At 39.7% G+C, this 57,276-nt stretch carries 67 protein-coding genes (1 of these 67 only partly in view); 60 read left to right on the plus strand and 7 right to left on the minus strand.

Annotation, left to right across the window (positions count from 1 at the left end):
* Positions 1-165: 165 nt before the first annotated feature.
* The 3 genes from gpmA to rpiA all read right to left on the minus strand — a co-directional run bounded on the left by gpmA (position 166) and on the right by rpiA (position 2,420).
* Positions 166-852 carry a 2,3-diphosphoglycerate-dependent phosphoglycerate mutase gene (gpmA, locus tag HMPREF2731_RS06420; RefSeq protein ID WP_002290434.1) on the minus strand — a complete coding sequence of 229 codons (687 nt, stop codon included), beginning with the start codon at positions 850-852 and terminating at the stop codon, positions 166-168.
* 170 nt (positions 853-1,022) lie between these two features.
* Positions 1,023-1,604, minus strand: a complete 582-nt coding sequence (locus HMPREF2731_RS06425) for a recombinase family protein (protein WP_002290435.1) — start codon at positions 1,602-1,604, stop codon at positions 1,023-1,025.
* A gap of 132 nt (positions 1,605-1,736) precedes the next feature.
* A complete protein-coding gene (gene rpiA, locus HMPREF2731_RS06430; protein WP_002290438.1) occupies positions 1,737-2,420 on the minus strand; it encodes a ribose-5-phosphate isomerase RpiA in 684 nt (227 codons plus the stop codon).
* Positions 2,421-2,738: 318 nt separating this feature from the next.
* Here rpiA and rpsL point away from each other — a divergent pair, with 318 nt between their 5' ends.
* The 37 genes from rpsL to truA all read left to right on the plus strand — a co-directional run bounded on the left by rpsL (position 2,739) and on the right by truA (position 25,439).
* Positions 2,739-3,152 carry a 30S ribosomal protein S12 gene (gene rpsL, locus HMPREF2731_RS06435; RefSeq protein WP_002294318.1) on the plus strand — a complete coding sequence of 138 codons (414 nt, stop codon included), beginning with the start codon at positions 2,739-2,741 and terminating at the stop codon, positions 3,150-3,152.
* 83 nt (positions 3,153-3,235) lie between these two features.
* On the plus strand, positions 3,236-3,706 hold the full coding sequence (rpsG, locus tag HMPREF2731_RS06440; protein ID WP_002290440.1) for a 30S ribosomal protein S7: 471 nt from the start codon (positions 3,236-3,238) through the stop codon (positions 3,704-3,706).
* Positions 3,707-3,799: 93 nt separating this feature from the next.
* Positions 3,800-5,887 (plus strand): elongation factor G, encoded by a 2,088-nt coding sequence (gene fusA, locus HMPREF2731_RS06445; protein ID WP_002290441.1) that lies wholly within the window; start codon positions 3,800-3,802, stop codon positions 5,885-5,887.
* A gap of 171 nt (positions 5,888-6,058) precedes the next feature.
* The gene (gene tuf / locus HMPREF2731_RS06450; RefSeq protein ID WP_002290442.1) at positions 6,059-7,246 is read left to right on the plus strand and encodes an elongation factor Tu; all 1,188 of its coding nucleotides are present in this window, start codon (positions 6,059-6,061) and stop codon (positions 7,244-7,246) included.
* Between the two features lie 404 nt (positions 7,247-7,650).
* Entirely contained in the window at positions 7,651-7,959 is a 309-nt protein-coding gene (rpsJ, locus tag HMPREF2731_RS06455) for a 30S ribosomal protein S10 (protein ID WP_002290443.1), read from the plus strand.
* Between the two features lie 30 nt (positions 7,960-7,989).
* Positions 7,990-8,619, plus strand: coding sequence for a 50S ribosomal protein L3 (gene rplC / locus HMPREF2731_RS06460; RefSeq protein ID WP_002290445.1), 630 nt, complete (start codon positions 7,990-7,992; stop codon positions 8,617-8,619).
* A 27-nt stretch (positions 8,620-8,646) separates the two neighbouring features.
* Positions 8,647-9,270: a 50S ribosomal protein L4 gene (rplD, locus tag HMPREF2731_RS06465; protein ID WP_002290446.1), complete on the plus strand. Its 624-nt coding sequence runs from the start codon at positions 8,647-8,649 to the stop codon at positions 9,268-9,270.
* Positions 9,270-9,560, plus strand: coding sequence for a 50S ribosomal protein L23 (gene rplW, locus HMPREF2731_RS06470; protein ID WP_002290449.1), 291 nt, complete (start codon positions 9,270-9,272; stop codon positions 9,558-9,560). The genes rplD and rplW overlap by 1 nt, the downstream gene beginning before the upstream one ends.
* A 38-nt stretch (positions 9,561-9,598) precedes the next feature.
* Positions 9,599-10,432 carry a 50S ribosomal protein L2 gene (gene rplB / locus HMPREF2731_RS06475; protein ID WP_002290451.1) on the plus strand — a complete coding sequence of 278 codons (834 nt, stop codon included), beginning with the start codon at positions 9,599-9,601 and terminating at the stop codon, positions 10,430-10,432.
* Positions 10,433-10,474: 42 nt separating this feature from the next.
* Positions 10,475-10,753 (plus strand): 30S ribosomal protein S19, encoded by a 279-nt coding sequence (gene rpsS / locus HMPREF2731_RS06480; protein ID WP_002288655.1) that lies wholly within the window; start codon positions 10,475-10,477, stop codon positions 10,751-10,753.
* Between the two features lie 22 nt (positions 10,754-10,775).
* Positions 10,776-11,123 (plus strand): 50S ribosomal protein L22, encoded by a 348-nt coding sequence (gene rplV, locus HMPREF2731_RS06485; RefSeq protein WP_002290452.1) that lies wholly within the window; start codon positions 10,776-10,778, stop codon positions 11,121-11,123.
* 13 nt (positions 11,124-11,136) lie between these two features.
* Positions 11,137-11,793 carry a 30S ribosomal protein S3 gene (gene rpsC / locus HMPREF2731_RS06490; protein WP_002288659.1) on the plus strand — a complete coding sequence of 219 codons (657 nt, stop codon included), beginning with the start codon at positions 11,137-11,139 and terminating at the stop codon, positions 11,791-11,793.
* A gap of 2 nt (positions 11,794-11,795) precedes the next feature.
* Positions 11,796-12,230, plus strand: a complete 435-nt coding sequence (gene rplP / locus HMPREF2731_RS06495) for a 50S ribosomal protein L16 (RefSeq protein ID WP_002288661.1) — start codon at positions 11,796-11,798, stop codon at positions 12,228-12,230.
* Entirely contained in the window at positions 12,220-12,408 is a 189-nt protein-coding gene (gene rpmC / locus HMPREF2731_RS06500; RefSeq protein WP_002288664.1) for a 50S ribosomal protein L29, read from the plus strand. Before rplP ends, rpmC begins: the two co-directional genes overlap by 11 nt.
* 24 nt (positions 12,409-12,432) lie before the next feature.
* Positions 12,433-12,699, plus strand: coding sequence for a 30S ribosomal protein S17 (gene rpsQ, locus HMPREF2731_RS06505; protein WP_002288668.1), 267 nt, complete (start codon positions 12,433-12,435; stop codon positions 12,697-12,699).
* Between the two features lie 57 nt (positions 12,700-12,756).
* A complete protein-coding gene (gene rplN / locus HMPREF2731_RS06510) occupies positions 12,757-13,125 on the plus strand; it encodes a 50S ribosomal protein L14 (protein ID WP_002288669.1) in 369 nt (122 codons plus the stop codon).
* A 36-nt stretch (positions 13,126-13,161) separates the two neighbouring features.
* Positions 13,162-13,470: a 50S ribosomal protein L24 gene (gene rplX, locus HMPREF2731_RS06515; protein ID WP_002376689.1), complete on the plus strand. Its 309-nt coding sequence runs from the start codon at positions 13,162-13,164 to the stop codon at positions 13,468-13,470.
* A gap of 27 nt (positions 13,471-13,497) precedes the next feature.
* A complete protein-coding gene (gene rplE, locus HMPREF2731_RS06520; protein WP_002288671.1) occupies positions 13,498-14,037 on the plus strand; it encodes a 50S ribosomal protein L5 in 540 nt (179 codons plus the stop codon).
* A gap of 18 nt (positions 14,038-14,055) precedes the next feature.
* Entirely contained in the window at positions 14,056-14,241 is a 186-nt protein-coding gene (locus HMPREF2731_RS06525; protein WP_002288673.1) for a type Z 30S ribosomal protein S14, read from the plus strand.
* A 35-nt stretch (positions 14,242-14,276) separates the two neighbouring features.
* Complete coding sequence (gene rpsH, locus HMPREF2731_RS06530) at positions 14,277-14,675, plus strand: 30S ribosomal protein S8 (protein WP_002288675.1); 399 nt, start codon at positions 14,277-14,279, stop codon at positions 14,673-14,675.
* A gap of 31 nt (positions 14,676-14,706) precedes the next feature.
* Positions 14,707-15,243: a 50S ribosomal protein L6 gene (rplF, locus tag HMPREF2731_RS06535; RefSeq protein WP_002290453.1), complete on the plus strand. Its 537-nt coding sequence runs from the start codon at positions 14,707-14,709 to the stop codon at positions 15,241-15,243.
* Positions 15,244-15,403: 160 nt separating this feature from the next.
* Positions 15,404-15,760 (plus strand): 50S ribosomal protein L18, encoded by a 357-nt coding sequence (gene rplR / locus HMPREF2731_RS06540; protein WP_002288679.1) that lies wholly within the window; start codon positions 15,404-15,406, stop codon positions 15,758-15,760.
* 20 nt (positions 15,761-15,780) lie between these two features.
* Positions 15,781-16,281: a 30S ribosomal protein S5 gene (rpsE, locus tag HMPREF2731_RS06545; protein WP_002288681.1), complete on the plus strand. Its 501-nt coding sequence runs from the start codon at positions 15,781-15,783 to the stop codon at positions 16,279-16,281.
* A 14-nt stretch (positions 16,282-16,295) separates the two neighbouring features.
* Positions 16,296-16,475, plus strand: a complete 180-nt coding sequence (gene rpmD / locus HMPREF2731_RS06550) for a 50S ribosomal protein L30 (RefSeq protein ID WP_002290455.1) — start codon at positions 16,296-16,298, stop codon at positions 16,473-16,475.
* A 42-nt stretch (positions 16,476-16,517) separates the two neighbouring features.
* On the plus strand, positions 16,518-16,958 hold the full coding sequence (gene rplO / locus HMPREF2731_RS06555) for a 50S ribosomal protein L15 (RefSeq protein WP_002288687.1): 441 nt from the start codon (positions 16,518-16,520) through the stop codon (positions 16,956-16,958).
* Positions 16,958-18,253: a preprotein translocase subunit SecY gene (gene secY / locus HMPREF2731_RS06560; protein ID WP_002288688.1), complete on the plus strand. Its 1,296-nt coding sequence runs from the start codon at positions 16,958-16,960 to the stop codon at positions 18,251-18,253. Before rplO ends, secY begins: the two co-directional genes overlap by 1 nt.
* Before the next feature lie 61 nt (positions 18,254-18,314).
* On the plus strand, positions 18,315-18,962 hold the full coding sequence (locus HMPREF2731_RS06565; protein WP_002288690.1) for an adenylate kinase: 648 nt from the start codon (positions 18,315-18,317) through the stop codon (positions 18,960-18,962).
* Between the two features lie 190 nt (positions 18,963-19,152).
* Positions 19,153-19,371: a translation initiation factor IF-1 gene (gene infA, locus HMPREF2731_RS06570; protein ID WP_002288695.1), complete on the plus strand. Its 219-nt coding sequence runs from the start codon at positions 19,153-19,155 to the stop codon at positions 19,369-19,371.
* Between the two features lie 32 nt (positions 19,372-19,403).
* On the plus strand, positions 19,404-19,520 hold the full coding sequence (rpmJ, locus tag HMPREF2731_RS06575) for a 50S ribosomal protein L36 (protein ID WP_002288710.1): 117 nt from the start codon (positions 19,404-19,406) through the stop codon (positions 19,518-19,520).
* A gap of 17 nt (positions 19,521-19,537) precedes the next feature.
* Positions 19,538-19,903 carry a 30S ribosomal protein S13 gene (rpsM, locus tag HMPREF2731_RS06580; protein ID WP_002288713.1) on the plus strand — a complete coding sequence of 122 codons (366 nt, stop codon included), beginning with the start codon at positions 19,538-19,540 and terminating at the stop codon, positions 19,901-19,903.
* 27 nt (positions 19,904-19,930) lie between these two features.
* A complete protein-coding gene (gene rpsK / locus HMPREF2731_RS06585) occupies positions 19,931-20,320 on the plus strand; it encodes a 30S ribosomal protein S11 (protein ID WP_002288714.1) in 390 nt (129 codons plus the stop codon).
* Between the two features lie 79 nt (positions 20,321-20,399).
* Positions 20,400-21,338 (plus strand): DNA-directed RNA polymerase subunit alpha, encoded by a 939-nt coding sequence (locus tag HMPREF2731_RS06590; RefSeq protein WP_002288715.1) that lies wholly within the window; start codon positions 20,400-20,402, stop codon positions 21,336-21,338.
* A 27-nt stretch (positions 21,339-21,365) separates the two neighbouring features.
* On the plus strand, positions 21,366-21,746 hold the full coding sequence (gene rplQ / locus HMPREF2731_RS06595) for a 50S ribosomal protein L17 (protein WP_002288716.1): 381 nt from the start codon (positions 21,366-21,368) through the stop codon (positions 21,744-21,746).
* Positions 21,747-22,017: 271 nt separating this feature from the next.
* Positions 22,018-22,857 carry an energy-coupling factor ABC transporter ATP-binding protein gene (locus HMPREF2731_RS06600; RefSeq protein WP_002290456.1) on the plus strand — a complete coding sequence of 280 codons (840 nt, stop codon included), beginning with the start codon at positions 22,018-22,020 and terminating at the stop codon, positions 22,855-22,857.
* The gene (locus HMPREF2731_RS06605; RefSeq protein WP_070872609.1) at positions 22,833-23,702 is read left to right on the plus strand and encodes an energy-coupling factor ABC transporter ATP-binding protein; all 870 of its coding nucleotides are present in this window, start codon (positions 22,833-22,835) and stop codon (positions 23,700-23,702) included. Before HMPREF2731_RS06600 ends, HMPREF2731_RS06605 begins: the two co-directional genes overlap by 25 nt.
* A complete protein-coding gene (locus HMPREF2731_RS06610; RefSeq protein ID WP_002309837.1) occupies positions 23,692-24,489 on the plus strand; it encodes an energy-coupling factor transporter transmembrane component T family protein in 798 nt (265 codons plus the stop codon). Before HMPREF2731_RS06605 ends, HMPREF2731_RS06610 begins: the two co-directional genes overlap by 11 nt.
* A 203-nt stretch (positions 24,490-24,692) precedes the next feature.
* The gene (gene truA, locus HMPREF2731_RS06615; RefSeq protein ID WP_070872611.1) at positions 24,693-25,439 is read left to right on the plus strand and encodes a tRNA pseudouridine(38-40) synthase TruA; all 747 of its coding nucleotides are present in this window, start codon (positions 24,693-24,695) and stop codon (positions 25,437-25,439) included.
* 326 nt (positions 25,440-25,765) lie between these two features.
* Here the strand turns inward: truA and HMPREF2731_RS06620 are convergent, their stop codons facing one another.
* Positions 25,766-28,435, minus strand: a complete 2,670-nt coding sequence (locus HMPREF2731_RS06620) for a YfhO family protein (protein WP_047929620.1) — start codon at positions 28,433-28,435, stop codon at positions 25,766-25,768.
* A gap of 238 nt (positions 28,436-28,673) precedes the next feature.
* Positions 28,674-28,862: a 50S ribosomal protein L28 gene (gene rpmB, locus HMPREF2731_RS06625; RefSeq protein WP_002290463.1), complete on the minus strand. Its 189-nt coding sequence runs from the start codon at positions 28,860-28,862 to the stop codon at positions 28,674-28,676.
* A 269-nt stretch (positions 28,863-29,131) separates the two neighbouring features.
* Here rpmB and HMPREF2731_RS06630 point away from each other — a divergent pair, with 269 nt between their 5' ends.
* From HMPREF2731_RS06630 to gshAB, 16 genes are all read left to right on the plus strand, one after another.
* Positions 29,132-29,494, plus strand: a complete 363-nt coding sequence (locus HMPREF2731_RS06630) for an Asp23/Gls24 family envelope stress response protein (RefSeq protein WP_002290464.1) — start codon at positions 29,132-29,134, stop codon at positions 29,492-29,494.
* Positions 29,495-29,545: 51 nt separating this feature from the next.
* Positions 29,546-31,228: a DAK2 domain-containing protein gene (locus HMPREF2731_RS06635; protein ID WP_002290465.1), complete on the plus strand. Its 1,683-nt coding sequence runs from the start codon at positions 29,546-29,548 to the stop codon at positions 31,226-31,228.
* 117 nt (positions 31,229-31,345) lie between these two features.
* Positions 31,346-33,382, plus strand: a complete 2,037-nt coding sequence (recG, locus tag HMPREF2731_RS06640) for an ATP-dependent DNA helicase RecG (RefSeq protein WP_002342312.1) — start codon at positions 31,346-31,348, stop codon at positions 33,380-33,382.
* A 48-nt stretch (positions 33,383-33,430) separates the two neighbouring features.
* Positions 33,431-34,432 carry a phosphate acyltransferase PlsX gene (gene plsX, locus HMPREF2731_RS06645; RefSeq protein ID WP_002290467.1) on the plus strand — a complete coding sequence of 334 codons (1,002 nt, stop codon included), beginning with the start codon at positions 33,431-33,433 and terminating at the stop codon, positions 34,430-34,432.
* A 120-nt stretch (positions 34,433-34,552) separates the two neighbouring features.
* A complete protein-coding gene (gene acpP, locus HMPREF2731_RS06650) occupies positions 34,553-34,795 on the plus strand; it encodes an acyl carrier protein (protein ID WP_002290470.1) in 243 nt (80 codons plus the stop codon).
* Positions 34,796-35,062: 267 nt separating this feature from the next.
* A complete protein-coding gene (locus HMPREF2731_RS06655; protein ID WP_002290472.1) occupies positions 35,063-36,067 on the plus strand; it encodes an ABC transporter ATP-binding protein in 1,005 nt (334 codons plus the stop codon).
* Positions 36,068-37,012, plus strand: a complete 945-nt coding sequence (locus HMPREF2731_RS06660; RefSeq protein WP_002309831.1) for an ABC transporter ATP-binding protein — start codon at positions 36,068-36,070, stop codon at positions 37,010-37,012.
* Complete coding sequence (gene opp4B, locus HMPREF2731_RS06665) at positions 37,012-37,974, plus strand: oligopeptide ABC transporter permease (RefSeq protein WP_002290474.1); 963 nt, start codon at positions 37,012-37,014, stop codon at positions 37,972-37,974. Before HMPREF2731_RS06660 ends, opp4B begins: the two co-directional genes overlap by 1 nt.
* A gap of 26 nt (positions 37,975-38,000) precedes the next feature.
* Positions 38,001-38,915 (plus strand): ABC transporter permease, encoded by a 915-nt coding sequence (locus tag HMPREF2731_RS06670; protein ID WP_002290475.1) that lies wholly within the window; start codon positions 38,001-38,003, stop codon positions 38,913-38,915.
* Positions 38,916-38,941: 26 nt separating this feature from the next.
* Positions 38,942-40,723 (plus strand): oligopeptide ABC transporter substrate-binding protein, encoded by a 1,782-nt coding sequence (locus HMPREF2731_RS06675; protein WP_070872613.1) that lies wholly within the window; start codon positions 38,942-38,944, stop codon positions 40,721-40,723.
* Between the two features lie 646 nt (positions 40,724-41,369).
* Positions 41,370-41,738: an ATP-binding cassette domain-containing protein gene (locus HMPREF2731_RS06680; protein WP_002290478.1), complete on the plus strand. Its 369-nt coding sequence runs from the start codon at positions 41,370-41,372 to the stop codon at positions 41,736-41,738.
* Between the two features lie 534 nt (positions 41,739-42,272).
* On the plus strand, positions 42,273-42,959 hold the full coding sequence (gene rnc, locus HMPREF2731_RS06685) for a ribonuclease III (protein ID WP_002287896.1): 687 nt from the start codon (positions 42,273-42,275) through the stop codon (positions 42,957-42,959).
* A 19-nt stretch (positions 42,960-42,978) separates the two neighbouring features.
* Positions 42,979-46,560, plus strand: a complete 3,582-nt coding sequence (smc, locus tag HMPREF2731_RS06690; protein WP_002290480.1) for a chromosome segregation protein SMC — start codon at positions 42,979-42,981, stop codon at positions 46,558-46,560.
* Between the two features lie 8 nt (positions 46,561-46,568).
* Complete coding sequence (locus HMPREF2731_RS06695; RefSeq protein ID WP_002287898.1) at positions 46,569-47,378, plus strand: Cof-type HAD-IIB family hydrolase; 810 nt, start codon at positions 46,569-46,571, stop codon at positions 47,376-47,378.
* Between the two features lie 11 nt (positions 47,379-47,389).
* Positions 47,390-48,388, plus strand: coding sequence for a signal recognition particle-docking protein FtsY (ftsY, locus tag HMPREF2731_RS06700; RefSeq protein ID WP_002287900.1), 999 nt, complete (start codon positions 47,390-47,392; stop codon positions 48,386-48,388).
* 186 nt (positions 48,389-48,574) lie between these two features.
* Positions 48,575-50,842: a bifunctional glutamate--cysteine ligase GshA/glutathione synthetase GshB gene (gshAB, locus tag HMPREF2731_RS06705; protein ID WP_002290482.1), complete on the plus strand. Its 2,268-nt coding sequence runs from the start codon at positions 48,575-48,577 to the stop codon at positions 50,840-50,842.
* 87 nt (positions 50,843-50,929) lie between these two features.
* Here gshAB and HMPREF2731_RS06710 read toward each other — a convergent pair whose 3' ends face one another.
* Positions 50,930-51,382: a YueI family protein gene (locus HMPREF2731_RS06710; protein ID WP_002290483.1), complete on the minus strand. Its 453-nt coding sequence runs from the start codon at positions 51,380-51,382 to the stop codon at positions 50,930-50,932.
* 149 nt (positions 51,383-51,531) lie between these two features.
* On the opposite strand from HMPREF2731_RS06710, the gene HMPREF2731_RS06715 reads away from it, so the two are divergent.
* The 4 genes from HMPREF2731_RS06715 to HMPREF2731_RS06730 are packed head-to-tail and all read left to right on the plus strand — an operon-like array spanning position 51,532 to position 55,159.
* The gene (locus HMPREF2731_RS06715; RefSeq protein WP_002290484.1) at positions 51,532-52,482 is read left to right on the plus strand and encodes an ABC transporter permease; all 951 of its coding nucleotides are present in this window, start codon (positions 51,532-51,534) and stop codon (positions 52,480-52,482) included.
* The gene (locus HMPREF2731_RS06720) at positions 52,475-53,431 is read left to right on the plus strand and encodes an iron chelate uptake ABC transporter family permease subunit (protein ID WP_002290485.1); all 957 of its coding nucleotides are present in this window, start codon (positions 52,475-52,477) and stop codon (positions 53,429-53,431) included. The genes HMPREF2731_RS06715 and HMPREF2731_RS06720 overlap by 8 nt, the downstream gene beginning before the upstream one ends.
* Positions 53,428-54,183, plus strand: coding sequence for an iron ABC transporter ATP-binding protein (locus tag HMPREF2731_RS06725; RefSeq protein ID WP_002290486.1), 756 nt, complete (start codon positions 53,428-53,430; stop codon positions 54,181-54,183). The genes HMPREF2731_RS06720 and HMPREF2731_RS06725 overlap by 4 nt, the downstream gene beginning before the upstream one ends.
* A 22-nt stretch (positions 54,184-54,205) precedes the next feature.
* On the plus strand, positions 54,206-55,159 hold the full coding sequence (locus tag HMPREF2731_RS06730) for a siderophore ABC transporter substrate-binding protein (protein ID WP_002290487.1): 954 nt from the start codon (positions 54,206-54,208) through the stop codon (positions 55,157-55,159).
* Between the two features lie 139 nt (positions 55,160-55,298).
* Here the strand turns inward: HMPREF2731_RS06730 and HMPREF2731_RS06735 are convergent, their stop codons facing one another.
* Positions 55,299-55,595, minus strand: coding sequence for a hypothetical protein (locus tag HMPREF2731_RS06735; RefSeq protein ID WP_002290488.1), 297 nt, complete (start codon positions 55,593-55,595; stop codon positions 55,299-55,301).
* Between the two features lie 229 nt (positions 55,596-55,824).
* On the opposite strand from HMPREF2731_RS06735, the gene HMPREF2731_RS06740 reads away from it, so the two are divergent.
* From HMPREF2731_RS06740 to HMPREF2731_RS06750, 3 genes are all read left to right on the plus strand, one after another.
* Complete coding sequence (locus HMPREF2731_RS06740) at positions 55,825-56,406, plus strand: GNAT family N-acetyltransferase (protein WP_070872614.1); 582 nt, start codon at positions 55,825-55,827, stop codon at positions 56,404-56,406.
* A 63-nt stretch (positions 56,407-56,469) separates the two neighbouring features.
* On the plus strand, positions 56,470-56,826 hold the full coding sequence (locus HMPREF2731_RS06745) for an iron-sulfur cluster biosynthesis family protein (RefSeq protein WP_002290491.1): 357 nt from the start codon (positions 56,470-56,472) through the stop codon (positions 56,824-56,826).
* Positions 56,827-56,835: 9 nt separating this feature from the next.
* On the plus strand, positions 56,836-57,276 hold the beginning of the coding sequence (locus HMPREF2731_RS06750; protein WP_070872616.1) for a metallophosphoesterase. Its footprint extends 459 nt past the window's final position; the window shows 441 of its 900 coding nt (coding positions 1-441); the start codon lies at positions 56,836-56,838; its stop codon lies off the right edge, out of view.

The raw sequence follows: 57,276 nt of genomic DNA on the forward strand, positions 1-57,276 counted from the left end.
TAGGATATTAAAATTAACTAGCACCACGGGTAGTTATTATGTAAATTGATGTCATTCGCATTAGATAGCCAAGACTACCGTCTTCCAATATCTAAAAAAACAGCCCCTTCATCTCTTACAATAATAGGAGGTGAGAGGGCTGTCTTATTTACAATAGAGTATCTATTATAGGTAGTATTTTTTAGCCACTGTTAAGTCATCATTTAATTCATAAACAAGTGGTTGACCTGTTGGGATTTCAAGATCCATGATGTCTTCGTCAGAGATACCTTCGATATGTTTAGCTAGAGCGCGTAATGAGTTACCGTGTGCAGCTACTAAAACAGTTTTGTTGTCTAGTAATGCTGGAGCAATTTTATCTTGCCAGAATGGCAAAGCACGTTCTAATGTCACTTTCAAGTTTTCGCCACCAGGAATATCGCGTTTGTCTAACATTGCGTAACGACGGTCGTTTGCTGCAGAACCTTCGTCAGTTTCTTCCATTAATGGAGGAAGAGTATCGTAAGAACGACGCCAGATGTGTACTTGTTCGTCGCCGTATTTTTCAGCTGTTTCTTTTTTGTTCAAACCTTGTAATTTACCATAGTGACGTTCGTTCAAGCGCCATGATTTGATTTGTGGTACCCAAAGTTGATCTGAATATTCTAAGATCAAGTTACATGTTTTGATTGCACGAGTTAAAACAGAAGTATAGGCAACATCAAATTCGATTCCAGCTTCTTTGATTTTGCGTCCGCCTTCTTTTGCTTCTTCGATTCCTTCTGGTGCTAGGTTTACATCAGCCCAACCAGTAAATTGGTTCAATGCATTCCATTCACTAAGACCGTGACGAGAAAAAACTAATTTTGGCATGTTTAGCTCTCCTTTAAGATAGGTTTATATTTCTGAAAATTTCAGTTCTGTTTTATTGTACAATTTTTTGGAAGAGATTTCCATCGAAAAATTGGATAAGATTCTATGAGAAAACGAGTAGAGAAGATAAAAAAACGAACAGCTGCGAAAGCACTGTTCGTTTTTAGGCATTAGATGCATAATTGCTCGATTTCTTTTTCAGGCAAATTGATATATTTATAACATGTTCCAACTGAAACACCGCATTTTGAAGAAATAAATTGGATTGTTTCTTTTTTTTCGTAATAGAGACGTCGGATTTTTTTGATCGTTTTTGCATCGATTTTTGGTCTTCCGCCGATTTTTCCTTTTTTACGAGCTTCATCTAATCCAACTAATGTACGTTCTTTGATCAATGCGCACTCCATGTTTGCCAGGTTTTCCATCAATTGGAAATAGATTTTCCCCATTTCGCGCGTATCGATTCCTTCATCAATGCTAATCAAGTGCAGCCCGCGGTCTTTGAATAATTGTGTAAGTTCTGTTAATTGCCGTGTAGATTTGCCCAATCGATGAAGTTGGCAGACGACTAGTGCATCGCCTTGCTGCATGTCAGCAATCACTGACTCCAAATGAACAGCAGTAGCATCGTTTTGTTCCACTTCATATGTCTCATGGAAAATTTCTTGACAACCAAAGTCAGATAATTGTTCAACCTGAGTTGTTAAATCAACATCATTTATGGTTGTGCGTGCATAACCAATGATTTTCATGGTGATTCCTTTCTAGCAGTGATTTTCTAACTGGATATAACAGTAAAAATGTAGCATAAAGTACGTCAAAAAGATAGTTTTTTCGCAAATTTTCCGCTGTCTTTTTTTATTGGATGATTAAGCAGTTTTTCTTTATTTATGGCGGATGGCATCAAGAATCTCAACACCTTTTTCTGAGCCAACAACAACTTTTGAAACCATATTTAGGAAAAGTCCATGTTCGACTACCCCAACAAGTTCATCTAAATAGGTAGCTAAGCTTTCTGGTTGTTCAATAACTTCTAGATGCAGATCAATGATATAATGACCACCATCTGTGGTTAGGACTTCGCCGTTTTCGTCTGTACGCAAAACAGGTTGGAATCCTTTTTCGTCAAAAATACGAAGTAGCTGTTGGGAGCCATAAGGGATGACTTCAACTGGGAGTGGGAACTTCCCAAGTTTATGGACTAATTTAGAAGAATCAACGATCCAAATCGTTTCTTTTGAGTACGTAGCGACTATTTTCTCGAAAAGCAAAGCAGCACCGCCGCCTTTTATCCCTTGAAAATCAGCACTGATTTCATCAGCACCATCTATCGTCAGATCGACTACTGGGACTTCATCGATACTCTTTAGCGGTATTCCTAATTTTTCCGCTTGTTCTTTTGTCGCATTTGAAGTAGTGACTCCTGTGATACGTAATCCTTCTTCACGCATACGGCGACCAATCTCTTCTACCATATAATAGGCGGTTGAACCGGTCCCGAGACCAACGATCATCCCGTCCTTTACGAATTTCGCGGCTTCAATGCCAGCTAATTGTTTTAAATTCATCTTTGCATCCACCTTTTTTTAGTTTGAGCTTCGTGCTTTCCTCACTATTTTAGCGTGATTTACGGCAAAAAGATACCATTCTTTTTTATTGCAATAAAGCTTTTTCAAAAAAAATTGCATCTCTTGTTGACATGTTTTTTCATTCGTGATATTCTAACAAAGGTGCTTTATCTACAGGTTTCTGTGAAGAAACGTGCTGACTGTTTATCAAAGCATATTTGATAAGGATGCAGACATTGCATTTATTTTTTATCGCAAAAAAAGAACCACCTGGATGTGTGGAACTAGACGCAAATCGTGGGAAGGAGGAAACAAGGAATGCCTACAATTAACCAATTAGTACGTAAACCTCGTAAATCAAAGGTGGAAAAATCTAATTCACCTGCTTTGAACAAAGGATATAACAGCTTTAAGAAAACTCAAACTAACGTAAACTCACCTCAAAAACGTGGGGTAGCAACTCGTGTGGGTACAATGACACCTAAAAAACCGAACTCAGCTTTACGTAAATATGCACGTGTTCGTTTGTCAAACTTAATTGAAGTTACTGCTTATATCCCAGGGATTGGTCATAACTTACAAGAACACAGTGTTGTATTATTACGCGGTGGTCGTGTAAAAGACTTACCAGGGGTACGTTACCATATCGTTCGCGGTGCTTTAGATACTGCTGGTGTTAACGACCGTAAACAAAGCCGTTCTAAATACGGAACTAAAAAACCTAAAGCTTAATTTTAATTATTAAACAAATGAAACTTGCTTCTATTATATAGAAGTAATTACTATGAACAATATTTCGGAAGGAGGAGTTACGGATGCCACGTAAAGGTCCTGTTGCAAAACGTGATGTTTTACCAGATCCTATTTATAACTCAAAATTAGTAACTCGCTTGATCAACCGTGTAATGGTTGACGGAAAACGCGGGATTGCAGCTAACATTATCTATAATGCCTTTGATTTGATCAAAGAATCTACAGGTAACGATCCATTAGAAGTGTTTGAACAAGCAATGAAAAACGTTCAACCTGTTCTTGAAGTTAAAGCACGTCGTGTTGGGGGTTCAAACTACCAAGTACCAGTTGAAGTTCGCCCTGAACGCCGCGTTACTCTAGGTCTTCGTTGGGTAGTAAACTACGCTCGCTTGCGCGGTGAACACACAATGGAAGAACGCTTAGCAAAAGAAATCATGGATGCTGCAAACAACACAGGTGCTTCTGTTAAAAAACGTGAAGACACTCATAAAATGGCTGATGCCAACCGTGCGTTTGCTCACTATCGCTGGTAAGATTCTCTCTGTTTGGTCGACTTTTATAAGTCGACCTCAGATAGTGTCCTTATTTTTAGCAACTAGATAGTAAAGAGAGGAGAAACAAGGAGAATGACCAGAGAATTTTCTTTACAAAACACTCGTAATATCGGTATCATGGCCCACATCGATGCTGGTAAAACGACTGCTACTGAACGTATCTTGTACTATACTGGTAAAATCCACAAAATTGGTGAAACTCATGAAGGAGCTTCACAAATGGACTGGATGGAACAAGAACAAGAACGTGGTATTACGATCACTTCTGCTGCTACTACAGCACAATGGAAGGGTCATCGAATCAACATCATCGACACACCAGGACACGTAGACTTCACAGTTGAAGTTGAACGTTCATTGCGTGTACTTGATGGTGCTGTAACTGTTCTTGATGCACAATCAGGTGTTGAACCTCAAACTGAAACAGTTTGGCGTCAAGCAACAACTTACGGTGTACCTCGTATCGTATTTGCAAACAAAATGGACAAGATCGGTGCTGACTTCTTATATTCAGTATCAACTTTACATGACCGTTTGCAAGCAAACGCTCACCCAATCCAATTACCAATTGGTGCGGAAGACGACTTCACAGGAATTATCGACCTTGTAACAATGAAGGCTGAAATGTATACAAACGATCTTGGAACAGAGATCGAAGAAACAGAAATTCCTGAAGAATACCGCGAATTAGCTGAAGAATGGCGCGAAAAATTGGTTGAAGCTGTAGCTGAAACTGATGAAGAACTTACTTTGAAATACTTAGAAGGTGAAGAAATCACTGAAGCTGAGTTAAAAGAAGGTATCCGCCGCGCAACAGTTAACGTAGAATTCTACCCAGTACTATGTGGTTCAGCATTTAAGAACAAAGGGGTTCAATTACTATTGGACGCTGTTCTTGATTACTTGCCATCACCGTTAGATATCCCAGCTATCAAAGGGATTGACCCTAAAACTGATGAAGAAGTAGAACGTCCTGCAGACGATAGCGCTCCTTTCTCAGCTTTAGCATTTAAAGTTATGACTGACCCATTCGTAGGCCGTTTAACTTTCTTCCGTGTGTACTCTGGTGTTTTAAAATCAGGTTCATACGTACAAAACGCAACAAAAGGCAAACGCGAACGTGTTGGTCGTATCTTACAGATGCATGCCAACTCTCGTTCAGAAATCTCTGAAGTTTACGCTGGAGATATCGCTGCTGCTGTTGGTTTGAAAGACACAACTACTGGGGACACACTATGTGATGAAAAGAATCTAGTTATTCTTGAATCAATGGAATTCCCAGAACCAGTTATCCAAGTCGCTATTGAACCTAAATCAAAAGCTGACCAAGATAAAATGGGTGTGGCTTTACAAAAACTATCTGAAGAAGATCCTACTTTCCGTGCTGAAACAAACGTGGAAACAGGCGAAACAATCATCGCTGGTATGGGTGAACTTCACTTAGATATCATCGTTGACCGTATGCGTCGTGAATTCAAAGTTGAAGCTAACGTAGGTGCGCCTCAAGTATCTTACCGTGAAACTTTCCGTGCTGGCACTCAAGCCGAAGGTAAGTTTGTACGTCAGTCTGGTGGTAAAGGTCAATACGGTCACGTATGGATCGAATTTACACCAAACGAAGAAGGTGCTGGTTTCGAATTTGAAAATGCGATCGTCGGTGGGGTTGTTCCTCGTGAATACATTCCAGCTGTTGAAGCTGGTTTGAAAGATGCTATGGAAAATGGTGTCTTAGCTGGCTATCCATTAGTAGATATCAAAGCTAAACTTTACGATGGTTCATACCATGATGTCGATTCAAATGAAACTGCCTTCCGTGTTGCTGCTTCTATGGCATTACGTGCAGCAGCTAAGAAAGCTAATCCAGTAATCCTTGAACCAATCATGGCTGTAGAAGTTGTTATCCCTGAAGATTACTTAGGTGATGTTATGGGCCACGTAACTGCTCGTCGTGGACGTGTTGAAGGTATGGAAGCTCGCGCTGGCGGCCAACAAGTTGTTCGTGCGATGGTTCCACTTGCTGAAATGTTTGGTTATGCTACAACTCTTCGTTCTGCTACTCAAGGTCGTGGTACATTTACAATGACATTTGACCACTACGAAGATGTACCAAAATCAGTACAAGAAGAAATCATTAAGAAAAACGGCGGAAAAGCTGAATAATTTCTTAAAACCGGATAGTCCTGCAAAGAGATTATCCAAAGAGACTATATTTTTAATATAGTTTCGTGTAAAATAATTATCGATGATATGGGCATGTGGTGTACCTTGTGTACATCATATACCTATCAGACAAATAAAAAATATATTGTATTTTTAGGAGGACATTTTAAAATGGCAAAAGAAAAATTTGACCGTTCTAAACCACACGTTAACATTGGTACTATCGGACACGTTGACCATGGTAAAACTACATTAACAGCTGCAATCACAACTGTACTATCTAAGAAAAACGGCGGCCAAGCTATGGCTTACGATCAAATCGATGGTGCTCCAGAAGAACGCGAACGCGGAATCACAATCTCAACAGCTCACGTTGAGTATGAAACAGATACACGCCACTACGCTCACGTTGACTGCCCAGGACACGCGGACTACGTTAAAAACATGATCACTGGTGCTGCTCAAATGGACGGAGCTATCTTGGTAGTTTCTGCTGCTGATGGCCCAATGCCTCAAACTCGTGAACACATCCTATTGTCTCGTCAAGTTGGTGTTCCTTACATCGTTGTATTCTTGAACAAAGTAGACATGGTTGATGACGAAGAATTACTAGAATTAGTTGAAATGGAAGTTCGTGACCTATTAACAGAATACGAATTCCCTGGTGACGATGTTCCTGTAGTTGCTGGATCAGCTTTGAAAGCTTTAGAAGGCGACGCTTCATACGAAGAAAAAATTCTTGAATTGATGGCTGCAGTTGACGAATACATCCCAACTCCAGAACGTGACAACGACAAACCATTCATGATGCCAGTTGAAGACGTGTTCTCAATCACTGGACGTGGGACTGTTGCTACAGGTCGTGTTGAACGTGGACAAGTTCGCGTTGGTGACGAAGTTGAAGTTGTTGGTATTGCTGAAGAAACTTCAAAAACAACAGTTACTGGTGTTGAAATGTTCCGTAAATTGTTAGACTACGCTGAAGCTGGAGACAACATTGGTGCTTTACTACGTGGTGTTGCACGTGAAGACATCCAACGTGGACAAGTTTTAGCTAAACCAGGTACAATCACACCTCATACAAAATTCTCTGCAGAAGTATATGTGTTGACAAAAGAAGAAGGTGGACGTCATACTCCATTCTTCACTAACTACCGTCCACAATTCTACTTCCGTACAACTGACGTAACAGGTGTTGTTGAATTACCAGAAGGAACTGAAATGGTTATGCCTGGCGACAACGTAACAATGGAAGTTGAATTAATCCACCCAATCGCTATCGAAAACGGTACTAAATTCTCAATCCGTGAAGGCGGACGTACAGTTGGTGCCGGTGTCGTTACAGAAATCAAAGCTTAATTGAATTAAGCAAAACTAAGCAACATTTATTCGGACGTAATCGCTCGGAATGAAGATCTCAGGATCTTTGTTTCCGAGCTTTTTTATTTATTGCAGGATCAGGAAAGAAAAGACAGGGTATTATAATAGAAGGAACGCGAAATAAAAGAATCAGTATTTTCTAAATGAAACTTTATGAAAACAAAATGTTTTTTACAAGAAAAAGCCTTGCGTTGTGAGTTTATATATATTATAATGACAAAGGTGCGTTTACTTTAGTGAATTGCACAGACGTAATCAGAATGATTTCGTCGGCTAAGAAACGAGAGGTTGCGACACGCCCGGACGCTTTGCCACGAACGAGCGTGACGGAAATTTTCGTGGAGCTATGTCTACTTTTCAAAATAGGCGAAGGAGGGAACAAGATGGCAAAACAAAAAATTCGTATCCGTTTAAAAGCGTATGAACACCGTATTTTAGATCAATCAGCGGATAAAATCGTGGAAACTGCAAAAAGAACTGGAGCTAGCGTGTCTGGTCCAATTCCATTACCAACTGAACGCAGTCTTTACACAATCATTCGTGCGACTCATAAATACAAAGATTCACGCGAACAATTCGAAATGCGTACACACAAACGTCTTATCGACATTGTGAACCCAACACCAAAAACTGTTGATGCTTTGATGAAGCTAGACTTACCATCTGGTGTAAACATCGAAATCAAATTATAAAACTAAAACAAAAATAATGGAGGTGTACTCATGACCAAAGGAATCTTAGGGAAAAAAGTGGGAATGACACAAATCTTCACTGAATCTGGTGAATTAATTCCAGTTACTGTTGTAGAAGCTACGCCAAACGTAGTACTACAAGTGAAAACAATGGAAACGGATGGCTACGAAGCTATTCAAGTTGGTTACCAAGATATGCGTGAAGTTTTATCAAACAAACCTGCGAAAGGTCATGTTGCAAAAGCAAACACGGCTCCTAAGCGCTTCATTCGTGAATTCAAAAATGTTGAGCTAGGAGAATATGAAGTAGGAAAAGAAATTACAGTAGATGTTTTCCAAGCAGGAGACATTATTGATGTAACAGGTACTACGAAAGGTAAAGGATTCCAAGGGGTTATCAAACGCCACGGACAAAGCCGCGGACCAATGGCTCACGGTTCTCGTTACCATCGTCGTCCTGGGTCAATGGGTCCAGTTGCACCTAACCGTGTATTCAAAAACAAACGTCTTGCTGGCCGTATGGGTGGCAACCGCGTAACTATCCAAAACTTGGAAGTTGTACGTGTAGATGCAGAAAGAAATGTTATCTTGATCAAAGGTAATGTTCCTGGAGCGAAAAAATCTTTAATCACTATCAAATCAGCTGTGAAAGCTAAATAATTGTAGGAAGAAAGGAGGAACTAAGGAATGCCGAATGTAGCATTATTCAAACAAGATGGAAGCCAAAACGGTGAAATCACACTTAACGAAGAAATCTTCGGAATTGAACCTAATGAAAGTGTTGTTTACGATGCAATCGTAATGCAACGTGCGTCATTAAGACAAGGAACACACGCGGTTAAAAACCGTAGCGCTGTTCGTGGCGGTGGACGTAAACCATGGCGTCAAAAAGGAACAGGTCGTGCACGTCAAGGATCTATCCGCTCACCACAATGGCGTGGAGGTGGCGTAGTCTTTGGACCAACACCACGTTCTTACAGCTACAAACTTCCTAAAAAAGTTCGTCGTTTAGCAATGAAATCTGTATTGTCAGAAAAAGTTGCTGAAAACAACTTGGTAGCAATCGAAGGCTTGAACTTCGACGCACCAAAAACAAAAGAATTCAAACAAGTTCTTGCTAACTTATCTATCGACTCTAAAGTATTGGTTGTTCTAGAAAAAGGTAACGACTTTGCTGCTTTATCAGCACGTAACTTACCAAACGTTTCTGTAGTAACTTCTGATAATGTGAGTGTGCTAGACGTTGTATCAAATACAAAAGTGTTAGCAACACAAACTGCTCTTACTCAAATTGAGGAGGTGCTTGCATAATGAACTTACTAGACGTAATCAAACGCCCAGTGATCACTGAAAAATCAATGCTTGCCATGGATGACAAGAAATACACTTTTGAAGTGGACACTCGCGCAAACAAAACTTTAGTAAAACAAGCGGTAGAAGCTGCTTTTGACGTTAAAGTCAAAAACGTGAACATCGTGAACGTACGTGCGAAATTCAAACGTATGGGCAAATATGCAGGATATACAAAAAAACGTCGCAAAGCGATCGTTACATTGACTGAAGATTCAAAAGAAATCCAATTATTCGAAGCTGCTGAATAAGCACTAATAGATAACTCATTAAATTAGGAGGGAAAAACGTGGCGATTAAAAAGTACAAACCTACCTCAAATGGTCGTCGTAACATGACAGGTTCTGATTTTGCTGAAATCACAACATCAACACCTGAAAAATCATTGTTACAACCATTGAAAAACCATGCTGGACGTAACAACAACGGCCGCATCACTGTACGTCATCAAGGTGGCGGACACAAACGCCAATATCGCGTGATCGACTTCAAACGTAACAAAGACAACGTTGTTGCAACTGTTCAAACGATCGAATATGATCCAAACCGTTCAGCTAACATCGCGTTAGTACACTATGAAGATGGAGTGAAAGCTTACATCTTAGCACCTAAAGGACTAGAAGTGGGTATGAAACTTGTTTCAGGTCCAGAAGCAGACATCAAAGTCGGAAATGCTCTTCCATTAGAAAACATTCCAGTTGGTACTGTTATCCACAACATTGAAATGAAACCTGGTAAAGGTGGACAATTGATCCGTTCTGCTGGTACAAGTGCTCAAGTACTTGGTAAAGAAGGCAAATACGTATTGATCCGCTTGAACTCTGGTGAAGTTCGTATGATCTTAGCTGCATGCCGCGCAACAATCGGTTCTGTAGGTAACGAACAACACGAATTAATCAACATCGGTAAAGCTGGACGCTCTCGTTGGATGCGTAAACGCCCAACTGTACGTGGTAGCGTAATGAACCCTAATGATCACCCACACGGTGGTGGTGAAGGTAAAGCTCCTATTGGACGTAAAGCACCAGTTTCTCCTTGGGGTCAACCAGCTCTTGGTTACAAAACTCGTAACAAAAAAGCTAAATCAGACAAACTTATTGTTCGTCGTCGCAAAAATAAATAATTACTTTGACCATGTGTCGCACATTTTGAGAGGAGGTTCACCATGGGTCGTAGTTTAAAGAAAGGACCTTTTGTCGATGAGCATTTAATGAAAAAAGTTGAAGCTCAAGCAGGGGTTGAAAAGAAAAAAGTTATCAAAACTTGGTCACGCCGTTCAACAGTTTTCCCAAGTTTTGTTGGATATACCATCGCAGTTTATGATGGACGTAAACATGTACCAGTTTACATCCAAGAAGACATGGTAGGACACAAATTAGGTGAATTTGCACCTACAAGAACTTATCGTGGACATGCTGCTGACGATAAGAAAACGAAACGCTAATTTGAGGGGAGGATAAATCCAAATGGCAGAACAAATCACATCAGCTAAAGCAACTGCAAAAACAGTTCGCACTTCACCTCGAAAAGCCCGTTTAGTAATTGACCTTATCAGAGGTAAAAGTGTCGCAGATGCAATTTCAATCTTGAAATTCACACCAAACAAATCTGCTGGAATCATTGAAAAAGTATTGATGTCAGCAGTTGCGAATGCAGAAAATAACTTTGACTTAGATGTTGAAAACTTGGTAGTAACCGAAGCTTTTGTTAACGAAGGACCTACAATGAAACGTTTCCGTCCTCGTGCAAAAGGATCAGCTTCTCCAATCAACAAACGTACAAGTCATATCACGGTAGTCGTATCAGAAAAATAAGGAGGGATAATCAGTGGGTCAAAAAGTACATCCAATTGGAATGCGTGTAGGCATCATCCGCGACTGGGATGCTAAGTGGTATGCTGAAAAAGAGTATGCTGAGTTCTTACACGAAGATTTAAGAATCCGTAAATTTATTTCAACTAAACTTGCTGATGCTGCTGTATCAACAGTTGAAATCGAACGTGCAACAGGTCGCGTAAACATTTCAATTCACACAGCTAAACCAGGTATGGTTATTGGTAAAGGCGGTTCTGAAGTCGAAAGCCTAAGAAAAGAATTAAACAAATTAACTGGTAAAAGAATCCACATCAACATCGTGGAAATCAAAAAACCAGATCTAGATGCAAAATTAGTAGGTGAAGGAATCGCACGTCAATTAGAAAACCGTGTTGCTTTCCGTCGCGCTCAAAAACAAGCGATCCAACGCTCAATGCGTGCTGGCGCTCAAGGTATCAAAACTCAAGTATCTGGTCGTCTAAACGGAGCAGATATCGCTCGTTCAGAAGGATACTCAGAGGGAACTGTTCCTCTTCATACTTTACGTGCGGACATTGATTACGCATGGGAAGAAGCAGATACAACATACGGAAAACTAGGAGTTAAAGTGTGGATCTATCGTGGAGAAATTCTTCCAACTAAAAAAAACACTGAGAAAGGAGGGAAATAATCATGTTAGTACCTAAACGTGTAAAACACCGTCGTGAATTCCGCGGAAAAATGCGCGGGGAAGCTAAAGGCGGAAAAGAAGTAGCATTCGGTGAATACGGTTTGCAAGCTGTTGATTCACATTGGATCACAAACCGCCAAATCGAAGCTGCTCGTATCGCAATGACTCGTTACATGAAACGTGGTGGGAAAGTATGGATTAAAATTTTCCCTCACAAATCTTATACTGCCAAAGCAATTGGGGTACGTATGGGTTCTGGTAAAGGGGCACCTGAAGGATGGGTTGCACCAGTAAAACGTGGTAAAATCATGTTTGAAATCGCAGGCGTTCCTGAAGAAGTAGCTCGTGAAGCGTTACGTCTAGCTTCTCACAAATTACCAATGAAAACTAAGATCGTAAAACGTGAGGAAATGGGTGGTGAATCGAATGAAGGTTAAAGAAATCAGAGAATTAACCACTGCCGAAATGCTTGATCAAGAAAAACAATTAAAAGAAGAATTGTTTAATCTTAGATTCCAATTAGCAACAGGTCAATTAGAAAACACTGCACGTATTAAAGAAGTACGTAAATCGATTGCACGCATCAAAACTGTGTTGCGTGAACAAGCTAAGTAATTATGGAAGGAGGCCATTAAGCGTATGACTGAAGGAAGAAATCAACGCAAAGTTTATCAAGGTCGCGTGGTTTCAGACAAAATGGATAAAACAATTACCGTTGCTGTCGAAACAAAGAAAAACCACCCTATCTATGGCAAACGCATGAACTATTCTAAGAAATACAAAGTGCATGATGAAAACAACACAGCAAAAGTTGGCGACATCGTGAGAATTATGGAAACTCGTCCATTATCAGCTACAAAACGTTTCCGTTTGTTGGAAGTAGTCGAAGAAGCAGTTATTATCTAATAACACGAGATTTTCCTATATAGATTGAATGCAAAATCTGAAAGGAGGATACACAACGTGATCCAAGCAGAAAGTCGTTTAAAAGTCGCTGATAACTCAGGCGCACGTGAAATTTTGACGATCAAAGTCCTTGGTGGATCTGGTCGTAAAACTGCTAACATCGGTGATGTGATCGTTGCTACGGTTAAACAAGCAACGCCAGGTGGGGTTGTCAAAAAAGGTGACGTCGTTAAAGCCGTTATCGTTCGAACAAAATCAGGAGCTCGTCGTACAGACGGTTCATATATTAAATTTGATGAAAATGCTGCAGTGATTATTCGTGATGATAAAAGCCCTCGTGGAACACGTATCTTTGGGCCAGTTGCACGTGAACTACGTGAAAACAACTTCATGAAGATCGTTTCACTAGCACCAGAAGTTTTATAATCTTGAGACACTTATCAAAGGAGGTGCGAAACAGTTATGTTTGTTAAAAAAGGCGATAAAGTTAAAGTTATCACTGGAAAAGACAAAAACAAAGAAGGCGTTGTACTAGCAGCGTTCCCGAAAAAAGATAAAGTTATTGTCGAAGGTGTAAATGTCGTTAAAAAACACCAAAAACCTTCTCAAGCTGCTCCTCAAGGTGGAATTATTGAGATGGAAGCGCCAATTCATGTTTCTAACGTGATGGTGGTTGACTCTACTGGTGTAGCTGGCCGAGTTGGCTACAAAGAAGTAGACGGCAAAAAAGTCCGTGTTTCTAAAAAAACCGGTGAAGTTTTAGATAAATAAAAGTTTAAGGAAGGAGGGTCTTACTGAATGAACCGCCTAAAAGAAAAATATCTTAAAGAAGTAACTCCATCATTGATGGAAAAATTTAACTATAGCTCTGTTATGCAAACACCTAAAGTTGAAAAAATCGTCATCAACATGGGTGTTGGTGATGCGGTATCAAACGCTAAAAACTTAGATAAAGCAGTTGAAGAATTAACTTTGATCACTGGTCAAAAACCAATGATTACAAAAGCTAAAAAATCAATCGCTGGATTCCGTTTACGTGAAGGAATGCCAATTGGTGCAAAAGTTACATTGCGCGGAGAAAGAATGTACGAATTCTTAGACAAATTGGTTTCAGTTTCACTACCACGTGTACGTGACTTCCATGGTGTAAGTAAAAAAGCCTTTGACGGTCGTGGAAACTATACTTTAGGTATTAAAGAACAATTGATCTTCCCAGAAGTAGATTATGATTTAGTAGATAAAGTACGTGGTATGGACATCGTTATTGTAACAACAGCAAACTCTGATGAAGAATCTCGTGAGTTGTTGACACAATTAGGCATGCCATTCCAAAAATAATTAAAGGAGGCGAACTACGTGGCTAAAAAATCAATGATTGCTAAAAACAAACGTCCTGCAAAATTTTCAACACAAGCTTATACTCGTTGCGAACGTTGCGGACGTCCACATTCAGTTTATCGTAAGTTCCATCTTTGCCGTATTTGCTTCCGCGAACTTGCCTATAAAGGTCAAATTCCCGGCGTGAAGAAAGCTAGCTGGTAAAAAGTAAATTCGCATAAGAAGGAGGTAAAAGATCAATGGTCATGACAGATCCAATTGCAGATTTTCTAACTCGTATCCGTAACGCAAACATGGTTAAACATGAGTCTTTAGAAGTACCTGCATCAAAAATTAAACGTGACATCGCTGAAATCTTGAAACGTGAAGGTTTCGTTCGTGATGTTGAATACATCGAAGATGACAAACAAGGCGTGATCCGTGTTTTCCTAAAATTTGGTAAAAACGGCGAACGTGTTATCACAAACTTAAAACGTATCTCTAAACCAGGTTTGCGTGCTTATGTCAAAGCTGACGAAGTACCAAAAGTATTGAACGGTTTAGGTATCGCAATCATTTCGACTTCTGAAGGTGTTGTCACTGATAAAGAAGCTCGTGAAAAAAATATCGGCGGCGAAGTTATCGCTTACGTATGGTAATCAAGTAGAATCTACAAGGAGGTGTCTTTAAGTGAGCCGTATCGGAAATAAAGTCGTTGTTATCCCTGAAGGAGTAACAGTTACTCAAGAAGGAAACAACGTTACAGTTAAAGGACCAAAAGGTGAATTGACTCGTACTTTCTCAGCAGATATCAAAATGAATATCGAAGGAAACGAAGTGACTTTCACTCGTCCAAACGACAGTAAAGAAATGAAAACAATTCATGGAACAACTCGTGCGAACTTCAACAACATGGTTGTAGGTGTCAGCGAAGGTTTCCAAAAAGCGTTAGAACTAATCGGGGTTGGGTACCGTGCACAATTACAAGGATCAAAACTTGTATTGAACGTTGGTTACTCACATCCAGTAGAAATCATACCACCAGCTGGAGTAACTGTTGAAGTACCAGCTAACACACAAGTAATTGTTAAAGGTGCGAACAAAGAAGAAGTTGGCGAATTAGCTGCAAATATTCGTGGAACTCGTCCTCCAGAACCTTATAAAGGTAAAGGTATTCGTTATGTTGGCGAATATGTACGCCGTAAAGAAGGTAAAACTGGTAAATAATCGTTTAGAAAAATTGCATAGAAGCCAGCAGCAGGAAAAAGGCATTTGGCTGAAGTTTACCTTCAAAAAAATAAATTTTTACTTGTGCCGCAGCTTCTATTTTTCGAAACGTATTTACTGCTTGAAATAGTAGTACAATAAAAATAAAGAGGTGACAATTGTGATTACAAAACCAGATAAGAACAAAACACGTCAAAAGAGACATCGTCGTGTACGTAACAATATCTCTGGTACTGCTGAGCGCCCACGCTTGAACGTTTTTCGTTCTAACAAAAACATCTACGCTCAAATTATTGATGACGTAGCGGGTGTAACGCTAGCAAGTGCCTCTACCTTGGATAAAGAAATTTCAGGTGGAACAAAAACAGAAGCAGCACAAGCTGTCGGTAAACTAGTTGCTGAACGTGCAGCTGAAAAAGGCATTAAAGTAGTAGTCTTTGACCGTGGTGGATACCTTTACCATGGCCGTGTGCAAGCTTTAGCTGAAGCTGCTCGCGAAAATGGACTAGAATTTTAGAAGAAGGAGGAATACCATTCATGGTTTATATCGATCCAAAACATTTGGAATTAGAAGACCGCGTTGTTGCAATTAACCGTGTAACAAAAGTTGTTAAAGGTGGACGTCGTCTACGTTTTGCTGCTTTAGTTGTTGTCGGTGACAAAAACGGACACGTAGGATTTGGTACAGGTAAAGCTCAAGAAGTTCCTGAAGCAATCCGTAAAGCAATTGAAGATGCGAAGAAAAACTTAGTTGAAGTACCTATGGTTGGTTCAACAATCCCACACGAAGTAATCGGTGCTTTTAGTGGTGGTAGAATCCTAATGAAACCTGCTGTAGAAGGTTCTGGGGTTGCTGCTGGCGGACCAGTTCGTGCCGTATTAGAATTAGCTGGGGTAGCAGATATCACTTCTAAATCTTTAGGCTCAAATACACCAATCAACGTTGTTCGCGCAACAGTTGAAGGTTTGAAACAATTGAAACGTGCAGAAGAAGTTGCAGAACTTCGCGGCAAATCAGTTGAAGAATTAATCGGATAAGGAGGACAACAATAATGGCTGAATTAAAAGTTACTTTAAAACGCAGTATTATCGGACGTCCTCAAAACCAACGCGATACAGTTAAAGCGTTAGGTCTTACAAAGATTAACAGTTCAGTGGTTAAGCCTTCTAATGAAGCAATTAAAGGCATGATCAATACTGTTTCTCATCTAGTGGACGTTGAAGAAGTTTAATTAAAAAAATCAGAACTAGAATATTAAGGAGGTGCCAAACCTATGAAACTTCATGAATTAAAACCTGCTGAAGGTTCACGCCAAGTACGTAACCGTGTTGGTCGTGGTACTTCATCTGGTAACGGAAAAACTGCCGGACGCGGACAAAAAGGACAAAAAGCCCGTTCAGGCGGTGGTGTGCGTTTAGGATTTGAAGGGGGACAAACACCATTGTTCCGTCGTTTACCAAAACGAGGATTCACAAACGTGAACCGTAAAGACTATGCAGTCATCAATCTTGATGTATTGAACCGCTTTGAAGACGGAGCTGAAGTAACTCCTGTTGCTTTAGTTGAAGCTGGAATCGTGAAAAACGAAAAAGCTGGAATCAAAGTATTAGCTAACGGGGAACTAAACAAGAAATTAACTGTGAAAGCAGCAAAATTCTCTAAAGCAGCTCAAGAAGCAATTGAAGCGGCTGGTGGATCAATCGAGGTGATCTAATGTTTAGACTATTAAAAGATGCTTTTAAAGTAAAAGACATTAGATCGAAAATCCTATTTACTGTATTTGTGTTGTTTGTATTTCGCCTAGGTGCACATATCACTGTACCAGGCGTAAATGCTGCTTCATTGCAAAACCTTTCTTCTTTGCCATTTTTCAACATGTTGAACTTGGTAAGTGGTAGTGCGATGCAAAACTTCTCCATTTTCTCAATGGGGGTTTCACCATACATTACTGCTTCTATCGTCATTCAGCTTCTTCAAATGGACATCGTGCCTCGATTTGTTGAATGGTCGAAACAAGGGGAAGTTGGTCGTAAAAAATTGAATCAAGCCACTCGATATCTGACATTAGTATTGGCATTTATCCAATCTGTCGGTATCACTGCTGGATTCAATCAATACGCTCAATTAGGTTTCGTGAATAATCCTAACGTAGCAACTTACGTAACGATCGGTTTGATTCTAACAGCCGGTACGATGTTTGTTACTTGGCTAGGAGAACAGATCACAGAAAAAGGTATCGGAAATGGCGTATCAATGATCATTTTTGCAGGGATCATTTCTAGATTGCCTGAAAGTATCAGAGAAATTTATGAAGATTACTTTATAAATATCGATCCTTCAGACATATGGAAATCTGCTATTTTTGTGGCCATTTTATTAGTAGCGGTCTTATTGATCGTGACATTCGTAACATTTTTCCAACAAGCTGAACGCAAGATCCCGATTCAATATACGAAACGCGTCGCTGGCGCGCCTACAAGCAGCTATCTGCCGTTGAAAGTAAATGCAGCTGGAGTTATTCCAGTTATCTTTGCTAGTTCGTTTATTGCTACGCCAAATGCTGTTTTACAAGCATTGAGTGGTAGATTCGGTTCTGAAAACTGGTATAAAGTGATGATGGAGATCTTTAACTATAATACAGCACCTGGTGCTACGATTTATACGATTCTGATCGTTGCCTTCACTTTCTTCTACGCCTTTGTACAAGTAAACCCTGAGAAATTAGCGGAAAACTTGCAAAAGCAAGGAAGTTATATACCAAGCGTACGCCCTGGTAAGGGGACTGAAGAGTATGTCTCAAGATTACTGATGCGCTTAAGTACAGTTGGTGCAGTCTTCCTTGGTTTAGTGGCATTGCTTCCAATCATTGCTCAAATGGTTTGGGATCTTCCACAATCAATCGGATTAGGCGGTACAAGCTTACTGATCGTTATCGGTGTAGCTTTAGAAACTGCGAAACAGTTAGAAGGCTTAATGCTGAAACGTAAATATGTTGGATTCATTGAGTAAGAAAGCGTGTTGAGGTTCTTCCTCAACACACGTTCTCACACATTTATTAGGAGGGAAAACAATGAACCTCATTTTAATGGGGCTGCCAGGTGCAGGTAAAGGAACACAAGCTGAAAAAATCATTGACGCTTATGGTATTCCGCACATCTCAACAGGAGATATGTTCCGCGCAGCGATGCAAAACGAAACAGCTCTTGGCCTGGAAGCAAAGTCTTATATGGATAAAGGTGCATTAGTTCCTGATGAAGTAACAAATGGAATCGTGAAAGAGCGACTAGCTGAACCAGATACAGAGAAAGGCTTCTTATTAGACGGCTTTCCACGTACACTAGATCAAGCAAAAGCTCTGGACGCAATGCTAAAAGATTTGAATAAAAAAATTGATGCTGTCATCGATATCCATGTTGGTGAAGAAATCTTGGTCGAACGTCTAGCCGGCCGATTTATCTGCAGCAATTGTGGAGCAACTTACCATAAAATTTTCAACCCTACAAAAGTTGAAGACACATGTGATCGTTGCGGTGGGCATGAATTCTATCAAAGAGAAGATGATAAACCTGAGACGGTTAAAAATCGTCTGGCTATCAACATCAAAAATAGTGAACCAATCTTGGCTTATTATAAAGAACAAGGTTTGCTAAACACTATTGATGGTGCTCGTGAAATCGATGCTGTATTTGCAGATGTACAAAAAATCATTGAAAAATAGCACGATTGCCCGTAGCCGACTTGCATTATGCAGTTACTCTTGTCAAGTTCAATAAATTATGATAGAATATGTCAGTCCGACTTCTAGAGAATCCTCTAGATGATCCATTTTGAGAATTTTGAGGTGGGAACTGCAGTTTCCGCCATTTTATCGTGTGAAAATGCGAAACAAGTACAAGGAGGTACTGTGCGTGGCAAAAGAAGATATGATTGAAGTCGAAGGTACAGTCGTCGAAACTTTGCCGAATGCAATGTTTAAAGTTGAACTAGAAAACGGACACCAAGTTCTTGCTACTGTTTCAGGTAAAATTCGTATGCATTACATCCGTATCTTACCTGGTGACAAAGTAACGGTTGAATTGTCTCCATACGATCTTAACCGTGGCCGTATTACTTATCGCTTTAAATAATTGTACTCCGTAAAACTACAGGAGGTATTATCATGAAAGTAAGACCATCAGTAAAACCAATGTGCGAACATTGTAAAGTAATTCGTCGTAAAGGACGCGTTATGGTGATTTGCCCAGCAAATCCAAAACATAAACAACGTCAAGGATAATTGGAGGTGCTATAAATATGGCTCGTATTGCAGGAGTAGATATTCCTCGTGATAAACGTGTGGTAGTTTCACTTACTTATATCTATGGTATTGGTAACACTACTGCTAAAAAGATCTTAGCTGATGCTGGTGTATCTGAAGATGTTCGCGTTCGTGAATTAACGAATGAACAAACAGATGCTATCCGTGCGGAAGTAGATAAATTAAAAGTTGAAGGGGATCTTCGTCGTGAAGTGAACTTGAACATCAAACGTTTGATGGAAATCGGTTCTTACCGTGGAATCCGTCATCGCCGTGGATTGCCTGTTCGTGGACAAAACACGAAAAACAATGCACGTACTCGTAAAGGCCCAGCTCGCGCTATCGCTGGCAAGAAAAAATAATTCTTAAGTGAAGGAGGTTAAAACTTCATGGCAGCAAAAAAAGTGAATCGTAAACGCCGTGTGAAGAAGAATATAGAAGCAGGTATTGCACATATCCATTCTACATTCAATAACACTATCATCATGATCACTGATACTCACGGAAATGCATTAGCGTGGTCATCAGCTGGTTCATTAGGTTTCAAAGGAAGCAAAAAATCAACTCCTTTTGCCGCTCAAATGGCAGCAGAAACTGCTACAAAAGCAGCAATGGAACACGGATTAAAGACTGTTGAAGTAACAGTTAAAGGACCTGGTTCTGGACGTGAAGCAGCAATTCGTTCATTACAAGCTACAGGTTTAGAAGTGACTGCAATTCGTGACGTGACTCCAGTTCCTCATAATGGTGCCCGCCCTCCAAAACGCCGTCGTGTTTAATGAGTGCCGCTCATTTTGAGTTTTATCAGTAACGTCATTGAACAAGACACTTTTCGTTTTGAAAGGGGTAAAGATAAGAATGATTGAGTTCGAAAAACCAAGAATCGCAAAAATTGATGAAGAAAAAGATTATGGCAAGTTCATCGTTGAACCTCTTGAAAGAGGGTATGGGACTACTTTAGGGAATTCCCTACGTCGTATTTTATTATCTTCTTTGCCAGGTGCTGCCATCACTAATATTCAAATCGATGGTGTACTGCATGAATTCTCTACCATCAAAGGTGTTAGAGAAGACGTCACTCAAATCATCTTGAACATTAAAGGCTTAGCGCTGAAAATGTATGGCCAAGAAGAAAAAACCCTTGAAATCGATATTACCGGACCTGCTACAGTAACTGCTGGCGATATTATCGTTGATAGTGATGTAGAAATTCTTAACAAAGATATGTACATCTGTAGTGTCTCTGAAGGAGCTACGTTCCATGCTCGCTTAACAGTGAAACCTGGACGTGGTTATGTTCAAGCAGATGAAAATAAAAAAGAAGATATGCCAATTGGCGTTCTTCCAGTCGATTCAATCTACACACCTGTTCGTCGTGTGAACTATCAAGTTGAGAACACACGTGTTGGACACCGTGAAGATTTTGATAAATTGACGATGGAGATTTGGACAGATGGTTCAATCGAACCGTTGGAAGCAATGAGTTTATCTGCGAAAATCATGACTGAACATTTGGATATTTTTGTGAACTTAACTGATGAAGCAAAAAATGCTGAAATCATGGTCGAAAAAGAAGAAACACAAAAAGAAAAAATGTTGGAAATGACAATCGAAGAGTTAGACTTGTCTGTTCGCTCTTACAATTGTTTGAAACGTGCAGGAATCAATACTGTACAAGAACTTACAAATAAATCTGAGCCTGAAATGATCAAAGTCCGTAATTTAGGACGTAAGTCATTAGAAGAAGTTAAAGCAAAATTGCACGACTTAGGTTTAGGTTTACGTAAAGAAGATTAAAACCTTTTACGAAGGAGGGAAACCAACGTGAGTTATCGTAAACTAGGACGCACATCTAGCCAACGTAAAGCGATGTTGCGTGATTTAACAACTGATTTATTAATCAACGAACGTATTGTGACTACTGAAGCTCGTGCGAAAGAAGTTCGCTCAACTGCAGAAAAAATGATCACTTTAGGTAAACGCGGAGATTTGCATGCACGTCGTCAAGCTGCGGCTTTCGTACGTAATGAAGTTGCTAGCGTGCGTGAAGAAAATGAGGACATCGTCATTGAATCAGCTTTACAAAAACTATTCAACGATATTGCACCTCGTTACGCAGAACGTCAAGGCGGATACACACGCATTTTGAAGACAGAACCAAGACGCGGTGATGGTGCACCAATGGTTGTCTTAGAACTTGTCTAAAATCACACTAATAACATCACTTTATAGATGATTCTTTTAGAGTGTTATGATGTTGGAAGATATTTTTCCGAGTCTAGCTCAGCGCTGCTCCTCAAGCGAATATCGCTTGGGGAGTAAGCACTCATCATAAAGTGTTTTTTTATACCTTCAATTAACTGTCATGACATCTCTGCTTGAAGGCATAAAAAAACATTTTAAGCGAGAAATAATTGAAAATTTTGTCTTTTTTTGATAGTGTTAGTAGGAACTTTAGGATGAAGAAGGAGTAATCATGGAGCCAATTATTGAATTAGAGAAAATAAATTATAAATACCAGCCAGATGATCTTCGCCCCGCATTGAAAGATGTCTCCTTTACAATTGATAAAGGTGAGTGGATCGCTATTATTGGACACAATGGTTCAGGAAAATCGACACTTGCCAAAACAATCAATGGGCTACTTCTGCCAGAATCAGGGGTCGTGAAAGTCGGAAATCAAGTATTGGATGAAGAAAACATTTGGACGATCCGGCAAATGGTTGGAATGGTTTTTCAAAATCCAGACAATCAGTTCGTTGGTTCGACAGTAGAAGATGACGTTGCGTTTGGTCTTGAAAATCAAGGGATTCCCAGAGAAGAAATGCTGATACGTGTGAAAGATGCACTTGAGAAAGTTAGAATGGCTGAGTTTGCTACACGCGAGCCTGCTCGTTTATCAGGAGGACAAAAACAACGTGTTGCTATTGCCGGCGTGGTTGCCTTACGACCTGATATCATTATTTTAGATGAAGCAACAAGTATGCTAGATCCAGAAGGCCGTGAAGAAGTGATTTCTACGATCAAGAAGATCAAAGAAGAAAGTCAATTGACCGTTATATCTATCACTCACGATATTGATGAAGCAGCTAATGCCAATCGGATATTAGTGATGAGGCAAGGAGAACTTGTCCGTGAAGGTACACCAAAAGAAATCTTTTCTGCGGGACCCGAACTGATTGATTTAGGTCTAGATCTACCATTTCCTGAAAAACTGAAGCGTGCACTGAAAGAACGCGGGGTAGATGTGCCAAGTGAATATATGACAGAAGAAAGGATGGTGGATTGGTTATGGACATCCGTTTTGAACAAGTAGACTTCACTTATCAGCCGAATACACCATTTGAACAACGAGCCTTATTTGACATCAATATGACGATCAAAGAAAACAGTTATACAGCATTAGTAGGGCATACCGGAAGCGGGAAATCAACTTTACTCCAACATTTGAATGCGCTTGTTAAGCCAACAAGCGGTACCGTCCATATTGGAGAACGCGACATTCAGCCAGATACGGATAATAAAAATCTAAAGCCGATCCGAAAAAAAGTCGGCATCATCTTTCAGTTTCCAGAAGCACAGCTATTCGAAGAAACGGTGGCAAAAGATATTGCCTTCGGTCCTAAAAACTTTGGTGTCAGTGAAGAAGAAGCGCTGATACTAGCAAAAGAAACGTTAGAACAAGTTGGACTGGATGAAAGCTATTTGGACCGTTCACCATTTGAACTTTCAGGAGGGCAAATGCGTAGAGTAGCAATCGCTGGTGTGCTTGCCATGAAGCCTGAAGTACTTGTATTGGACGAACCAACGGCAGGGCTTGATCCTCAGGGCAGAAAAGAAATGATGGAGATGTTTTGGCGTCTTCATAAGGAACAACAGATTACTATTGTTTTAGTGACGCATTTAATGGATGATGTAGCCAATTTTGCAGACTATGTCTATGTACTGGAGAAGGGGCGAATCGTTAATAGCGGGCAGCCTCAAGAGGTTTTTCAAAACATCAAATGGCTAAAAGAAAAACAGTTAGGCGTACCTACTGCCACAGAATTTGCAGAAGAATTAATGGCTAAAGGGATGGACTTCACTACCTTACCTTTGACAGCTGAAGAATTAGCAGACGCCATCGTCCATTCTGCTGGAGGAAATGCCCATGATGAATAAATTGATATTTGGTCGTTATATGCCAGGAGATTCCTTGATCCATCAATTGGATCCCCGAGCCAAATTATTAGCCAGTTTTTATTTTATTGGTATCATTTTTTTAGCAAATAATTGGGAAACATATCTTGTATTGGCAGTTTTCACATTATTTTCTGTCTTCTTATCAAAAGTAGACTTGAAATTTTTTATCCGAGGTATTCGCCCATTGATTTGGCTGATCCTCTTTACTGTAGCTTTGCAAATCTTGTTCACCAGCGGAGGAGAAACTTATTGGAGTTGGGGTGTTTTCCATATCACTGAATTTGGTGTGATGAACGGTCTCTTTATTTTCTGCCGATTCGTGTTGATTATTTTTATGTCGACGCTACTCACGCTTACTACACCGCCTTTGGAATTATCTGATGCGATTGAGTACTTGCTTCGTCCATTGAAAGCCGTACGGTTCCCAGTCCACGAAATTTCTTTGATGCTGTCGATTGCTCTTCGTTTTGTGCCTACATTGATGGATGAAACAGAAAAGATCATGAACGCTCAGCGCGCGCGTGGTGTTGACTTTGGTGAAGGCAATCTAGTTCAGAAAATGAAAGCAGTCATTCCTTTGCTGATTCCTTTATTTGTCAGCAGTTTCAACCGAGCGGAAGATCTTGCGACCGCTATGGAAGCAAGGGGCTACAAGGGCGGGGAAGGAAGAACGAAATATCGTGTCTTGCATTGGCATAATAGAGACACGATGGTTATCATTGCTTTTATATTATTAACCGTGCTGCTGATCTTTTTAAGAGGATAAACGTTCAGTGGACCGCTATCTATCCTTTTCTTGCTAATCTATTTGCAAGAAAGTATGCGAGCAGTGTATGACAAGAAACATTAGGGTCTGTGGCAGACTAATGTCACAGGCCTCTTTCTTTTATTTGAAAAAAAGAACAAACAACATTATCTGGAAAAACCACTATTTCTAGACAACTTTTTAGAAACAAAGGAGAGAAAACCATGGTACGTTACAAAGCAATCATTGCATACGACGGAACAAATTTCAATGGGTTCCAGAAACAGCCAAATGGACGTACTGTTCAAGAAGAAGTAGAAAAAACATTACAAAAAATGGCAAATGGGAAAGAAATCACGGTCTTTGGTTCGGGAAGGACAGATGCCGGAGTACATGCAATCGGGCAAGTGATCCATTTTGATTATCCAGAAGAACGCCCGTTAGAACGAATGCGTTTTGCGTTAGATACCCAGTCACCAGAGGATATCGCTGTAAGACAAGTAGAAATCGTTTCAGAAGAATTCCATGCAAGATATTTGGTCAAAGAAAAAACTTATCAATTTCGAGTGGATATAGGGAAACCACGCAGTCCTTTTCGACGCCATTATGCAAGTTATTTTCCTTACCCCATTGATTTGGAAAAAATTCAGCGGGCACTTCCTGATTTATTAGGGACCCACGATTTCACCTCTTTTTGTGCATCAGGAAGCTCGATAGAGGATAAAGTACGTACGATCTACGAGGCTAAGATGGAGGTTAATGAAACAAAAGACGAATTGTTGTTTACTTTTAGGGGAAATGGCTTCTTGTATAAGATGATACGGATCTTAGTAGGAACGCTTTTGAAAATTGGCAATGGCCGATTGCCTGAAGATAGTATCCCAGATATTATTGCGAAAAAAGATCGTAATGCAGCAGGACCTACAGCACACCCTGAAGGACTTTATTTGTATGAAGTGAAATATGAATAAGAGGTTGTGAAAAAGCGGTTCTGCATCAAGTAATAAGAACAGCCAAACCAAAATAGTTTCTCATATTTTGCCATTTGTTGAGCTAATACCGAAGGACAGCTGATTGAACACTGTTTAAGGAAGAGGTTGTGAGCCTGCCATTTAGCTCTGAGTCACAAGAAACAATTTCAAAAAACAGCTTCTCACGTTTGATGAATATCACAACTTGTGAACGAAGCATGGATAAGTGAACCTTCTTTTTGCACACTACTTTTTTGTAACTAAAAACGATGGAACGTTGTTTTGATTGCCCTTGGCAGACAGTCTGAACAGGTTCCATCGTTTCTTTATTTTCTTCGTCTTCTTCTGTGTGTATTTCGCGGTTTTTCTTCTATTGTTGGATCAATCGTGCCATAGAAGGGTTGATTGCGGTCAAGGTACCAGACATAGAGAATAAACAATGCAATGCATAGTACAAAAAGGATTGCACCTATTATAAATCCTTCAGGCAAGTAGCTGAAAGTAACCGTGTGTTTACCTGCTGGAACTTTTAGCATCAAGAATGCGTTTTTGAAGTTGCTGACTTTGACTGGCTTCCCATCGATTTCGGCTTTCCATCCTTTGTCGTAAGGAATAGTCGTCACCAACATAGAATCTTCTGCGGTATCTACAGTTCCAGAAGCTTTTCTGCCAGAGGCTTCCATTTCGACACCTTTTTCTTTGATCTGATTCATTGCGGCTTGATAGGCTACAACATCTAGACCAACGACTTTCGGCTCCATGAAACTTACTTCTTTCGTCCCATAAAAACTTGCAGTAAATGTCACCGTTGTCTCTTGGGGATAATAGCCAAGATCATAGTATTGTCCAGAAATATTGATTTGCGTTTTCCTCGATGTACCATTGACAGTAATCGTTGCACTAGAACTTTCTAATTGTGCAAAATTGGTTGGGAACAAACTTAAGTAAGCTTGTGTATTTGCAGGTACATGGACTTCCCATGTGAGCTCTTTCGGTTGATTGTCTGCCGTCTCTGAATAAGTCACACCAGTCGTTGTTTTTGTAATTGTCGTATTTAACTGATTCTTCAAAGTAGGCGTATAGAATGTAAAATACTGTTCATTTAGACCAGATAATGTATTGATCAAGTTTGTCTGACTAGTTAAATTATCTGTTACGGGCTGCTCAATATCATTAACGGATAACGGTGCGGTAAATGCTAGTGGCAATGCATTGACATTCTGATACAGTGTATAGTCGCCGCTTTGACCAGCTTGGCGGAAGCCATATTTGCTGAACGTGCTTTCGTTCTTAGAAATGTTGTATTTGATTCCTGTAAAGCCATCCATCAGCAAAGTATTATTATTGTAACGGATATTCAAATTTGTCCCTCTTGAACGAAACCCTAATGTATCCAGATAAGAGGAAGAATTACGATTTCTTATAGAAGAAAACAAGCTGATGCCACTGTAACCGTAGTTGATCGAATCGTTTGGCGATACCGGATCCAGATTTTCTAAGCGGTAAAACGAGTCAGAATCTTCTTTTGTTTCATTTACAAGAGCTTTCAAGTCAGGAGAAGGATCCGTATACAAACTGCGGGAAGCATAATTCCAATCATCAAGGATACCATGGATCATGCTGTTCGTATTGACTAGAGCCTCAGCAGACATGATCAATAACAACAATATACTTAGATGATTGAAGGAAAGTTTTTTATGCTGATAAAATCCCACAGCAAAAGCATAGATCCCTAAGAAAACAACTGTCAATACAAAGGAGGTCATCGTCACATAGGTGTAGCTTCCTTCAGGTTTGATGCCCCATGCCACCGCAAAGAGAGTAGCTACGACCAAAATGATTCCTAACAACAGCCCACGATCGTCTTGTTCTATCTTTTCCCATCCTTTTCCTGCAAGCAGGAGAACTAAGAAAGAGAACAGATAGGCATAACGGAATAAAAACATATTCGGTGCATGCATACCATGCCAGAACAAATTCAATGGGACAAGATAAAAACTTGCGATAAGTATGGCGAAAAGACCACCGTACAAAAACTTATTTTTCAACGGTACTTTCCGACTGGCAAAATAAAACAAGCAAAGGACCAACGGAAGTAGACCTGCGTAAATGAACGGAATCGAACCGTATTTTGTGGTGTCATAAACACCAATCATGTTTTTCATGATCAGATCCAGATAAGAAGTCGCTTCTGTTTTCAACGTAGTGATTTGACTCAATGCTTCGCCATTTGAGCGAAGATCCAGTACTGCTGGCAATACAATGATCATTGAAGCGCCGCCTGCCAGTAAAGAAGTGATCCCATAAGGAACAATCGATTTTTTGTATTCTGACCAGTTTGTCAATAGACGGGCAATAAAATATAAGAAAGAAAAGACACCAATCATGAAGCCCATATAAAAACTGGATAGAAACAAGAGCAAATAGCTGATGAATAAAAGTTTCGGCCGTTTCAGATCCATGACACGATGAATCCCCAAAATCACTAATGGAAGATAAACAAATGCATCCAGCCACATGATGATCTCCGAATGTGCAGTAATGAATGAGATCAATGCGTAACTGACGCTAAGTGCAACATGCCCCCAGCGAGGAATCTTGAACGTGCGTGCAAGAAACCAAAAAGCTAATCCGGCACAGCCGACTTTAAGCAAAGTCAGAACATAAAGTGCATCTGGCATCATCTGGTTTGGAAAGAAGAAAACCAGTGGCGTGAAGATCCCGCCGAGATAATAAGAAATCAAAGATAGATAATTCAAGCCCAGAGAAGCATTCCATGTATAGAAAATACTTTGCTTTCCAAGAAGGACATTTCGGAAGCTTGCATGAAAATTAGAAAATTGTGAAAAGGCATCACTTGCCAAAATACTTCTGCTGCTCCCGGGATAGATCCCGATACTTAAATAAACAAGTGCTAAAATCAAAAACGGAATCAGGAAACTAGCTGCTGCGTAGCGTCCGTTTTCTCTAAAGAATGACTTTAAGTTTTTTTTCATATTTATTTTCCACCAAATTTCTATGAAGTTGTATTTAGTTTATCATATCCTTGTTTTTCTCTGCTTAAAAAGAGTCTAGTTTTCATAAAAAAATAAAATTTGGGAATAAATAACTTCACAATTTGTTCGTATAACAAAAATAAACACAAAAAAAGGGGAGGAATCAAAAATTCCACCCGCCAAAATTTTTATTAAATAAAAAACCGTTCACTATCTGAACGGTCCAAGTATCATTCAATTAAACGCGTTCAACTTTTCCTGATTTCAAAGCACGAGTTGACACCCAAACTTTTTTAGGTTTTCCGTCGACCATAACGCGAACTTTTTGTAAGTTAGGTTTAACAGTACGTTTTGTTGAGTTCATAGCGTGTGAACGGTTGTTTCCACTTTTTGTCTTGCGACCTGTAAAGTAACAAACTTTTGCCATGGTAATTTCCTCCTTTGCCTTGATTTGGAGCAATAGAATAATTCAGCTCATACCAGACTAACATATCATATAGATTGGAAATTTGCAAGTACATTTTCATGGATACAATTGACATTTGTGAAGAATAATTGTAAATTAAACAGGGTTATACCTGAAATTTTGCAAGGTTTTTGAGTACTTTGGGTAACTGCCTTTTATTTCAAGTTGCGCTATGATAAAATATGATAGAAGAAAAATGGGAGTATTTTACCCGTTAAGGAGGCTCATTCATGGCTGTAAAAATTCAAACGTCAGCTGGAACCATTGAAATTACCAATGATGTAATTGCAACAGTTGTTGGTGGCGCCGCGACAGATGTGTTCGGTGTTGTAGGAATGGCCAGCAAAAATCAAATTAAAGATAATATTACTGAGATTTTGCGTAAAGAAAATTACTCAAGAGGAGTAGTTGTCCGCCAAGAAGATAATGGTATTGCTGTAGATGTTTATACGATTATCAGCTATGGTACGAAAATCTCTGAAGTTTCTCGCAACGTCCAAGAAAAAGTGAAATACAATCTAGAGGCATTATTAGGTGTAGCTGCCAATTCGGTTAATGTCTTTGTACAAGGTGTTCGTGTACTGCCAGACTAGGCAGGAGACTGGCTGATAACTCAGCAGTCGATCTGAAGGAGGATTATCTAGGTGAGTGTAACAGAAATAAGTGCAAGCCAGTTCCAGGAAATGGTGCAGGCTGGTGCGAATCGTCTGCAAGTAAATGCAGAATACGTCAATTCATTAAATGTATTCCCTGTGCCAGATGGTGATACGGGAACAAATATGAATCTATCTATGACTAGTGGAGCGAAGGCAGTAGTAGATTCAACCTCAGAAAAAGTAGGAGAATTAGCAGCAATGCTTTCAAAAGGATTGTTGATGGGTGCGCGCGGAAATTCCGGCGTTATTTTGTCTCAATTGTTCCGAGGATTTTCTAAGCAAATTCCAGATGTTGTCTCATTAAATGCTTCTGATCTTGCTGCAGCATTCACTCATGGTGTTGAAACTGCGTATAAAGCAGTAATGAAACCAGTAGAAGGAACGATTTTGACAGTAGCTAGAGAAGCAGCAAAAGCTGGAGAAAAGAAAGCTAAGAGTACAGACGATGTCGTTGAAGTGATGACAGCTGTTGTAAAAGGAGCAAAACGTGCTTTAGCTAAAACCCCAGACTTGCTTCCAGTCCTAAAAGAAGTCGGTGTTGTAGACAGTGGAGGACAAGGATTGCTGTTTGTTTATGAGGGCTTTTTAAGCGCATTGAATGGAGAATTCCAAGCGGATGAAACATATGAACCTTCTCCAGCAGAAATGGATGATATGGTCAATGCAGAGCACCATCGCAGTGTCCAAGGACAAATGGCGACAGAAGATATCCATTTTGGTTATTGTACAGAAATCATGGTGAAAATCGGTGAAGGACCTACTGTTGATAGCACGTTCGACTACGAAGAATTCCGTAACTATTTAGATGGTATTGGAGATTCTTTACTTGTGGTCAATGATGACGAGATCATCAAAGTTCACGTGCATACAGAAAACCCAGGAGAAGTCTTGAACTATGGACAAAAATTCGGTTCATTAGTCAAAATCAAAGTCGACAACATGCGCTTGCAGCATGAGACGATTTTGGAACATGATGAAGAAGTGAACGAGTTTGCGAAAAAAGAAACACCACGTATCCCGTATGGTATCGTAGCAATCGCTGCTGGTAAAGGCGTCCAAGAGCTGTTTGAAAGTTTAGGCGCTAATTATGTTATCAGTGGTGGGCAAACAATGAACCCAAGTACGGAAGACATCGTTAAAGCGATCCAAGAAGTGAACGCAGATAAAGTGATTGTCTTACCGAACAACAAAAACATCTTCATGGCAGCTGATCAAGCGGCAGAAGTAGCAGATATCCCAGTAGCAGTCGTTCCTTCAAGAACGATTTCTCAAGGATTGACGGCTATGCTTTCATTCAATGATCAAGCTTCTTTAGAAGAAAACAAAGAAACGATGACAGAAATGTTGTCTAGCGTCGTAAGTGGTCAAGTCACTCACGCAATCAGAGATACCTCAATCGACGGTGTAGAGATCAAAGAAGGCGACTTTTTAGGCATGATTGATGGAAAAATCATGATCTCTAACCCAGATATCACAGCAACAGCGTTAAGTACACTAGAACAAATGATCAATGAGGACACAGAGATCGTAACGATCTTAGCAGGTGATGAAGGAACAGTTGAACAAGCAAATGAATTTGCTGAGAAACTAACAGAAAAACATCCTGATTTGGAAATCGAGATCCACCAAGGAGATCAGCCTGTCTATCCTTATCTATTTTCTGCTGAATAATTCCTGTGACAGAATATCTTTCTAACACAGTATTCATTCATAAAAGGCCTTCGGTTAGTGATCAGGTATGATCACTGACCAAGTCCTTTTTTTGTTAAAGGAGGGAGGAAAAAATATATGCGTTCTTTAGATGATCCAATCACTATGCTGGCAGGAGTCGGAGAAAAAAGAGCAGCTAGTCTTGCCAGCTTGGGTATCCGAACGATTGAAGACTTACTGACTTATTATCCTTTTCGCTACGAAGATATTCAGGAAAGAAATCTAAACGAGATCCAAGATCAAGAAAAGGTTACTTTGAAAGGAATCGTAGTCTCTCCTCCTGTGATGAATCGATTTGGTTATAAAAAAAGCCGATTGCAATTTCGTATGATGCAAGAACATGATGTGTTCAACGTTTCTTTTTTTAATCAACCTTATCTAAAAGAAAAAGTCATTTTATCGGAGGAAATCGCCGTATACGGTAAATGGGATGCAAAGCGTAAAGCCTTGAACGGGATGAAGATTTTAGGTTCTCAAACAATGGATGACTTTTCGCCGATATATCACGTCAATAAATCGATTCGTCAAACGACATTAGTTGATCTAATCAAAAAAGGGTTCCAAGAATACGGCACATTGATCGAAGAAAACCTGCCGAACAACCTTGTGGAGAAATATCGACTACTTGACCGAGCTTCCGCTGTAAGAAGTATGCACTTTCCGAAAAACCACGAAGAAAATCACCAAGCCAAACGACGTGTCGTTTTTGAAGAATTCTTTTTATTTCAAATGCGTCTTCAAGGATTGAAAAAAGCAGAAAAAGCAGAAACAAATGGCTTGGAGATCCTTTATGATGTCCAAAAATTAAAAGAATTTACTCAAAAGCTACCTTTTGAACTGACAAATGCCCAAAAACGAGTAACGAATGAAATCTGTCGGGATCTTCGCAGTCCTCAACATATGCAGCGACTTTTGCAGGGAGATGTAGGTAGCGGAAAAACAGTGGTTGCCGCAATCGCATTATATGCCACCGTTACAGCGGGTTTCCAAGGTGCGTTGATGGTGCCTACCGAAATCTTGGCACAACAGCACATGGAAAGTTTGCAACAGCTGTTTGATCCCAATGAAGTAACGGTCGCATTGCTTACAGGGTCAACGAAAACAAAAGAACGACGTGAACTCCTTGAAAAACTAGAACGAGGAGAAATCAACGTCGTGATCGGTACACATGCATTGATCCAAGATGGAGTTGAATTTCAGAATTTAGGTCTAGTTATTACGGATGAACAGCACCGTTTTGGTGTGAATCAGCGGAAAGTCCTTCGTGAAAAAGGCTGGCGACCTGATGTCTTGTTTATGACAGCCACTCCGATCCCTAGAACGCTAGCTATCACAGCGTACGGTGAAATGGATGTATCGATCATTGATGAACTTCCAGCTGGGCGTATCCCTATTGAAACACGCTGGGTAAGAACACCTCAATTAGACAGTGTACTGGATTGGACAAGGAAAGAACTGGCAAGAGGACATCAAATGTATGTCATCTGTCCACTGATCGAAGAATCAGAAGCATTAGACGTAAAAAACGCAGTGGAAATCTATGAAAAACTTCGTGAACTATTTGCGCCAAAATATGAAGTTGGCTTGTTACATGGTAAAATGAAGAATCAGGAAAAAGAAGTGATCATGGAAGCTTTCAAAGATAACCAGATGCAGATATTAGTTTCTACTACGGTAATAGAAGTAGGGGTAAACGTGCCAAACGCAACCGTCATGCTGATTATGGATGCGGATCGATTTGGTTTGGCACAGCTGCATCAGCTTCGTGGACGTGTTGGACGCGGAAGTGATGCTTCCTACTGTATCTTAGTTGCTAATCCCAAAAATGAACTAGGCGTGGAACGGATGAAAATCATGACAGAGACCACCAATGGTTTTGTACTAAGTGAAAAAGATCTGGAATTACGCGGTCCCGGTGAAGTATTCGGCTTCCGACAATCTGGTTTACCTCAATTTGCGATTGCTGACTTGGTGACGGATGGAAATGTTTTGGAGGTAGCCAGAGAAGAGGCTGCAGCTCTTTGGCAGATAAAGAATTGGCAGATGCTGCCTGAGTATCAGCCTCTAGCACAAAGCCTCCAGATAGAAAATCAGGATAATCGTTATTTCGATTAGCAGACTATGCTATACTTTATAATGATGATGGAAAAAGGAGTGGGAACAATGAAAATTGCCGTAGATGCAATGGGCGGAGATCACGCACCTCAAGCAATTGTAGAAGGCGTGGCTTTAGCTCAGCAAGATTTTCCAGAAGTAGAATTCTTACTTTACGGAAAAGAAGCAGAAATCAAGAAATACTTAACAAATGAAAAAAACATTACGATTATCCATACAGACGAAAAAATCAATAGTGATGATGAGCCAGTAAAAGCGATCCGACGGAAAAAGACTGCTTCAATGGTCCTTGCTGCACAAGCAGTGAAAAACGGCGAAGCGGATGCTATATTTTCAGCAGGGAATACAGGTGCGCTGCTAGCAGCGGGTTTGTTCATCGTAGGACGTATCAAAAATATCGAACGCCCTGGCTTGATGTCTACCTTGCCAGTAGTAGGAAAAGAAGGTGCCGGTTTCGATATGCTGGATCTTGGCGCTAACGCAGAAAATAAACCAGAACATTTGTTGCAATACGGTATTTTAGGTTCTTTCTATGCACGTAAAGTCCGAGGGATCGGACGTCCCCGCGTTGCTCTTTTAAACAACGGAACAGAAGCCACAAAAGGTAGTGAAGTGACGAAAAAAGCCTATGAACTTCTTCAGAATGAAACCAGTTTGAATTTCATTGGAAATGTAGAAGCGCGCGAGTTGCTCAATGGGGTGGCTGACGTAGTAGTCACAGATGGATTTACAGGCAATGCTGTTTTGAAATCCATTGAAGGAACGGCAATGAATATGATGGATCTATTAAAATCCGCTATTCTAAACGAAGGGATCAAAGGGAAAATGGGCGCCATGCTTTTAAAAGACGGCTTGCGTTCTTTAAAATCTGAAATGGATTATTCCAAACATGGCGGAGCTGTTTTGTTTGGCTTGAAAGCACCAGTCATTAAAACCCACGGAGCAACAGGTCCTGATGCTGTCCGCTATACGATCCGCCAAATCCACACGATGCTTGAAACAAATGTAGTAGGGCAGTTAGTCGAACAATTTGAAAAAAGCGAAGAATAATATTCAGATAGCTGAGGCAATCCGGTTCGTTAAAAAAAGGTGGACAATCCTGAAAAATGTCAGTAAAATTAGCCATGGTGTAGGTAATTGACAAGTGTATGATTCTTGGAGGTGAAAAAGTTGACTCGCGAAGAAGTATTTAACAAAGTAGCGAAAATTATTTCAAATCATTTTGAGATAGATACCGATAAAGTGTCGGATGAATTGAACATCAAAGATGATTTAAAAGCTGATTCAATTAGTATTATGGAATTCGTTTTAGAACTTGAAGATGAATTCGGTACAGAAATTTCAGATGAAGACGCTGAACAAATTGAAACAGTTGGCGGTGCAGTAGATTATATCAGCAGCCATCTCAAATAATTTCAATAAAAGCAAAGAAGGATAAAAAGTTATATGCAACTTTTCATCCTTCTTTTTTTAATCTTTCTGACACGGAAAAGACATTTTTCTGATAATTCTGGCGATAATTAGAAATTATGTTGCAAAGTAAAGCGGTTTTCTATATAATTATTAATAATTCATTACACAAATATAAGAATAACCTTTGTTATAAAACGCTTTATTCTGTGTAATGTTCTTTCTTTACTAAGAAAAACTTCCGTTTAGGAAGCAGAGAGGGGTATTCGATTGTCAGATAATCAATTATTAGAAGTTCAGAACCTACATACAGGCTTCCGACTCAAAGATGACTATTATGATGCAGTAGATGATGTTTCATTTACTTTAGACAAAAACGAGATCTTAGCAATCGTTGGGGAATCTGGGTGCGGGAAAAGTACATTAGCTACTACGATTATGGGATTACTTGATCCTAATAACACAAAAATTACAGGTGAAATTTTATATAACGATCTGAATTTAATCGAACTGAACGAAACGCTTTATAATAAAATCCGCGGAAATGATATCGGAATGATTTTCCAAGATCCGTTGTCTGCATTAAATCCTCTCATGAGAATCGAAGACCAGATCAAAGAAGGACTTTCCTATCACACAAAGATGAATGCAGAACAGCGTCAAGCTCGCGCACTGGAATTACTAGAACAAGTAGGGATTCCTAATCCAGCAAGAGTTGGACGTCAATATCCCCATGAATTATCAGGCGGTATGAGACAACGTGTCATCATCGCGATCGCAATCGCCTGCAAACCTCCAATCGTCATTGCAGATGAACCGACAACAGCCCTAGATGTAACCATCCAAGCACAGATTCTTGATTTACTGAAAGATCTTCAGGAAGAAACAAAAACAGGAATCATCCTGATCACTCATGACTTAGGAGTCGTAGCAGAAATGGCTGATCGAGTGGCAGTGATGTACGGCGGACAGTTTGTTGAAGTAGCGGGTGTAAAAGAACTGTTTGATCATCCGAAACATCCTTATACGCGCTCTTTATTGAACTCTATACCTCAAGAAGGAAATCATGATGCAGAACTCCATGTGATCGAAGGTGTGGTTCCTTCTCTGAAAAACATGCCTCGTAAAGGGTGCCGATTTGCTCCACGTATTCCGTGGATACCAGCAAGTGACCACGAAGAAGAACCTATCCTTCATGAAGTCGCTCCGAACCATTTGGTACGTTGCTCTTGCTACAAGCATTTCCACTTTAGAGACGAAAAAGGAGAGGTGTAGATGACAGAATTAATCACAATCAAAGACCTGAAAGTTCATTATCCTATTCGCAGTGGATTCTTCAATCGAGTAACGGATCATGTATATGCTGTAGATGGTGTGGATTTTATTATCGAAAAAGGAAAGACGTATGGTTTGGTGGGAGAGTCCGGTTCCGGAAAATCCACTACAGGAAAAGCAGTCGTTGGTTTAGAAAAGACGACAGCTGGACAAATCATGTATGAAGGAAAAGATGTAACGAAGCGAAGCAACCGAAAAAAAATGGGTTATAACAAAGACGTACAAATGATTTTCCAAGATTCAATGTCTAGTTTGAATCCTAAAAAACGAGTATTGGATATCATTGCAGAACCTATCCGAAATTTTGAACGGTTAAGCGATCAAGAAGAAAAGAAGAAGGTAAAAGGATTGCTAGATATCGTTGGGATGCCGGAAGATGCACTTTACAAATATCCTCATGAATTTTCAGGGGGACAACGCCAACGTCTAGGAGTAGCCCGCGCTGTTGCTACTAATCCAAAATTAATCGTGGCCGATGAACCGGTATCTGCTCTGGATCTATCTGTTCAAGCACAAGTATTGAATTTCATGAAACGGATCCAGCAAGAATACGGTCTCAGCTATTTATTTATTTCTCATGATTTAGGTGTAGTAAAACATATGTGCGACAACATCGCAATTATGTACAAAGGTCGATTTGTAGAAATCGGTACAAGAGAGGACATTTATAATGACCCGCGCCACATCTATACGAAACGTCTGCTTTCAGCAATTCCGCAAATCGATGTAGAAAATCGGGAAAGCCACAAAGAAAATCGCCGAAAAGTAGAACAAGAGTATATCCAAAACCAAAGAGAATACTATGATGCGACTGGCCGAGTCTACGATTTGCGTACGATCACAACTACACATAAAGTGGCGTTGAAAGATGGAGGTGCGAGCTAATGTGGAAAACGATTCTGCGACGTGTTTTATTGATGATCCCGCAAGTTATTATTTTAAGTGTTCTGATCTTCTTATTAGCCCAAGCGATGCCAGGGGATCCATTTACTGGTTTGATCAACCCAAACCAAGATCCGGCAGTGATCGAACAAATGCGACAATCAGCTGGATTGAATGACCCATGGTATGTCCAGTACTTCCGTTGGATCGGAAATGCTTTGCAAGGCGATTTTGGTCAAAGTTTCTTATACAAACGCTCTGTTGCTGACCTAATCGGTGAACGGATCATCAACACGTTATATCTATCGATCTTGACAGTTGTCCTTACTTATTTGATTGCTGTGCCTCTAGGGATGCTAGCAGGCCGGTATCAAAATTCGATCTTGGATAAGATCGTCGTGATTTATAACTTCTTTAGTTTTGCTGTTCCGTTATTCATCTTCGGCTTGATCATGCTGTTTGTTTTTGGTTATCGTTTAGGCTGGTTCCCAACAAGCGGTTCTCAAACACTAGGTTTGCAAGGGGGATTTATCACTCAGTGGATAGATCGCTTGAAATATATTCTGCTACCATCGATTACCCAAGCATTTCTGGCGACTGCCGTTACGATCCAATATCTGCGAAGCGAAGTAATCGATTCGAAGTCGCTTGATTTTGTCAGAACAGCCCGTTCCAAAGGGGTACCGACGAATAAAGTATTCAGTAGACATATCTTCCGGAATGCAGCGTTGCCGATGGCTTCGCAAATGGGGTATGAAATCACTTCGTTGATTGCTGGTTCTGTAGTTATCGAAAAGATTTTTGGCTATCCAGGAGTCGGGAAACTATTTATTGACTCTATTGGTCAACGAGACTACACCGTGATCACATCCTTAGTATTGATTTTAGGAATCGCGACGCTAGTGGGGACGTTACTGTCAGATATTATTATGAGTATCGTTGACCCGCGTATTCGGATTCAATAAAACCAATCAGAAAGGAGAATGGATCGATGAGTGAAAAAAACAATACAGCAGTTCAAGAAAGTATCCCTCCTATGGGGATACGAATGATTGCTCGAGAATTTAAAAAAGATAAAATCGCTATTTTTTCATTAGGTTTGCTAGTGGTTTTATTATTAGTGATTTTTATCGGTGCGATGCTGACCGATCAAGATAAAGTGATGTATGTTAGTATTTTTGACAAATATGCTGCCCCAGGAGCAGTTTCGACACAAGGACAAAAGTTCATTCTGGGAGCAGATGAAGGCGGACGTGATGTATTAGGTCAATTGATCATAGGTGCTAGAAACTCTGTCACGATCGGATTTGCGATCACGATCCTTACTTCGATCATCGGGGTTGGATTAGGGATCATCTCTGGCTACTACGGAGGGATCATTGACAACATCTTGATGCGAATTGTTGATTTTATCATGATTCTACCGATTATGTTGATCATCATCGTCTTCGTTTCGATTATTTCCAGATACAATGTCTGGTCCTTTATTTTCATCATGAGTGCATTTTATTGGGTAGCTAAAGCCCGATTATTCCGAAGCAAGACATTATCTGAAGCAAGAAGAGATTATGTCAGTGCCTCAAAAACAATGGGAACAAGTGATTTTAAAATCATGTTCCGCGAAATTATGCCGAATCTAAGTTCATTGATCATTACGAACTTGACAATGAACTTTGCGGCAAACATCGGTATCGAGACAACTTTGACTTTCTTAGGTTTCGGTTTGCCGGCAAATGTACCTAGTTTAGGTACACTGATCGGTTATGCAAGTAATGGAGAAGTCTTAGTGAATCGGCAATGGATCTGGTTACCCGCATCAATCCTCATTTTAGTTTTGATGTTGAGTATCAATTATGTTGGACAGGCATTCAAGCGTTCTGCAGATGCACGCCAACGGTTAGGCTAGTTATAGAAGCGAAGGGGGAAATAGGAATGAAGAAAACGATTTTTGGATTTGCAACGCTGATGTCTGCTGTTGTTCTTGCAGCATGCGGGGGCGGAGGTACAGATACTTCTGGAAATAACTCTGGAGGCAACAGCAATAACAAAGAGGAATTAACTTTTCCAATCGCAACAAAAAACAATGATGATGCAATCGAAGACGGTGAATTAGAAGCTGCGGTCGCAACGGACAGTCAGTTCAAAGGATTGTTCCAGTGGGAGTTTTATCAAGATTCTTTTGATGCAGCTTTCATGGCTCCTTCTCATGAAGCGTTATTTGCAAGTAACGATGATTTCCGAATCACCGATGATGGAGCAGCTACGCTTGACCTAGATCAAGATACGAAGAAAGCAACAATCAAAATAAAAGACAATGTCAAATGGTCAGATGGTGAAGACGTAACAGCTGATGACGTGATTTTCCCATATGAGATCATCGGTCATAAAGATTACACTGGTATCCGATACGACGATACGTTCCGTAATATCGTAGGGATGGAAGAGTATCATGATGGAAGTGCCGATACGATCTCTGGTATCAAAAAAGTGGATGACAAAACAGTTGAGATCGAATATAAAGATGTAAACCCAAGCATGCTGCAAGCTGGTGGCGGGATTTGGTCTTATGCAGCACCGAAACATACATTGGAAGGTATAGCAATCAAAGATATGGAATCTAGCGATCAAGTACGTAAAAACCCAGTAACTTTCGGACCGTACTACATGAGCAACATCGTAGCTGGAGAATCTGTGGAATACTTGCCAAATGAGCATTACTGGAATGGTACGCCTAAACTGAAAAAAATCACGATGAAATCTGTACCAACAGCCAGTGCAACTGAAGCATTGAACTCTAAATTATACGATATGATTTTCCAAATGCCAACAGACACATATGATACGTATAAAGAAATTTCCGGCTATACAAATTTAGGTCGTGAACAAACATCTTATACTTATCTAGGATTTAAACTAGGTAAATGGAACGCGGAAACAAAGAGTGTAGAATACAACCCGGATTCAAAAATGGCAGATAAATCATTACGTCAAGCAATGGGCTATGCTTTAGACAATGATGCAGTAGGCGAACGTTTCTATGCAGGATTAAGAAGCAATGCCACTTCATTGATCCCTCCAGTATTCCAATCTTATCATGATGATGAATTGAAAGGATTCACGCAAGATTTAGACAAAGCGAAAAAACTATTGGATGATGCCGGCTACAAAGATGTGGACGACGATGGGTTAAGAGAAGACAAAGATGGAAACAAATTAACCATCAACTTTGCTTCGATGTCTGGTGGAGAAACAGCGCAACCATTGGCAGATTACTATATCCAACAATGGAAAGAAATCGGTTTGGATGTCCAATACACAACAGGTCGTCTGATTGAATTCAACTCTTTCTACGATAAATTAGAAAACGATGATCCTGAAATCGATGTTTACCAAGCTGCTTGGAATACAGGAACTGATCCAAATCCAAGTGGACTATGGGGACCGAATGCAGCATTCAACTACACTCGTTATGAATCAGAAGAAAATACAAAATTGATCAACGATATCAGTTCAAGCCAAGCATTTGATGAAGACTATTTGAAAAAAGCCTATCAAAAATGGCAACAGTATGCGTTTGAAGAAGCATTTGCGATTCCAACGTTGTTCCGTAACGAAGTATTGCCAGTGAACGACCGCGTCAAAGACTGGGATTGGTCTTATGATGTACCAAACCCATGGGCAAATGTTTCTGTTACAGCAGATTCACGTTCATAATCAATAAAAATGACCGAAAAAGGGCGATGTCCTTTTTCGGTTTTTTTAATTATCGTTATTTTTGATAGCAAATAAAAATAAATGTAGTTTTTTAAAACTTTATTTTAAAAACACGTTGATCATAAATGTGTTATTATATATAATTTAAATAGATTTTAAAGAAGAAAAATGTATAAAATATGCGTTATTTAATTTAAGTTGAATAAAAATTATTGTTATTTTAAATTGATGGGAATTTTTCGTGTAGTTAATAAAAGAGAAGGTTCACACTTATCTCTTTTTAAAATAAAAAAAGGGGGACCGAACGACTGTCGCCTTTGCTTGTTCAAGTATGTTTCAATAGTCACTCGTGAGACACCTTAGGCACTCAAAAAAGGGAGCGGATACAAATGAAGAGAAATGTGAAAAAGATGATAGCAAGTTCATGTACACTTATTGCCTTGAGCAGCTGGATCGCACCAATCAATGCCGTTAGTGCGGCTGATCCAGCCGCTTCTTTCTTCTAAACGATGAAAAAAATCTATCGCTTCTTTTTTCTATTCACAGTCACCAGTTTTTTTATATGCTATTTCTTTTGCTGGAACCGAAATGATCAAATCAGCGATTCCAGAAATCCATTCATCGATCATCATCGAAGCAGCGAGTGGTGAAGAAAATCAGCAGGAAATGTACCAGACGATTACTTGACCTTGGTCTCAAAAGAGGAGCAGAAAATCAAAGAATCCCTCGAAAAATTTCAGGTAGACCATTTGATAGACAAAAAATATTTCTCTTAAGCGGAGGAGAACAGCAGCGAGTTGCTCTTGCTCGTTTATTTTTGAAAGAACCAAAGATCATCTTTGCAGATGAGCCAACAGCCTCTCTTGATCAAAAGAACAAAGGAATCGTCCTTCAAGCATTACAAGAACTGAATGCAAAAGGAGCTACGGTCCTTGTGGTCACCCATGATCCAACATTGGCAGCAGAATTCGATTATGTGTTGGACATGAATGAATGGAAGAAATCAATCCAATAAACCTTATTTATGTGTTCATTCTGTTGGTTTTATCTGATAGTTTACCAGTGATTGGACTGTTTTTTTCAATCGTTTTATTGAAAAGTCATCAGCCAAAGATTCACCCACGATGGATAAAATGGTGTGTGTTCATTTCGCTCCTTTTTCAAGTGTTACTAACGGTGTTTCTTCTATTGAGCATTCATGTTTCAGAGGTTCAGCTAGGACCCGTCCAAGAAGTCATTGAAAACATACGAGAATAAGGGATTGTACAAAAAAAGGAATGTGACAATAGTCGTGTCACATCCTTTTTTTGTATGAACAGTGTTCAATCAGCTATTCCACGGTATTCGTTCAAGAAACGGCAAAATATGAGAAGCTGTCTTTTTGTTTATTTCTCTAATACTCCGAACTAAACGGCTTTTTCACAACCTCTCGTCAATCACTAGGATTATTAAAGCTTTACTTACCTTTTACCCGAACCATTTCAAATTTAACAAAAAACCAGTATAATAAGGAAGTATCGAAAAAATATCCATAAAAGGAATGTGGAAAATGGACAACCAGCTGACAAAAGAACTAAAAGAAAATTATAACATCGTTTTTCACGATCTAAATTTGCTTGAACAAGCTTTTACCCATTCATCCTATGTGAATGAGCATCGCAATCTGCAATTATCGGATAATGAACGACTTGAATTTTTAGGAGATGCCGTTTTAGAATTGATGGTTTCTCAGTATTTATTCCGTTTATATCCTCATTTGCCAGAAGGAAAATTGACAAAAACACGAGCAGCGATCGTTCGCGAAGACAGCTTATCGAAATTTGCCAAAGAATGTCACTTTGATCAATATGTTCTGTTGGGCAAGGGAGAAGAGAATTCAGGAGGACGTACGCGACCAGCATTGCTTTGCGACCTATTCGAAGCTTTTTTAGGCGCGTTATATCTTGACCAAGGATTCGACACGACCCATGCGTTCATCGAAAAAGTGATTTTTCCTAAAGTCAAAGCAGGTGCTTTTTCACATGAGATGGATCATAAAACAAAATTGCAAGAAGTCTTGCAAAAATCAGGTGATGTATCGATCGAATACCGATTGATCAATGAAGAAGGTCCAGCTCATGAACGAGTATTTTGGATCGAAGTTTACGTAGATGATCAATTGATTGGCACTGGACAAGGAAAATCGAAAAAATTAGCAGAACAAGCTGCGGCGGAAAATGCATTGGCAGCACTGTAAAAGTAAGTGAGGGAAAGCTTTGTATTTGAAACGAATTGAAATAGCCGGTTTTAAATCATTTGCAGACAAGACAGTCATTGATTTTGAAAACAGCGTCACAGCAGTGGTTGGACCAAATGGCAGCGGAAAAAGCAATATTACAGAAGCTATCCGCTGGGTATTAGGAGAACAATCTGCTAAAAGTTTGCGAGGCGGAAAAATGCCGGATATCATCTTTGCCGGTTCCGATACCCGTAAGCAGCTGAATATTGCAGAAGTCACAGTGATTTTAGACAATAGTGATCATTATCTGCCATTGGAGTACAATGAGATCAGTGTAACCCGCCGTTATCGACGGACTGGGGAAAGCGAGTTTTTCATCAATAAACAAAGCTGCAGATTAAAAGATATCCAAGAATTGTTCTTAGATTCTGGATTAGGAAAAGAATCGTTCTCAATCATTTCTCAAGGAAAAGTAGAAGCGATTTTCAGTAGTAAACCGGAAGACCGTCGTGGGATCTTTGAAGAAGCAGCTGGTGTGTTGAAATACAAGCAGCGGAAAAAGAAAGCAGAACAAAAGCTTTTTGAAACAGAAGACAACCTCAGCCGCGTCCAAGACATCATCCATGAATTGGAAGAACAGTTAACTCCTTTGGCCGCTCAGAGTGAGGCAGCAAAGGAGTTTTTACGGCTAAAAGAAACACTGACTCAAACCGATGTTTCTTTGATGGTTGCTGAAATCAAGACAGCAAAAAAAGATTGGGACAACAAACAAGCACAGCTTGCGAAATTCAATCTAGAATTAGGCAAACTATCTGAGTCGATCCAAGAACAAGAATCCATTTTGGCGAAGCAGCGTAAAGAAAATGCGCAAGCCGACCGTCTGATTGAAAAAAATCAGCAAGTATTATTAGATCTTTCGGAAAAACTGAAGCAGACAGAAGGACAAAAAGATGTTTTGCAGGAGCGGACAAAGCATACACAAAAAAGCTCGCAAGAATATCAAACTTCATTAGCAGAAGCACAAAAAAAGGTTAAACATTTTGAAAAGCTTCAAGAAAGCTTGATGAAAGAAGCAGCAGAAAAAGAAACAGAGATCCAAAAAGCTGAAGCAAATCTCATAAAAACACAGCAAGAATTAGAAAAATACCAAAAATCAACGAAAGAATTATTGGCAGAATTAAGAGATCAATATGTTGATTTGATGCAAGAACAAGCAGCTGTAGGAAACGAACTGAAGTATCTGGAACGTCAATATGTACAAGAAACAGCAAAAAGCAAGCAGACGTTAGCCAAGCAATCGGAAGTAGAAGCATCAGTAGATCGATTGATCTTACAAAAAGAAGAATTGACACAAAAGCAGGCGCAGCTAAAATCATCTTTAACTGAAACAAAAGAGAAGTTAGAACTGATCCAACGAAACGGGAAAAAGTTCCAAGAAGCATTAGCAAAAGAACAGCCTAAAATGTATCAATTGATGAATCAAGTCCAGCAGCTGCGTGCTCGTCAGAAAAGCCTTCAAGAAATCCAAGAAAACTATTTTGGTTTTTACCAAGGCGTTCGATTGGTCTTGCAGCATAAACAGCAGCTTTCCGGTATTGTCGGAGCAGTGGCTGAACTGATCGACGTCCCTGCAGATTTCACGTTAGCCATTGAAACAGCTTTAGGTGGAGCAGCTCAACATGTCATCGTTGAAAATGAAAAAGATGCTCGGCAAGCCATCACGTATTTGAAACAGCAAAGAGGAGGAAGAGCAACATTCCTTCCGCTGACGACAATCAAACCAAGACAGTTACCAGCTCATATATTGACACAAGCAGCAGCTATAGAAGGGTTTATAGGGATTGCCAGTGAACAAGTTGCTTATCCTGATCAAATTCAAACAGTGGTTCAAAACCTGTTAGGAACGATCCTTTTAGCAAAAGACTTAACTAGTGCCAATGCGATCGCGCAAACGATCCGCTATCAATACCGAGTGGTTTCCTTAGAAGGCGACGTGATGAATGCCGGAGGATCCATGACAGGTGGAGCGAACAAACGAGGAAACCAAGGCAGTTTGTTTGTACAAAACCAAGAATTGAAACAGTTGACTAGTGAATTCGAAGAAGCAGATAAGCAACTCCAAGTGCAAGAAAAGAAAGTTCAGGAGCTGCAGCAAGAAACAGCTCGTTTAGCCGAAGAACAAGAAGTTTTGCGTACACGAGGCGAACAATTACGTTTCGAAGAACAAGAAGCGACAAATCAGTTGCAAAACATCATAAACGAACTTGAACGTTTTGAAAAAGAAAAGCAAATCTCAACTTTTGAGACACGTGAGCTACAGCAGTTTATCGAAGATTACGAAAAACAAACGAACGAGTTGAAAGACAAACAAACAGATCTTGAAACGCAACGTCAACAAATCGACGAAGAGATCAAATCTTTAAGTCAAGAAAGTGACCAGATGGAAGCCAGAAGAGCACAAGTGCAAAGTCAAAAAGCACAAGAACAAGCAGATCTTGCTGTCTTGAAAGAGCAGTTTAATCATCTGCAGATCCAGCTCCGCGGTGCCCGGGTCCAAAAAGCAGAGGCAATCGAACGTCAAGAAGCGATAGAAAAACAGTTGGCGACATTGACAGCAGACTTTTCTGATCATGAAGTCACAGAAGAAAGTTTGGAAAAACAAATTGACGAATTATCTGCTCAGCGAGAAACATTGAAAGCTGAGTTGGCAAAAGCCAAAGAGCAGCGAGATAGAAGGCAGAGGGAAATCGATGAGCTTGAAGCAGTCTTGGCAGAGCGTAATCGTGAGCAAAAAGCACGACTGTCGGAACAATCCAAATTAGAAGTCCAAAAAGACCGAGCTGAAATGATTTTAGATAATCATTTGACCTATCTGCAGTCAGAATATCAGCTGACATTTGAGAAAGCTTCCCATGACTATCAAGAAATAACCGATATCGAAGACAGCAGAATAAAGGTTGCCTCCTTAAAAGAACAAATTGAAAAGCTAGGACCAGTAAACTTAAATTCAATCGAACAATACGAACAAGTCAGTGAAAGACATACCTTCTTAGCAACACAGCGAGATGATCTGTTAGCAGCGAAAAACCAGTTGTTTGAAACGATGGATGAGATGGATGATGAAGTGCGGACAAGATTCAAAGAAGTATTTGAAGCTATCCGTCAAGAATTCAAAATTGTCTTTCCTAATATGTTTGGCGGCGGTAAAGCTGAATTAGTATTGACAGAACCAACGGATCTGCTGAAAACAGGTATTGAGATTGAAGTACAACCTCCTGGCAAGAAACTGCAAAGTTTAAGTTTGCTTTCCGGAGGAGAACGAGCACTTACAGCCATTGCGCTGCTCTTTTCTATTATCCGTGTCTGTCCTGTTCCATTTTGTATCTTAGATGAGGTAGAAGCAGCGTTAGATGAAGCAAATGTGAAACGTTTTGGTCGTTACTTAAGCGACTTCCAAGATGACACACAATTTATCGTAGTCACACACCGCAAAGGAACGATGGTCGCAGCAGATGTACTGTACGGAGTGACGATGCAGGAATCCGGTGTATCAAAAATCGTTTCTGTACGGATGGAAGATATCAATGAAGAGGCGAAAATCAACGAAACGAAAGTGTAGGAACGAAAATGATCAAATTAGTAGCAATCGATTTGGATGGTACATTATTAAATGAACAAAAGCTGATTTCAGATGAGAATAAACAAGCATTAGCACAAGCAAAACAGCAAGGGGTCAAGATCGTTCTATGTACAGGACGCCCCTTAGCTGCAATGGCGCATTATCTGCAAGAATTAGGGCTGGTAGATGAGGGTGATTACAGCATCACTTTCAACGGCGGTTTGGTACAAAAAAACGATACTGGTGAAATCATGGAAAAGAAAGTGATGGAAGTATCAGATATCCAACGCTTATACAAATTGGCTCAGCAATTGGATCTGCCACTAGATGTTTTGTCTGACAATGTGGTTTTACAGCTGCCTAGTGCCCCAAGAAAGCAATCCTTGTACAATGTGTTGAATAAGCTGCTGCAATTCCAACCAGCGGATATAAGCGATATTACAGATGAATTTGTGCTTAATAAGGCAGTAATCGCTTATGACCAAGAAGAATTAGATCCTAAAATCAAAGAAATACCAGCAGAATTCCATGAAATGTATGAGATCATCAAAACGAGAAGTATGCTTTTGGAATTTATGCCAAAAGGTGTCACAAAAGCTTATGGTATTTCTTTATTGGCAAAAGATCTTGGTTTGAAACAAGAAGAAATCATGGCAATCGGTGATGAAGAAAATGATTTACCGATGATCCAATACGCTGGTCTAGGCGTAGCGATGGAGAATGCTGTGCCTTTCGTCAAAGAAGCAGCAGATTTTGTGACAGCCAGCAATGAAGAAAATGGCGTAGCCAAAGTGATCCAAAAATTTGTATTAGAGTAGGGGGGAGTCAAATGGGATTTTTTGATAAAATCAAGCGTGCTTTTACTGGCGAAGAGAAAACGGAAGAAGTTGAAGTACAGGAGAAGTACGACAAGGGTTTAGAAAAGACGCGTAAAACATTTGGTGAACGGATGAATGAGCTGTTTGCCAATTTTCGAACAGTCGATGAAGACTTTTTTGAAGAATTAGAAGAAACACTTATCGGGGCAGATGTAGGTTTTGAAACAGCGATACGAATCACCGAAGCGTTACGTCAAGAAGTGAAACTCAGAAATGCGAAAAAATCGGCAGAAGTCCAAAATGCGATCATCGAGAAACTTGTGGATCTCTATGAAGCGGAAGGAATCAATGAAGTAAATGAACTAAATATCCAAGAAGACGGACTAACAGTTATTTTGTTTGTCGGCGTCAATGGTGTAGGGAAAACAACAAGTATTGGTAAACTTGCCCATCAGTTCAAAAACGAAGGTAAAAAAGTATTGATGGCAGCAGCAGATACCTTCCGTGCTGGAGCAATCGACCAATTAGTTGTCTGGGGCGAACGCGCTGGTGTTGAAGTTGTTCGTGGCAATGCAGGCGGCGATCCAGCAGCTGTCGTATTCGATGCTTTGGAAAGAGCAAAGACAGAGCAGGCAGATGTTTTACTAGTTGATACTGCAGGCCGACTGCAAAATAAAGTGAACTTGATGAACGAACTAGAAAAAATAAAACGAGTAATCCAGCGGGAATTACCAGAAGCACCCCAAGAAACACTACTTGTATTAGATGCAACAACTGGTCAAAACGCGATGGTTCAAGCAAAACAATTCAAAGAAACAACAGATGTGACCGGTCTTGTTTTGACAAAATTAGATGGTACAGCAAAAGGCGGTATCGTACTTGCTATCCGTAATGAATTGCATTTACCAGTGAAATTGGTTGGGTTGGGTGAAGGCATCGATGACTTGGAGCCGTTTGATCCAAACGATTTTGTCGTTGGATTATTCAAAGGATTGCTAAAAGAAGAATAACCTATGTCTAAAAAGCAGGAGCTGTGACAAAAGTTGCAGCTCCTTGTTTGAATGATTGTTTTTAACATAGCTGTGTTTTTGATGCCTTCATTTTTATACTTATTTGTAAGCGGTTCTCAAACAATTTCGTTCTTTTTCTTAGACTTTTTGATTATAATTAGATTCATATGAATTGGAGGTCACTTAATGATGAATTTTAAGCAATTATTATTGCATGACAATGCGCGCCCTTTTATCGACCAAGCTCGATTTGGTATAGAACGGGAAGGACAGCGGGTTGATCTTGCAGGAAATCTAGCAAAAACCGATCATCCAGCAATCTTTGGCGATCGATCTTATCACCCCTATATCCAAACAGATTTTAGCGAAACACAAACAGAGATGATCACCCCTGTTACCGATTCTATTCCCGAATTATTTCAGTATCTGGCTGCTGTTTATGATGTGACTGCTCGTTCTATACCGAAAGAAGAGATGATCTGGCCATTAAGTATGCCACCTGCCTTACCGGAAAAAGACGAAGAAATCATTATTGCAAAATTAAAAAATTTCGAAGATGTCTTGTATCGACGTTATTTAGCAAAAGAATACGGGAAGCGAAAACAAATGGTAAGCGGCATCCATTTCAATTTTGAATTTGGTGACGAATTGTTAAGAACATTGTTCAGCCATCAGGAAGAATTTCAGGATTTTTCTGAATTCAAAACAGAACTTTATTTGAAAACAGCGAGAAATTTTTTACGCTATCGCTGGATGATCACTTATTTATTTGGTGCTTCACCGATGAGTGAGAAGAACTATTTTATAAATGAATCACACCCGCAAGAACCTGTTCGCAGTATTCGAAACAGTGCGCTAGGCTACACGAATCATCCAAATGTGAAAGTTTCCTATGCTTCCATGAAACAGTATTTAGCAGATATTGAGCGAATGATCGAAGAAGGGAAACTTTCGGAGGAGAAAGAATTTTATACACCGCTTCGTTTCCGAGGCGGAAAGAAAGTCGCAGATCTGGCAAAAACAGGCGTTCGTTATATTGAATTGCGGAATATCGATCTGAACCCTTACGCAAGGCTGGGAATCAATCCGGAACAAGTTCGTTTCTTACAATTATTCCTGATGTATATGCTATGGACAGAAGAAAAAGAAGACAGTGACCAATGGGTGGCAGAAGGTACGACTCGAAATAACAAAGTAGCACTAGAACAACCATCACATCAGACTGAATTTCATCAAGAAGGTAAAGAAATCCTTGAAGGGATGAAGCAAATGCTGGTTGAATTGGATTGGTTGGATTCTCTTTATTTAGTGGAGGATGCATTGACACAAATGGATCATCCCGAACAAACGTTAGCAGCGAAACTCTATCAAGAAGCACAGCTATCGAGCCAGCAAGAAGTTGCTGTGGCATTGGGGCATCAATATTATAAAGAAAGTCATGAACGTCCCTATCAGTTGGCCGGTTTTCGCGAAATGGAACTTTCTACTCAGATATTTATGTTCGATGCCATCCAAAAAGGTGTCCAAGTCAAAGTATTAGATGAGTCGGATCAATTTTTGCGTCTGCAATTCCAAGACCATGTAGAATATGTGAAAAATGCAAACATGACAAGTAAGGACAGCTATATCGTTCCGCTTATCATGGAAAACAAAACAGTAACGAAAAAAGTTTTAAAAGAAACTGGGTTCCGAGTACCAGGAGGCGCAGAATTTTCATCCATGGAAGAAGCCGTAAAAGCTTATCCAAGATTTGCCGATCAGGCCTTTGTGATCAAACCTAAGTCCACAAATTACGGGTTAGGTATCACGATTTTCAAGGAAGGGGCTGATCTGGAGGATTATCAAGCAGGATTGGCGATTGCTTTTCGTGAAGACAGCTCGGTTTTAGTAGAAGAATTTATGCCGGGAACGGAATATCGTTTCTTTGTAATTGATGGAGAAGTCCAAGCCATCATGTTGCGAGTCCCTGCTAATGTTATTGGTGACGGTATCCGAACAGTGAAAGAACTTGTTGAAGAAAAAAATAGTGACCCTTTGCGTGGAACGAATCATCGTGCACCGTTGGAATTGATCCAATTAGGCGAATTAGAACAATTGATGTTGAAAGAACAAGGGTTAACGATCGAATCAGTTCCCCAAGCCAATCAAATTGTTTATCTAAGGGAGAACTCAAATATCAGTACGGGCGGTGATTCGATCGATATGACGGATGAATTTTCTGAAGCTTACAAAAAAATCGCCGTTTCTGCGGTAGAAGCACTAGGAGCTAAAATCAGTGGTATTGATTTGATCATACCAGATAAAGAAATCGATCCTACAACCGATAAAAAAGCATACGGGATCATCGAAGCAAATTTCAATCCAGCGATGCATATGCATGTTTATCCTTTTGCAGGAAAAGGCAGAAGATTGACGATGAATGTATTGAAATTGTTATATCCTGAAGTATTTTAAACGAAAAAGCTTTTGACAGATTGTCCTATTTGATGTCAATCTGTTCAAAAGCTTTTTTGCATGTAAAAATTTATGTGTTTTTTCGTTTTAAAATAAACGATTCCAGAAGCTTTTTTTCTTTTTTGGTTTTTCTTTTTCAGCTGGCGAAGAGTTTTCTTCTGGGTATTTTTTTTCGATATCGATCACAGGTTCATTTACTGCTTCTTTTGCTGTTAAGAGCAATCCGAATTCCTCAGGATTTGCAGTGACGTGATCGTTGACTACAGTGAAACGGCTATTGTTTTTCGTTGCTAGCTGGATATATTGGTTTTGGACAGAAAGGGGTAGAGCCCCATTCAAGAGTATGGAAGCATCTGGATGTTTTTTGAGTTCTTTTAAAAAGTTCTCTTTGTTTTTTGGTTGGATCATTTCAGCAACAGTCATACTAAGATAGCAGCGTTCCCTGAATGTCCCTAAATATTTATGCTGTTCTTCAGGGTTCACTAAAGGTGTACCATAAAGTCCCTTATCCAAATGGCTTTTTACATCATCTTGTGCCATAAAAAATACCCTCCTTCTTCTCTTTGTCTTTCTTACGATTATAGCATATTCCCAATAATACCTAAAACATATGAAAAAGCGGTTGCTTTTGTTCAACGATTCACTTAAAATAAGAATGAAAATCATTCTCAATTAGAAAGGTGGATTGGATGCGCTACGGACGACTAGTAGCATTATTAGTTATTTTAAGTAGTATTTCATTGTTCATCGGAGTATCGAATGTACAATTGTCAGAACTGCTCCAGTTAGATGGGCAAAGCTTACAAATCTTGCTAGCGACTCGTTTGCCGCGAACGATTTGTTTGATCCTTGTGGGAGCGACCAGTAGTATTTGTGGGTTGATTATGCAACATTTGACCCAAAATAAATTTGTTTCACCGACGACTGCGGGCACGATGGATAGTGCGCGTTTAGGTATTTTAGTGGCCATGATTTTCCTACCTGGTGCATCCTTGATCGTCCGATCCTTGACTGCATTTTGCTTTGCTTTCGCAGGAACATTGCTTTTTTTATCCCTTACGCGATTGTTCTCCCAGAAAAATCAATTGATGCTTCCGTTGATTGGGGTCATGTTAGGGAATATCATTGGTTCAGTTGCTACTTTTTTTGCTTATCAATTCCAGTTGGTACAAAATATGACTTCATGGCTTCAAGGGAATTTTGCGACTGTGATACGAGGAAATTATGAGTTATTGTATGCTGTTGTTCCATTGTTGTTCTTGGTTTGGCTATTTGCTTACCGATTTACGATCATTGGTCTGGGCGAATCGTTTGCAGTAAATTTGGGAATAGATTACCAGAAGATGCAGCTTTTAGGTATTGGCTTGGTTTCATTGGCTAGTGCAGTCATGTTGATCATGGTAGGAAGCATTCCTTTTATCGGAGTGATCATTCCGAATCTTGTCTCTAAAATATATGGAGATCAAGTGCACAAAATCATTGGCGTAACTGCTTTAGCAGGTAGTTTGTTCTTAGTATTTTGCGATCTTGTCGCTCGTGTGTTGATTTTTCCTTATGAAATACCAGTCAGTGTGATCGTTGGAATCATCGGTGGGGCTATCTTCCTTTATCTTCTGATAAGGGGGCGACGATATGCTTAAAAAGCCGTCTATTTTTATTGGTATGCTTGTTCTAGTTCTATTTGTTACGGGAGTGTACTTGACGATCCATACATATGGAAACTGGCATTTTGCGTGGGCATTGAGGAGTAAGAAAATTTTTGCATTTATCCTTGTCTCGCTAGCTGTCAGCAGTGCTACGATCAGCTTTCAGACAATTACGCATAACCAGTTTTTGACTCCTTCCGTATTGGGACTTGAGTCGTTATATGTCCTTGTCCAAACGGTCCTTTTCTTCTTTATCGGAGGAGTGACGATGCTTCAGCAGACAGGTACAGGTTTTTTCTTATTGAACGTTGGGCTGATGGTCGGGTTGAGTCTGTTGTTATTTTTCTTTCTTTTGAAAAAAATGAAAGCAAATCTTTTTTTGTTACTGATGTCAGGGATGATTTTAGGCACGCTTTTTGGTAGTGTCAGTACCTTTTTACAAGTCATCATGGATCCGAATGAATATGATTTGCTTCAAGGGAGATTATTTGCAAGTTTTGGCAATATCCAAAGCCAGTATCTTTTGCCTGCTTCTTTGATCATTATCGGCTGCTGGTTCCTGTTATTTCGATATCGACATGTGCTAGACGTTTTCCATCTTGGGAATGAACAAGCTGTAAACCTTGGGATAGACACAGATCGTTTTGAATTTTTGATTTTATGTTGTGTCAGTCTTTTGACAGGGACATCAACGGCTCTTGTGGGTCCAGTTACTTTTTTAGGGTTTATTGTCGCAAATGTCAGTTACCGTGTATTTTCTACTTATCGTCATGGTCAGCTATTTATCGGAAGCTTTCTGGTAGCTATGCTGTTTCTGACAGGCGGACAGCTCGCAGTAGAGCAGATTTTCGGCTGGAATACAACAGTGAGTGTCGTTGTTGAATTTGTCGGAGGAATTTATTTTGTCACAAAATTGATTCGCGAAAGGAAGAGTATCTTATGATCGATTTACAAAAGGTCAATAAACTGTACCATGGAAAATCAGTGGTCAAAGATGTACAGTTAACGATTCCTGAAAAGAAGTTGACTGCTTTTATCGGTCCAAATGGTGCTGGAAAGTCAACGGTGTTGTCGATGATCAGTCGTTTGATACCAAAAGATACAGGTGAAATCTATTTAGACCATAACGAAGTAAAGGCTTGGAAATCCAATGAATTAGCCAAAAAATTATCGATCCTACGACAATCGAATGAAATAAATGTCCAAATTACTGTGAAAGAATTAGTAGAATTTGGACGATTTCCTTATACGAAAGGAAAATTGACGACAAAAGATCAAAAAATCGTTCAGGAATCACTGGAACACCTCGGGTTAGAAGAAATAGCAGATCAATCGATTGACACTCTTTCAGGAGGTCAACTCCAACGTGCGTATATTGCAATGGTACTAGCGCAAGACACGGATTATATTTTACTGGATGAACCTTTGAACAATCTAGATATGAATTTTGCTGTTCAAATCATGCAGATCTTAAAAAAGTTAGTACAAGAAATTGGGAAAACGATTGTTATCGTTCTTCATGATATCAACTTTGCTGCAAGTTATGCAGACGAGATTGTTGCAATGAAAGATGGACAGTTATTTACGCAAGGAACGACCCAAGAAATGATAAAAAAAGATGTATTGGATGAATTGTACGAAATGGACATACGGATTTGTGAGATTGAAGGCCGCAGATTCTGTCTTTATTTCTAAAACTAACATTAGGAGAGAAGAGATGAAAAAATTAGTAGTAGGTATCTTGATTCTAGCATCATTTGGTTTAGCAGCATGTGGAAATAGTAACAACACCAGTCAGGCAGATACAAAGAAAAGCAGTACGCAAGCTGAAACAGCATTAACGATAAAAGACAGTAATGGCGATCAAATCGAGGTGCCAAAGAATCCTGAAAAAGTCGTCGTATTCGACAATGGTTCTTTAGATACGATGGATGCTCTTGGTGTTGGAGATAAGGTAGTTGGAGCAGCTACGAGCAGCCTTCCTGAGTATCTTTCCTCCTATAAAAAAGTGGAATCAGCAGGTGGGATCAAAGAACCAGACTTAGAAAAAATCAATCAGCTTCAGCCAGATCTGATCATCATTTCTGGCCGGCAAAGAGATTTTCAAAAAGATCTAAGTCAAATCGCTCCGACTATTTTCCTTTCTTTAGATGCGAAAAAGCCATGGGAATCTTTCCAGCAAAATGTCACTACTTTAGGGGAAATCTTTGGGAAGCAAGAAGAAGCCAAAACTCAATTAGAGGAATTATCCAATGCAATCGATCAGACGAAAAAGAAAGCAGAAGCGTCTGATAAAAAAGCACTAGTCACACTTGTGAATGAAGGGCAATTGTCAGCCTACGGATCAGGTTCTAGATTTGGTTTCATCCATGATTTATTTGGCTTTGAACAAACGGATGATCAAATCGAAGCATCCACTCACGGTCAAAGTGTTTCTTATGAATATGTGCTAGAAAAAAATCCGGATATCTTATTTGTGGTAGACCGAACAAAAGCTATTGGTGGAGACGACAGCAAAGATGATATTTCTGCCAATGAACTGGTAGCACAAACGAATGCTGGTAAAAATCAGCAGATCATCTCCCTTGAACCAGATGTCTGGTATTTAAGCGGGGGCGGTTTAGAGTCAATGAAACTGATGATCGAAGATGTGGATCAAGCATTTAAGTAGAATCAAAAATAATCGAAAAAATTGAACCTACCGCTAAAAGTTAGATTTTCCAGCTAACTTTTAGCGGTAGGTTTTTATGTGTTTGGGAAATCTTTTTTCTTTAATACACAGGTTAAAGCGCTAATTTCACAACCTTTATTCACGCATGTGTCTCAGCAAGCGGCTGATAGTTGATGATCTGCATTTTTCGATAAAAATCGGCAGGAAGCTTACTCCAACGTTTTAATAATTGATAGAAATAACTTTCTTCTGCTTTGATCTTATACTCGCTTAATATCAATCCAAAACTATTCGTTTGTTTTGCAGCTAATTTTTTATAGATATCCAATGCTTTTGTTTTATCTTCATTGACAAAAAGTGTTTTTACTTCAATATAAGAACCCTCGATGTTTTGTGTTTCTTCGATAAAATAGATACTTTTTATATATTCTTTCATAGTGATTCCTCCAAAGAAGTCTTTTTATTTGATAAGTTTACTTTACCGAAGAGTTGTTAATAATCCGTGAACAAAAAGTTATTCTTTTTCCAATAGTTATTAAGGGATGTTTATTTTTTAGAATATACTTTGTTATTTAAGGAATGGATAAGGTTGGACAAATAACAGGTTGCTTTTTGGAGCCTGCTTCGCTATAGTAGAGAAAAAATAACGAAAGAAGCGGATTTAGATGGGAGAAGAAATTAAAACAGACCTTGTACTGGCAGAAAATCAATGGATAGAAACAGAACGACTTATTTTACGACCCGTCACTTTAGCAGATATAGAGGATGTATATGAATATGCAAGTGATGAGGTAACGACACGGTTCCTCTTTCCCGCAAACCAATCATTAGCAGAAACAAGAGCAACTATTGCTACATCCTTTATAAAGGATCCTTTAGGAAAATATGGTATAGAACTAAAAAAATCAGGTAAACTGATCGGAACGACAGATATCCGTGTGAATGACCACAATGGGACTGCCGAAATCGGTTATGCGCTCAATTCTGCCTATTGGGGAAATGGCTATATGCCTGAAGCTACCGCTGCTTTGCTGAAACTAGGTTTCGAAAAATTAGATCTTGTAAGGATCTTTGCTACCCATGACGTGAGAAATTCCAATTCGGGGCGGGTAATGGAGAAGTTACATATGAAAAAAGAAGGATTGATCCCAGATGCTGAGCGAAGAAATGGCGAAGTGGTTTCTTTAGTGATAAGAGGAATCACAAAATCCGAATGGTTGGCTCTCCAACAAACAGGAAACAGCTAAAACCAGACAAATTAGTTGCATCTGATGAATAAAGTGATTATTCTATGACGTGAGGTGATACAGATGAAATTAGAAGTGACAAAAGAAGCACAAGAAGTATTGAAAAATAAATTAGAAGCAGATGATCAACTTTTATTAGATATCGAAAACGGCGACGGTCCATTTGCAGAAAGCCAAGTCAGTTGCCAATTAGACACGGCATTTCGATTGATCATTGTTAAAAAAGATACACAAACAGATCTAAGTCTTTATTCTGTAGTGGCTGATACACCAGTTGGACCAATCAAAATTAAAGACAGTGCAATACTTTACATGGATGATCCATCAACACTTGCTTTAGAACCAACTTACAATAGTTTACAATTAAAAGGACCAAGCGGTTTGAAAAAAGGCAACTTGCAAGTTGTTCGAAAAGACTAGAGGGATAAAATGGGAAAATTGGCGATCATCAGCGACTTACATGTGGACATCAATAAATTCGGCGAATCAGAGCTGATGCAGCTTTGGCAAGTTTTGCAAAAGCACAAGATCACTCGGCTTCATCTAGCCGGAGATACGGCCAATAAAGTAGATCGATGCCTAGCTGTTGTCGAATTTTTCGTCAATAAAGGATTATCTACGACCTTTCATTTCGGCAATCACGAGTTGGCAGATGTGACCAATGAACAGATGATGGACCATTTTCCAGACCCACATTTTTTAAATGAACGGTATATTGCTTTAAATGAGCAGACCGTTCTTTTAGGGATGAATGGCTGGTACGACTATCAGTTTTCCGAATTGAAAGATTACGATGCAATCGTACGAATGAAACGTTTGTATTGGTATGATCGGTTCATCCAGCGTGGGAAAACAGATCTCGAGGTCAAT

Source organism: Enterococcus sp. HMSC072F02 (assembly GCF_001837725.1).
Taxonomy (GTDB): Bacteria; Bacillota; Bacilli; order Lactobacillales; family Enterococcaceae; genus Enterococcus_B; species Enterococcus_B lactis.

Bases quoted from the DNA above. Each gene is read 5' to 3' on its own strand.
- rpmB (WP_002290463.1), bottom strand. From the start codon at position 28,862: ATGGCAAAAGTTTGTTACTTTACAGGTCGCAAGACAAAAAGTGGAAAC.
- HMPREF2731_RS06740 (WP_070872614.1), top strand. From the start codon at position 55,825: ATGGGAGAAGAAATTAAAACAGACCTTGTACTGGCAGAAAATCAATGG.
- HMPREF2731_RS06600 (WP_002290456.1), top strand. From the start codon at position 22,018: ATGGAGCCAATTATTGAATTAGAGAAAATAAATTATAAATACCAGCCA.
- rpiA (WP_002290438.1), bottom strand. From the start codon at position 2,420: ATGAATTTAAAACAATTAGCTGGCATTGAAGCCGCGAAATTCGTAAAG.
- HMPREF2731_RS06730 (WP_002290487.1), top strand. From the start codon at position 54,206: ATGAAAAAATTAGTAGTAGGTATCTTGATTCTAGCATCATTTGGTTTA.
- HMPREF2731_RS06620 (WP_047929620.1), bottom strand. From the start codon at position 28,435: ATGAAAAAAAACTTAAAGTCATTCTTTAGAGAAAACGGACGCTACGCA.
- HMPREF2731_RS06630 (WP_002290464.1), top strand. From the start codon at position 29,132: ATGGCTGTAAAAATTCAAACGTCAGCTGGAACCATTGAAATTACCAAT.
- truA (WP_070872611.1), top strand. From the start codon at position 24,693: ATGGTACGTTACAAAGCAATCATTGCATACGACGGAACAAATTTCAAT.
- HMPREF2731_RS06670 (WP_002290475.1), top strand. From the start codon at position 38,001: ATGAGTGAAAAAAACAATACAGCAGTTCAAGAAAGTATCCCTCCTATG.
- HMPREF2731_RS06425 (WP_002290435.1), bottom strand. From the start codon at position 1,604: ATGAAAATCATTGGTTATGCACGCACAACCATAAATGATGTTGATTTA.
- HMPREF2731_RS06715 (WP_002290484.1), top strand. From the start codon at position 51,532: ATGCGCTACGGACGACTAGTAGCATTATTAGTTATTTTAAGTAGTATT.
- HMPREF2731_RS06590 (WP_002288715.1), top strand. From the start codon at position 20,400: ATGATTGAGTTCGAAAAACCAAGAATCGCAAAAATTGATGAAGAAAAA.
- HMPREF2731_RS06695 (WP_002287898.1), top strand. From the start codon at position 46,569: ATGATCAAATTAGTAGCAATCGATTTGGATGGTACATTATTAAATGAA.
- HMPREF2731_RS06610 (WP_002309837.1), top strand. From the start codon at position 23,692: ATGATGAATAAATTGATATTTGGTCGTTATATGCCAGGAGATTCCTTG.
- rpsE (WP_002288681.1), top strand. From the start codon at position 15,781: ATGGTTTATATCGATCCAAAACATTTGGAATTAGAAGACCGCGTTGTT.
- rplP (WP_002288661.1), top strand. From the start codon at position 11,796: ATGTTAGTACCTAAACGTGTAAAACACCGTCGTGAATTCCGCGGAAAA.
- secY (WP_002288688.1), top strand. From the start codon at position 16,958: ATGTTTAGACTATTAAAAGATGCTTTTAAAGTAAAAGACATTAGATCG.
- HMPREF2731_RS06675 (WP_070872613.1), top strand. From the start codon at position 38,942: ATGAAGAAAACGATTTTTGGATTTGCAACGCTGATGTCTGCTGTTGTT.
- rplD (WP_002290446.1), top strand. From the start codon at position 8,647: ATGCCGAATGTAGCATTATTCAAACAAGATGGAAGCCAAAACGGTGAA.
- rpsH (WP_002288675.1), top strand. From the start codon at position 14,277: ATGGTCATGACAGATCCAATTGCAGATTTTCTAACTCGTATCCGTAAC.
- rplC (WP_002290445.1), top strand. From the start codon at position 7,990: ATGACCAAAGGAATCTTAGGGAAAAAAGTGGGAATGACACAAATCTTC.
- rpmJ (WP_002288710.1), top strand. From the start codon at position 19,404: ATGAAAGTAAGACCATCAGTAAAACCAATGTGCGAACATTGTAAAGTA.
- HMPREF2731_RS06565 (WP_002288690.1), top strand. From the start codon at position 18,315: ATGAACCTCATTTTAATGGGGCTGCCAGGTGCAGGTAAAGGAACACAA.
- HMPREF2731_RS06605 (WP_070872609.1), top strand. From the start codon at position 22,833: ATGGACATCCGTTTTGAACAAGTAGACTTCACTTATCAGCCGAATACA.
- rpsQ (WP_002288668.1), top strand. From the start codon at position 12,433: ATGACTGAAGGAAGAAATCAACGCAAAGTTTATCAAGGTCGCGTGGTT.
- rpmC (WP_002288664.1), top strand. From the start codon at position 12,220: ATGAAGGTTAAAGAAATCAGAGAATTAACCACTGCCGAAATGCTTGAT.
- rnc (WP_002287896.1), top strand. From the start codon at position 42,273: ATGGACAACCAGCTGACAAAAGAACTAAAAGAAAATTATAACATCGTT.
- tuf (WP_002290442.1), top strand. From the start codon at position 6,059: ATGGCAAAAGAAAAATTTGACCGTTCTAAACCACACGTTAACATTGGT.
- ftsY (WP_002287900.1), top strand. From the start codon at position 47,390: ATGGGATTTTTTGATAAAATCAAGCGTGCTTTTACTGGCGAAGAGAAA.
- rplO (WP_002288687.1), top strand. From the start codon at position 16,518: ATGAAACTTCATGAATTAAAACCTGCTGAAGGTTCACGCCAAGTACGT.
- rpsG (WP_002290440.1), top strand. From the start codon at position 3,236: ATGCCACGTAAAGGTCCTGTTGCAAAACGTGATGTTTTACCAGATCCT.
- HMPREF2731_RS06725 (WP_002290486.1), top strand. From the start codon at position 53,428: ATGATCGATTTACAAAAGGTCAATAAACTGTACCATGGAAAATCAGTG.
- rplV (WP_002290452.1), top strand. From the start codon at position 10,776: ATGGCAGAACAAATCACATCAGCTAAAGCAACTGCAAAAACAGTTCGC.
- plsX (WP_002290467.1), top strand. From the start codon at position 33,431: ATGAAAATTGCCGTAGATGCAATGGGCGGAGATCACGCACCTCAAGCA.
- opp4B (WP_002290474.1), top strand. From the start codon at position 37,012: ATGTGGAAAACGATTCTGCGACGTGTTTTATTGATGATCCCGCAAGTT.
- rpsL (WP_002294318.1), top strand. From the start codon at position 2,739: ATGCCTACAATTAACCAATTAGTACGTAAACCTCGTAAATCAAAGGTG.
- rplX (WP_002376689.1), top strand. From the start codon at position 13,162: ATGTTTGTTAAAAAAGGCGATAAAGTTAAAGTTATCACTGGAAAAGAC.
- HMPREF2731_RS06745 (WP_002290491.1), top strand. From the start codon at position 56,470: ATGAAATTAGAAGTGACAAAAGAAGCACAAGAAGTATTGAAAAATAAA.
- fusA (WP_002290441.1), top strand. From the start codon at position 3,800: ATGACCAGAGAATTTTCTTTACAAAACACTCGTAATATCGGTATCATG.
- rpsK (WP_002288714.1), top strand. From the start codon at position 19,931: ATGGCAGCAAAAAAAGTGAATCGTAAACGCCGTGTGAAGAAGAATATA.
- HMPREF2731_RS06710 (WP_002290483.1), bottom strand. From the start codon at position 51,382: ATGGCACAAGATGATGTAAAAAGCCATTTGGATAAGGGACTTTATGGT.
- HMPREF2731_RS06735 (WP_002290488.1), bottom strand. From the start codon at position 55,595: ATGAAAGAATATATAAAAAGTATCTATTTTATCGAAGAAACACAAAAC.
- HMPREF2731_RS06660 (WP_002309831.1), top strand. From the start codon at position 36,068: ATGACAGAATTAATCACAATCAAAGACCTGAAAGTTCATTATCCTATT.
- rpsS (WP_002288655.1), top strand. From the start codon at position 10,475: ATGGGTCGTAGTTTAAAGAAAGGACCTTTTGTCGATGAGCATTTAATG.
- HMPREF2731_RS06720 (WP_002290485.1), top strand. From the start codon at position 52,475: ATGCTTAAAAAGCCGTCTATTTTTATTGGTATGCTTGTTCTAGTTCTA.
- recG (WP_002342312.1), top strand. From the start codon at position 31,346: ATGCGTTCTTTAGATGATCCAATCACTATGCTGGCAGGAGTCGGAGAA.
- rplE (WP_002288671.1), top strand. From the start codon at position 13,498: ATGAACCGCCTAAAAGAAAAATATCTTAAAGAAGTAACTCCATCATTG.
- gshAB (WP_002290482.1), top strand. From the start codon at position 48,575: ATGATGAATTTTAAGCAATTATTATTGCATGACAATGCGCGCCCTTTT.
- rpsM (WP_002288713.1), top strand. From the start codon at position 19,538: ATGGCTCGTATTGCAGGAGTAGATATTCCTCGTGATAAACGTGTGGTA.
- rpsJ (WP_002290443.1), top strand. From the start codon at position 7,651: ATGGCAAAACAAAAAATTCGTATCCGTTTAAAAGCGTATGAACACCGT.
- rplW (WP_002290449.1), top strand. From the start codon at position 9,270: ATGAACTTACTAGACGTAATCAAACGCCCAGTGATCACTGAAAAATCA.
- rpmD (WP_002290455.1), top strand. From the start codon at position 16,296: ATGGCTGAATTAAAAGTTACTTTAAAACGCAGTATTATCGGACGTCCT.
- gpmA (WP_002290434.1), bottom strand. From the start codon at position 852: ATGCCAAAATTAGTTTTTTCTCGTCACGGTCTTAGTGAATGGAATGCA.